The organism is Sphingobium sp. (genome assembly GCF_049304695.1).
Lineage (GTDB): Bacteria > Pseudomonadota > Alphaproteobacteria > Sphingomonadales > Sphingomonadaceae > Sphingobium.
This window is the reverse complement of sequence record NZ_JBAQOK010000049.1, coordinates 1-52,409: the sequence shown is the minus strand read 5'-3', so window position 1 is coordinate 52,409 and position 52,409 is coordinate 1. Positions and strand designations below refer to the sequence as shown.

Here is a 52,409-nt window from a genome sequence, read left to right as displayed (position 1 = left end):
GGACCCCGGCCTTCGCCGGGGAACACTCCTTTTTGGCGTCAGTTTAACCTCACGCCACCAACGCCCGTTTCCACGGCAGGGCACGGCCCACCGGCGTCAGGCCGGACCAGCCGCGATGGCTGGTGTCGATGGTCAGGGCTGTTTCGCAGCAGGCGCATTGGGCCATGACGCGGCCGACCAGCCACTGGCTTTGTCCGCAGTCGGGGCAGGATATGGGTTTGCCGGGGCGATAGGTCAGGAGCGCGGCGCTTGCACAGGGGGCGGGATCGATCATCGAAAAGGACGCAGGCATGACCGGAAAACTCACCTTGTTGCGATATATGAACGTTCGATCGCATTAATGTTTCCGTAAAGCGGGGGTCCCATCGTCATAAATGCCTGAGGGAAATGGCGGACGGTTGGTTTGTCCATTTGACTCCCCGCCCGCAGTCTGTATGGCGCTGCAACATCGGGACATACCCGCTTCGACCAACGGTAGGGGCGCATCCCCTCCACCTTGTCGCCCGTCCTGTCGGGCTGGTCGGCGAGATACTGGTGGATAGCGTCATCCTCCCTCCGCGTGGCCGGGGCACATGCGAGGAGACGCACATCTTATGACCGCCATCGGACAGGACACTCTGGGCACGCGCGACACGTTGAACGTCGGCGGCAAGGACATCGCTTATTATTCGCTCAAAAAGGCGGCTGCGAAGCTGGGCGACGTTTCGCGCCTGCCTTTTTCGATGAAGGTCCTGCTGGAGAACTTGTTGCGGTTCGAGGATGGCGTGACCGTCACCACCGACGATATTCAGGCGATCATCGACTGGCAGGTCGAGCGCAAGTCGGACCGTGAGATCCAGTATCGCCCAGCGCGCGTGCTGATGCAGGATTTCACCGGCGTGCCATGCGTAGTCGATCTGGCCGCGATGCGCGACGCGATGAACGCGCTGGGCGCGGACGCGAGCAAGATCAACCCGCTGGTGCCCGTCCATCTCGTCATCGATCACTCGGTCATGGTGGATGAATTCGGCACGCCCAAGGCGTTCGAGGACAATGTCGAGCTGGAATATCAGCGCAACATGGAGCGCTATGACTTCCTGAAATGGGGCAGCAAGAGCCTTGATAACTTCAAGGTCGTTCCCCCCGGCACGGGCATCTGCCATCAGGTGAACCTGGAAAATATCGCGCAGGCAGTATGGTCTTCGGTCGATGCAAGCGGCGCGACCGTGGCCTATCCCGACACCTGCGTCGGCACCGACAGCCATACGACGATGATTAACGGTCTGGGCGTTCTTGGCTGGGGCGTGGGCGGGATCGAGGCGGAAGCCGCGATGCTGGGCCAGCCGGTGTCGATGCTGATCCCCGAAGTCGTCGGCTTCAAGCTGACCGGCGCGCTGGCCGAGGGCATTACCGCCACCGATCTGGTGCTGACCGCCACGCAGATGCTGCGCGCCAAGGGCGTCGTTGGCCGTTTCGTGGAATATTTCGGTCCGGGTCTGGCATCGCTGAGCCTTGCCGATCGTGCGACGCTGGCGAACATGGCGCCGGAATATGGCGCGACCTGCGGCTTCTTTGGCATCGACGACAAGACGCTGGATTATATGCGTCTGACCGGCCGCAGCGACGAGAATGTCGCGCTGGTCGAAGCCTATGCCAAGGAGCAGGGTTTCTGGATCGACGCGTCGATCGAGCCGGTGTTCACCGACGTGCTGGAATTGGACATGAGCAGCGTCGTGCCGTCGCTCGCCGGTCCCAAGCGCCCGCAGGACAAGGTGATCCTGACGCAGGTCGATGACGTGTTCAACGCCGATCTGGAAAAGGTGTACAAGAAGGCCGCCGCCGTGCGCGTGCCGGTGGAAGGCGCGAGCCATGACATCGGCGACGGGGACGTCGTGATCGCGGCGATCACCAGCTGCACCAACACGTCGAACCCCGGCGTGCTGGTGGCTGCTGGTCTGGTCGCCAAGAAGGCGAACGAGCTGGGTATGAAGCCAAAGCCATGGGTCAAGACCTCGCTGGCCCCCGGTAGCCAGGTCGTTACCGACTATCTGGTGAAGGCTGGCCTTCAGGAGCATCTGGATGCCGTCGGCTTCAATCTGGTTGGCTATGGCTGCACCACCTGCATCGGGAACAGCGGCCCGCTGGCCGAGCCGATCAGCAAGGCGATCAACGGCAACGACATCGTCGCCGCGTCGGTGCTGTCGGGTAACCGCAACTTCGAAGGCCGCGTGTCGGCCGACGTGCGCGCCAACTTCCTCGCCTCGCCGCCGCTGGTGGTCGCCTATGCGTTGAAGGGCACGGTCACGACCGATTTCGTCACGACCCCGATCGGTCAGGGCCGCGACGGGCAGGACGTGTATCTGAAGGACATCTGGCCGAGCAACGAGGAAGTCCGTTCGGTCATGGACGGCGCGCTGACCCGCGACATGTTCGTCAGCCGTTATTCGACGGTGTTCACCGGCGATGAACGCTGGCAGGCGATCGACGTGGCGGGTTCGGACACCTATAGCTGGCGCGCCGGGTCCACCTATGTCGCCAACCCGCCCTATTTCGAAGGGCTTACCATGACGCCTGCGGCGGTGAACGACATCATCGACGCCAAGCCGCTGGCGATATTCGGCGATTCGATCACCACCGATCACATCTCGCCGGCTGGTTCGATCAAGGCGTCCTCGCCCGCTGGCCAGTGGCTGAGCGAGCATCAGGTCGCGCAGTCGGATTACAACAGCTATGGCGCGCGCCGTGGCCATCATGAAGTCATGATGCGCGGAACATTCGCCAACATCCGCATCAAGAACCAGATGCTGGATGGCGTGGAAGGCGGCATGACCCGTTATAATGGCGAAGTCATGCCTATCTATGACGCGGCGATGAAGCATAAGGCCGACGGCACGCCGCTGGTCGTCATCGGCGGCAAGGAATATGGCACCGGATCGTCGCGCGACTGGGCGGCGAAGGGCACCAACCTGCTGGGCGTCCGCTCGGTCATCGTGGAAAGCTTTGAGCGTATTCACCGTTCGAATCTGGTCGGGATGGGCGTGCTGCCGTTGCAGTTCAAGGACGGCGCGACCAAGGATACGCTGGGCCTGACGGGCGACGAAAGCTTCACGATCACCAATGTCGCTGGCCTGAAGCCGCGTCAGGACGTGGACGTGCTGGTGACGCGCGCGGACGGATCGACCTTCACCTTCACCGCGCTGTGCCGGATCGACACGATCAACGAGCTGGAATATTTCCTGAACGGCGGCATCCTGCAATATGTGTTGCGCAAGCTGGCCGCCTGATCGGGCTGACGGTTTGAGTTAAAAAGGGGCTTCTCCTGCAAAGGAGAGGCCCCTTTTTTGTGTCATCCTCCCTTGTAAGGGGAGGTGGCTGGCGTAGCCAGACGGAGGGGTGTCGGCTTCTCATGAGAGGGGGACACCCCTCCACCACTTCGTGGTCCCCCTCCCCTTGCAGGGGAGGATCTTTTGGGCGGGAAAGCGGAGGTTGAGGGGCGCGCAGAAAGGGTGGGTGGCATCCTGTCGCGTCGATGCCTAGCTTGCCTGTGATGAAGAGAGCGTTGATCGTCCGTCATGTGCCGCGTGAAGGGGCGGCTGGGTATCTCAAGCCGATCGAGGCGGCGGGGTATCATATCGACCGGATTGATGTGGCCAGCCGCGATTTCGCCGCTGTCGATCTGTGCGAACCGGACTTACTCATCATGATGGGTGGGCCGATGGGGGTTTATGAGCATGACCGGCACCCGTGGATTCCGTTGCAGATCGAGAAGCTCGCCGCCCGGCTGGATAACGACCGGCCGACGCTGGGGGTGTGCCTGGGCAGTCAGATGATTGCGGCGGCGCTGGGCGCGCGGGTCTATCCGGGCGGGCATATGGAACTGGGCTTTGCGCCGATCCGCGTGAATGAGGCGGGGGCGGAGTCGCCGTTGCGCCATGTCGATGGCGTGCCGTTGCTCCATTGGCACAGCGATACGTTCGATTTGCCCGATGGCGTCGAATTGCTGGCATCGACGGATCGCTATGCGCATCAGGCGTTTCGGCGCGGGCGCAATCTGCTGGCGCTGCAATTTCATGCGGAGATGGGGGAGGATCCTCGGTTCGAGGATTGGCTGACGCATTTCTGGGCCGATCTGGATGTCGCGGGGCAATGTGGCGTCGCGCTGCGCCGCGATCATGACGATCACGGTCCGGGCGCGGTGGCGGCGGGGCGCGCGATGATCGGCGAATGGCTGGCGGGGCTTGGAAAGGCTTGATCCCGCAGGCGTTCTTCTATTAACTCCTACAAATGATTGATGCACAATGGAAAGCGAGCCGTCGCGGCCTTCTGGCAGGCGGCATGGCGGGGATGGCAGCGGCCAGCGTGGCAGCTAAAGGAAAGGCGGCATCGTCGGGCGCCGCCGTGCTGGCCCCGCGCCCGCCGATGGGGTGGAATAGCTGGAACAGTTTCGCCACGACGATCACCGAAGCCCAGGCGCGCGAAACTGCGGCGATCATGGCGCAAAAGCTGCTACCCTTTGGCTACGACATCTTCACCGTCGATATTCAATGGTATGAGCCACAGGCGTCGAGCTACACTTATAACGCCGCGCCCAAGCCAGCGATGGACGGCTTCGGGCGGATGATCCCCGCGCCCAATCGCTTTCCGTCGAGCGTCGGGGGCAGGGGGTTCGCGCCGCTGGCGAAGGCGGTGCATGATCTGGGCCTGAAATTCGGCATCCATGTCATGCGCGGTATCCCGCGTGCGGCGGTGGAACGGAACCTGCCGGTCATGGGCACGTCCTATCGGGCGAGGGACGTGGCGGATACCAGCAGCGTGTGTTCGTGGAACCCCGACATGTATGGTGTCGATATGAGGCGGCCGGACGGGCAGGCCTATTATGACAGCATATTTCGCCTCTATGCGCAGTGGGGCGTCGATTTCGTCAAGATGGACGATATGAGCCGCCCCTATGACGCCCATGCGCCGGAGATCGAGGCGGCGCACAAGGCCATTCACACGAGCGGACGACCGATGATTCTGAGCCTGTCGCCGGGCGAGACGCCGGTCATTCGGGGCGATCATGTGCGGCGCTTTGCGCAGATGTGGCGGATTTCGGACGATTTTTGGGATGAATGGCCGATGCTGGCGGCGCAGTTCACCCGGTTGGAAAACTGGACGCCCTATCGCGGGCCGGGATCATGGCCGGATGCCGACATGCTGCCGTTGGGCCGTCTGGCACTGGGCGCGCGGGATACGCGCTTTACGCCCGACGAGCAGCGCATGTTGATGACGCTGTGGGCGATTGCGCGATCGCCGCTCATCATGGGTGGCGACCTGCGGCATCTGGATGTGGCGACGCTGGCGCTGTTGACCAACCGGGATGTTCTGGCGGTCAATCAGGCGAGCAGCGAGAACCGTCCGCATTTCGTGGAGGATGGCACGCGGGTCTGGTCGGCGAAGGTGGAGGGGAGCGCGGATCGCTATGTCGCGCTGTTCAATACCGGGGACAAGGCGCGCGAGGTAGGCGTGACGCTGCGTGATCTGGGGATGGCGGGGCCGGTGTCGGTGCGCGATCTGTGGGACGGCAAGGCGCTGGGGCAGCAGGCGGAACGGGTTGCGGTGATGCTGCCGCCGCATGGGGCTGCGTTGTATCGGGTGGGGTGAGAGTGATGACTTCACCCTGATCCGTTCGCTTCGAGCGAAGTCGAGAAGTCGATAGCGGAGTGTTTGCGTTTCTCGACTACGCTCGAAACGAACGGAAGTGGTGATAATCTGCTGAACTAATTCAGGTTGGGTAGGAAGAAGCTTGCTTCGCTCGCTACCCACCCCCCCCGGCCCCTCCCTAAATGGGAGGGGAGACCATGGCGTTACTTCCGCACCGCTGCGCTTTTGTCGCGGATTGCCTTGAACTCGGACCCGTCCTTCCATTGCGGCCAGCGAGTCGAGGTGGCGAGGTCTCGGCCTATGGTCAGCATCAGGTCGATGTCCTGCGCCGCGCCGTCGAGGTTCCAGTCTGCGCTCCACGCGTCGCACGCCTGATGATAGCATTGGCCGGTATAGGCATCGACCCAGGCCTGCCCGGCGGCGCGACCGCCATCGACCAGATCAGACGCGCCCGCTATGCCCATCAGCAGCAGGACCGGCACGCCGCGCTTGGCCATCGAGAAATGATCGGCACGATAGAATAGCCCGCGTTCGGGCAGGCTTTCCTGCGTCACGACACGCCCCTGTGCCGATGCGGCTTTGGCCAGATCATCCTCCAGCGTGCCCTGCCCCTTGCCGACGAGGATCACGTCCTTGGCCTTGCCTGCCGTCTGGAGAATGTCGAGGGTCAGGTTGGCGACCGTCTTGTCGAGCGGATAGACGGGTTTGAGCGCATAATGTTCGGACCCCAGCAGGCCGCGTTCCTCCGCGGTCCAGGCGGCGAACAGGACGGAGCGGTCGGGGGCGGGACCGGTTTTGAACGCGCGGGCGATTTCCAGCATCCCGGCAATGCCGAGCGCGTCGTCATTGGCCCCGGCGCGATAAATGCGGCCCTGCGCATCGGGTGCGCCCTTGCCATAGGCGTCCCAGTGCGCGCCATACATGATGGTTTCGTCAGGGCGTTTCGTGCCGGGAATGCGGGCGAGGACGTTGGCGCTGTTGACCACTTCCTGCGTCACGGGGAAGGCGGCGGAGAAGGTCGCGCCCTTGAGTTCGACGGGCCTGAAGGATTTGGAGCGTGCCTGTTTGCGCAGGGTGGCGAGATCGAGGCCTGCGTTGGAAAACAGGGTGTTGGCGGCCGTTCCTTCCACCCATCCTTGCAGGGCGAGGCTGGTGAGTTTGCCGAGCGCGCGGACCAGATCGTAATTTTCGCCGCCCGGACTGACCACGACGTTCCAGCCATAGCCAGCGCCCGGCGTATCATGGACGATCAGCGCGCCGATCGCGCCGCGCCGGGCTGCTTCCTCGAACTTGTAGGTCCAGCGGCCATAATAGGTCATGGTGCGGCCACCGAATTTGCCCATGGCGTCATCGCCCTGCGCCGCTTCGAAATCGGGGTCGTTGATCAGGAAGACCGCCACCTTGCCCTTCAGGTCCGCGCCCTTGAAATCGTCCCAGCCGCGTTCGGGGGCAGCGACGCCATAGCCGACGAAGACCAGCGGGGCTTTGTCGATCGCGACATTGTTCTTCGGCTGGAGCGTGGAGAGATAGACCTGTTTGCCGAAGGTCCATGGGGTCGTGTTGCCTGCTTGCGCGACGGCGAGCGTGGCGGCTTGGCCGAGTTTCGTGTGGAGGAGGGGCACGCTCTGCACCCATTGGCCATCAGGGCCGCCCGGCTCCAGACCCAGCGCCTGAAAGCGGCCGATCAGATAGCCGATGGTGCGGTCTTCGCCGATCGTGCCGGGCGCGCGCCCTTCGAACAGGTCGGATGCGAGCGTGCGGACCGACTGTTCCAGTTGCGCAGGCGCGATCGTCTGGGCGTGGAGGGGAAGCGCGGCGGAGAGGGCGGCTGTCAGGCCGGTGGCCAGCATAAGGGTGCGTATCGTCATCGCGGCACCCTATCCCCCTGTTTGATCAGGGGAAAGGGGCGTTCAAAATTCGATGTCCAGTTCCTCGACCTCGTCCGGTTCGACGCGCGCTGCGTCGATCCATTCGCGCATCAAGGCCCACCCATTGACCGTCTGGCAATAGGCAGCGGATGTGGCGGATATGGGCACGGCATAGGTCAGGAAGCGTTCCGCCACGGGCGCGAACATGGCGTCGGCGACTGTGGGGCGATCTCCGAACAGCCAGGGGCCGCCATAGGTGCCGATACATTCGGCCCAGATCGCCTCGATCCGCTCTATGTCCGGCTTCGCGCCCGAAAAGATCGGGAAGCGGGTGTGGCGGACTTTCAGGTTCATGGGCAGGGCGGACCGCAGGTTGGCGAAACCGGAATGGATTTCGCCCGATACAGATCGACAATGGGCGCGGGCTATGCGGTCGGCGGGATAGAGGCCCGCGTCAGGATAGAGTTCGTGCAGATATTCCGCGATGGCCAGCGTGTCCCACACGCTCGCGCCTTCATGCGTCAGGCGCGGCACCAGCACGGATGGGGACAGCAGCAGCAGTTCGGCGCGATTGTCCGCGTCGTCCAGCGCGATCAGCTTTTCCGCGACCTGCAGCCCCGCGATGCGACAGAGCAGCCAGCCGCGCAGCGACCAGGAGGAGTAATTTTTACTCGACAGCGTGAGTTCAGCGATGGCCATGGACAATCCTTCCGCTACATTCTTAACTCACATTTATGATGATGCAGCGCAACATAAAAAGCATATGGTGCGTTTCATCCCAGTACCGATTCGATCATTGGGGCAGCAACAGGGCAAAAGCGGGCAGCATGCGTATGATGTATAGCGGTTATCAGGCGTGGAACGATATGCTGGCCCCGGCACGATTTGGGGCGAAAATGGCCCTGGGCATGCGCGGCAGCATGGGGCCGATGGCCGATTGGGCCGTCCCGCGCCGCATGTTTGCGATGATGGATGTGTTTCAGGGCGCAAAGGTGACGCATAAGCGGCCAGCGTATGACATCACGACCGTGACCAGCGGCAACGCGCAGGTGGCGGTGCGAGAAGAAGTGGTGCTGGACCTGCCGTTCGGCGACCTGTTGCACTTCGTCAAGGACGATGTGGAGGCCGCCCAACCGCGCGTATTGGTCGTCGCGCCGATGTCTGGTCATTTCTCCACCCTGTTGCGCAGTACCGTCGAAACCCTGCTCCGCGACCATGACGTCTATATTACGGACTGGAAGAATGCGCGCGACGTGCCGTTGGCGGCGGGTCGGTTCGGGTTCGACGAATATGTCGATTACATCATCCATTTCTTTCAGGAGATGGGCGAAGGCACGCATATGGTTTCCGTATGCCAGCCCTGCGTGCCGGCGCTGGCCGCCGTGGCGTTGATGTCGGAGGACAAGGACAAGGCGACGCCGCGATCGATGACGCTGATGGGCGGGCCGATCGACCCCAATGCCGCGCCGACCGCCGTCAACGATCTGGCCAATACAAAGCCGATCGAGTGGTTCGAGAAGAATCTGATATCGGTCGTGCCGATGCGCTATGCCGGGCGTGGGCGCGAAGTCTATCCCGGCTTCCTTCAGCTATCGGCGTTCATGGCGATGAACATGGATCGCCACAAATCGCAGCATCGCGAACTGTACGAACTGCTGGCCGACGGCAACACGGTCGAGGCGGACAAGATCAAGAAATTCTACGAAGAATATTTCGCGGTTCTGGACATGACCAAGGAATTTTACCTGGAGACCGTAGACGTTGTGTTCCAGCGGACGCTGCTGGCGAAGGGCGAACTGACGCACCGCAATCGCAAGGTCGATCCGGGCGCGATTCGCAACACGGCGTTGTTGACGGTAGAAGGCGAGCGGGACGATGTGTGCGCCGTGGGCCAGACTTCTGCTGCGCACGGGCTTTGCACCGGATTGCGTCCGCATCTCAAGCGCCATCACCTGCAACCGGGGGTGGGCCATTATGGCGTATTTTCTGGCAAGAAGTGGGAGACGCAGGTGTATCCGCAGGTGCGCAACATGATCCTGGCGATGAACTGACGCGGATTTCGCGCATGGGCTGACAAAGTTGTTGCGCAGGTGCAGCATTAATGTCAGCCTGATCGCATCCACGCAAAAGCGCGTGGATCATGAAAGACGCCTCCCCCAACGAAGGGCGGGGCGGATTTTACGCCAGTGACATGGCGCAATGGCATCGAAGCCGCCCGAACCGATCCAGGCAGGATCGTCGTTCGTGGCGGTTTTTTTGTGTCTGAAATCCGGTGGAGCCATGGGCAACTGTCGAGCGCAGCCCATGGCGATGATCGGGCGCGCCCATGTCGGTTATTTTCACGATCGGGGGCATAGCATGATGATGAAGCGCATCTGGACCATGGGCATTTCGGCAGCGGCATTGGGGACGGCTTTGGGCGCGGCGCAATCGGCGGGCGCGCAGACGTTTTCGCTGAAGCCGATCATCGACGTGCGGCTGCGCTATGAGGGCGTCGATCAGGCGGGCCTGCCGCGCGACGCCAACGCGGTGACGATGCGGGTGCGCAGCGGAGTGGAGGCAAGCACGGGCGACTTTGCCGTGCTGGTCGAGGCGGAGGGGGTGCTGGCTTTGTCGGAACGCTATAATAGCGGGCTGAATGGCAACAGCGCCTATCCAATCGTTCCCGACCCGCAAAATGTCGAACTTAACCGCATCCAGTTGCAATATAGGGGGCTACCCAAAACGCTCATCACGGTCGGGCGGCAACGCATCAATCTGGACGATCAGCGTTTCGTCGGGGCGGTCGGATGGCGGCAGAATGAACAGACGTTCGACGCCGCGCGGGTCGAATGGACGGGCGTCAGGCGGGTGAAGGCGGACGTCAGCTATGTGTGGAGCCAGCGGACGATCTGGGGCGTCGATGGCTTTGGTGCGCGGCAGCAGGCCGTGCGCGGCGACACGATTCTGGCGAACGTGGCATACAAGATGAAGCCGGGCACGATCACCGGCTTTGCCTATATTGTGGATCAGGATGAGGCGGCAGTCACCTATCTGGGCCTGCCCTTCAGCCTGTCGAGCCAGACCTATGGCGCGCGGGCGGCATTCGGCGTGCCGCTGGCCAAGGGGGTGAAGCTGAACCTGCTCGGCAGCTATGCGCGCCAGTCCGACCATCATCGCAGCCGGGTCGATTATGGCGCGGACTATTGGCTGGGCGAAGTCGGCATCGCGGCGAAGGGGTGGACGCTGACGGGCGGCTATGAAGTGCTGGGCGCGGACGGGGCGGCGCGCAACAGCGTGCGCGGCACGCCGCTGGTCGCGAGTTTCCAGACGCCGCTGGCGACGCTGCACAAATTCAACGGCTGGGCCGACAAATTTCTGGTGACGCCGCCCAACGGCCTGCGCGATGCTTATGCCAGCATCGGCTATGTCGTTCCCAAGATCGGGACGCGGGGGCCGCTTGGCCTGCTGGCCAGCTATCACCGCTATGACAGCGACCGGCTGTCGATCGATTATGGGAGCGAATGGAATGTGCAGGCGACGATGAAGCTGAACAAGCGCATGTCGGCGCTGGTCAAATATGCCGATTATCATGCGAAGGCTTATGCGACAGACACGCGCAAATTCTGGGCGGAGATCGACTATGTGCTGTGACGCGATCAGCTTTCCGGGCGGGTCCAGATCCAGCTTCCGCCGATCAGCGCGGCGGCGATGGGGACCATGAACCATGGCCATGGCGAAAAGAGCAGCGCGAGAATGATGCTGAACGCGAAGGCGCCGAGCGCGGCCTTCTTGCCCCGACGGCTGATCGCGCCATGCTCACGCCAGCGGCGGATATGTGGGCCGAAATGCCTGTGGCCGAGCAGCTTGGCTTCGAGGCGCGGACTGGAGCGGGCGAAGCAGAAGGCGGCCAGGATCATGAACGGAACGGTCGGCAACAACGGCAACACCGCCCCGATCGCGCCAAGGCCGATCGAGACAAACCCTGCGATAAGATAAAGATGCCGCCGCATGGGGTGTCCTGTTCCGGGCGAAGCGTGGGGGGCGGCTTCGCTGGGATGGCTTCGCAGGGGCGGGGCGGGATGGCAAGGTGGTTGTGGGGGTTCTTTATGGCAGCTACGCGCCACTTGTCGCCGTTTAGACGGCGATTTCTGCTTCTTGGAAGCGGTCATTCGTTCAGGTTCAGGCGTTAGAAAAGCAGACGGTCGGCCGCCGACCATTTTTTGTCGTTGGTTTGGTGGATTGGGATCACCAATTGCGGACAAAACCTTACACTGCAATGGTGTGTTTTACGGCCTCAGGCTGCCGAACCCGTTTGCCTATCTTAGCGAGGTTTCAATGGTTAGATTGATCCTTATCATAGCATTTTGTATCACTCCACTCTTCGCCAGTGCAAGAGAAGCGAGCCCTGTGATCCGAATTAGCTTTGCGGAGGACTGGGTGAAAAAGCCCCCAGAAATAGTAAAGGGAAGCGGCAGTTGGCGGAATTTTTCCACCAATAACACAGGGGAGTCGGCGCTATCTGAAGCAATGCTGCGCTGCGGCCAAAAGCGGTTCCAGTGGGACGCAATAGGTTTCGGCCATGGCAATTCAATGCTTATCAATAATGAAGTTGGGGCGGTGGCGCGGATCAAATGTGCGGCTGCTCTAGTGCCTTTCTCTTTGGTCATCGAACGGTAAGCTGACGGGTAGCAGGCGGTTATAGTTGATCTTGAAAAGCCGAAAGCGGACCGTCCCCTCTCCACCCATCGAGGGCATATCGCCCGCCTAAATTGCTACGGCCTTGCAGTGAACGGATTGTCCACCTTCGGACGAAAAATCGAACGGGAAGAGAGCGCTCAGCTGCCCCACCAAAGCATTGGCGGGCAGCTGACTCAGGCTAAACGATGCAAAGCAGGGCTATTTGGGGAAGTGGATGCCGCATAGCTTGTTTCCATCTGGATCGCGGAAGTACGCGAGTACGATCGTACCCATAGACGCTGTTTCGCGAGGACCGGGCGCTACTTCGATCGACGTGCCACCATTGGCGACTGCAACATCATGAAACTGCTTCACCTGTTCTGGCGAATCGCATGAAAAAGCAACGGTGCTGCCATTTGCGACGGATGCCGGTTCGTCATTGATGGGCTGGGTGACAATGAAATTGGCCCCATTTCCACTGTTGTAGATCAGGCGCGTGTGGCCACTGTCGGCCACGTTGATCGTCGCCTCCCCAACTCCGAGGGTGCCAAGCACCGTGTCGTAAAAGCGCTTCGCCCGGTCGATGTCGTTCGACCCCACCATCGTGTGAAAAAGCATGCATCTTCTCCTACTTGGGCCACGCCATGATTGAACACTGCCCGCCTCGGCCATAGCAGGATCGAACGCGCGGTCACGCTTGGATCGTTGGGCTGACGTTGGCATGATTGAATCGATAGGGATAGAAGTCGCACCTTGGCCGATGGGCGACAGGTAGCTATTTCCGCCGACGATCGTGTCGCCTACCCCAGAGAGGACCGGCGGCTATGCCTTCTTACCCTCCGGTGAGCCGACATTCCGAAACGGCCACTTCACCCTGCCGGCAATCTCAACCGCACCAGCAACCCACCCAAATCCTCGCTTTCCTCCAGCGTGACAGTGCCGCCGTAGATTTCGGCGACGTCGCGGACGATGGCGAGGCCAAGGCCCGTGCCGGGCTTGCCGGAATCCAGGCGGACGCCTCGGTCGAAGATGCGGTCTCGGTCGGCTTCCGGGATGCCTGTGCCGTCGTCTTCGACCAGTATCTCTACGCTATCGCCCGCTCGCCCTACGGTGGCGAAGACGCTGCCGCCGCCGTATTTGGCCGCGTTTTCGATGAGGTTGCCGAGCATTTCGTCCAGATCCTGCCGCTCGACCCGGACGGCGCATGTCTTGTCGCCGTCCATGTCGACGCGCGCTTGCGGGTAGAGGCGGGCGACGGCGCGTTCTACGGCGGTCAGGCTGGGCCACACGTCGGCCCGGCTCTGCGCTGCGCCGCGTCGCCCTACGGCGCGGGCGCGGGCGAGGTGGTGATCGACCTGCCGCCGCATCGTCGTGGCTTCGCGCACGACTGTTTCGCCAAGGTCGGCGGCCTGCGCGGTGGCGGCGTTCATGATGACGGTCAGCGGGGTTTTGAGCGCATGGGCGAGGTTGCCCGCATGGGTGCGGGCTTCCTCCGCCTGCCGCTCATTATGGGCGAGCAGGGCGTTGAGTTCCTCCACCATGGGCAGCACTTCGGCGGGCATGGGTTCGGTGACGCGGCTTTTTTCGCCGCCGCGCATGCGGATGATTTCCAGCCGCACCTTGCGCAAGGGACGCAGGCCGTAGATCGTCTGAAGCGTTGCCAGCACGAAGAGGCCGAGCGCGAGCAGCGCGAAACTTTGCACCAGCGTGGATCGCAGCGTCTTGATCTGCCCGTTCAGGCCCGCGCGCGCCTGCCCCACCATGAAAAGCCAGCGGGTGTTCGATCCGGGCAGGACGACGGTGCGTTCCATGACGCGCAGGTCTTCGCCGGGAAACTGGTTGCTGTCATAGACGTGGAGGTGCCGGTCCTGATGTTCGTCGGGCGCTTTCAACGCGCGGTCCCATAGCGAGCGGGAACGCCAGTCCTCATGCCCCTTGGCGCTGATCTGATAATAGAGGCCGCTATTGGGTTCGAGGAAGCGTTGATCGGCCAGTTCGCGGTTGAACAGGACTTCGCCGTCCGGGCCGATTTCCGACGCGGCGATCATCGCGGTCAGCACATAATTCATGCCGTCGTCGAAATTGCGCGTGATCGCGTCCGCCAGCACCCTGTCCAGCGCCACGCCGCCGCCGACCAGCAGCACGCTGATCCACAGCGCGGCTATGCCGATCATCCGGCGGCTGATGGAGCCGGTGGAGACGACGGGGGGTGGGGCGGTGGTGTCGGTCATATGCCCCCCATACCCGTTCGGGCTGAGCGAAGTCGAAGCCTTCTATTGAGCGCAGCGAAATATGCTTCGCCTCCGCTCAGGGCGAACGGGGGAGGATATAAGTCCAGTCAGCGCCCCGGCTCGTCCAGACTGTAGCCAAGGCCGCGAATGGTGGTGATGACGTCGGCGCCCAGTTTCTTGCGGATGCGGGTGACGAAGACTTCGATCGTGTTGGAATCGCGGTCGAAATCCTGATCGTAGATATGTTCGATCAATTCGGTGCGGCTGACCACCTTGCCCTTGTGATGGAGCAGGTAGGAGAGCAGCTTATATTCCTGCGCCGTCAGTTTGACTGGCTCGCCGTTCAGCGTCACCCGGCCAGAGCGCGTGTCGAGGCGCACGTCGCCTGCCGTCAGTTCGCTCGATGCGTTGCCCGATGCGCGGCGGATGAGCGCGCGCAGGCGAGCGATCAGTTCCTCGCTCTGGAATGGCTTGGCCAGATAATCGTCCGCGCCCGCGTCGAGGCCCGCAACCTTGTCCGACCAGCTGTCGCGCGCGGTCAGCACCAGCACGGGGAAAGCGCGACCTTCCTTGCGCCAGCGGTCCAGCACGGTCAGCCCGTCGATGGTGGGCAGGCCCAGGTCCAGCACGACCGCGTCATAGCTTTCGGTGGAGCCGAGGAAGTGGCCATCCTCGCCATCGGTGGCAAGATCGACGGCGTAGCCAGCGCCCTCCAGCGTGTTCCTGAGCTGCTGGCCCAGGTTCGGTTCATCCTCGACGATCAGCAGGCGCATAATATTCCGTTTCTTCTTATCCGTGGGACGCTGTCAGCGCGCCCAGCCGATTATATCGCCGGTTCGGCCATCCGCATCAACCCATACCACCTTGCCGTTCTGCACATATTTCAGGCGATAGCGGTTGGACGACGGGTCAAATTCACTGCCGACATAGGATGCGCCGTTCATTTGCGCATCCACGCGGCGCTTTATCATGGCAAACGGCATGACCTGTCCGTCCAGCATCGCCCGACGCGCGGCATCCTGTTCGTCGCGGCGACCGGCTGCCTGTGCGGGCATGGCGATGCTGAGCGCGAGCGCTGTGCCAAGCAGGACGGTCAGGGGACGGGACAGTATGGTCGCTCTCATTGTCATGGGCATGGCATAGACGCAGGGCATTGAACAGGTGGTGAATGGTCGGTGGGTTGGCTGGTGCCTTCCTCCGTCATGCCAGCGGCGGCTGGCATCTCTCTTTTCTGCCTGTTCCGCGACTTTAGAAAAGGGAGATCCCAGCCTTCGCTGAGATGACGAAGGTGGTTTTCGCTTACTTTTCCAGCGCGTACTGGACGGTCAGCGTCACCGACGCGCTGACCTGGCCGGGTTCGACCGGGGTGGTCGGGGCGGCGTCGGCTTTGAACCGGGCGCTTTGCAGCATCGGCATGGGCGGCTGGCCACCACTGTTGCTTTCGGCGATGGAGAGGAGACGGGCGGTGCGGAAACCGGCGGCCTGCGCATAATAATCGGCCTGCGTCCTGGCGCTCCTGATCGCCTGTCCGCGCGCCTGCGCGATCATCGCCGTGGGATCGTCCACCGCAAAGCTGGGACCGTTGACGTTGGTCGCCCCCGCCGCGACCATGGCGTCGAGCAGTTGCCCGACCCGTTTGATGTCGCGCAATTTGACGCTGAGCTGGTTCGACGCTTCATAGCCCAGGAAGCGTGGCCCGGTTGGTTCGCCGGGTTGCTGATTATAATCATATTGGGCGTTGAGGTTGATACCGCTGGTCTGGATGTCCTTCTTCGCGATCCCGGCTTTCGCCAGCGCGGCAATCAGCTTTTCGGTCTTGGCGGCATTGTCCTGCATCGCCTGCTGCGCGGTTGGCGCGCGGCTCTGGACACCGGTGCCGACGGTGGCGATGTTGGGGGTGGCCTCGACGCTCTCCGTCACGTTCAGCGTCACGACGGGCGCGGTTTCGGCGATGGTCACGCTGGTCTGCGCAATCGCGGCGACCGGCAGCGCGGACGCGGCAAAGGCGATGAGGGCGAGGGTGGATTTCATGGGGAAACTCTCCTTTTAGGACTGCCGTACAGCGATAGGCGCCTTTTGTGACGCGTGCGATGAACGGACGCTTACGTGCGTTGAAAGCTATCCGACAGCTTTATGGTTCCCTGCGCTCTTGCCCCTTTGGCGCTGAACGCCTAGCTGCACGCAGATGGCAGCACCTATCCTTTCCTACGAAAATCTTGGCCTTTCACAAGGCTCCCACTGGCTGTTCGAGGGTATCGACATTCATGTCGGCCAACGCGACCGGCTGGCGCTGATCGGGCGCAACGGCGCGGGCAAGACGACCCTGCTCAAGCTGGTGGCTGGCATCATCGAACCGGACAAGGGGACGCGATCGGTCCAGCCGGGCGCGCGGGTCATCATGCTGGAGCAGGATCCCGACGTCACGCCCTTTGCCACGCTGCATGATTTTGCGCTGGCGGGTGAATTTGCGCCTGCCCCGCATGAGGTGGAGGCGATTGCCGATCAACTGGGCATCGATCTGAGCCGTGAAGCGAAAACCGCCAGTGGTGGCGAGCGGCGTCGCGCGGCGATCGCCCGTGCGCTGGCGAGCGAGCCGGACCTGTTGCTGCTGGACGAGCCGACCAACCATCTGGACATCGCCGCGATCGACTGGCTGGAAAACTGGCTGGCGCGCTATAATGGCGCGTTCGTCGTCATCAGCCATGACCGCGCCTTCCTGACCCGGCTGACGCGGCAGACTTTGTGGCTGGACCGTGGGATCATGCGGCGCAGCGAGATCGGTTTCGGCGGCTTCGAACAGTGGATGGAAGCGGTCTATGCCGAAGAGGCGCGGGCGGCGGAAAAGCTGGACGCGAAGCTGAAGATCGAAGCGCACTGGTTGGAGCGCGGCGTCACCGCGCGGCGAAAGCGCAATCAGGGACGGCTGGCCAAGCTGTGGGAAATGCGCGAAACCCGCGCCGCGATGCAGGGACCGCAGGGCACGGCCAAGATCGCGATGGCCAGCGACGACAGCAAGACCAAGAGCGTCATCAAGGCCGAGCATGTTACCAAGCATTTTCCTCAATCTCCGTTCGTGTCGAGCGAAGTCGAGAAGCAGCGCGATGGTGTCTCGACGAAGCCTGTCCTGAGCGACGCCGCAGGCGTCGTCGAAGGGCTCGACACGAACGGGCGTGGCGATAGGGTTATCATCAGCGATTTCACGTTGCGCATCCAGCGGGGGGACCGGATCGGCATCGTCGGCGGCAACGGCGCGGGGAAATCCACGCTGCTGAAATTGCTGACCGGCGAACTGGCGCCCGATAGCGGCAGCGTGACGCTGGCCAAGACGCTCGACATGATCTTCATCGACCAGCAGCGCAGCCTGATGCAGGGCGACAAGAGCGTGCGCGACGTGCTGACCGAAGGGGGCGACTGGATCGACGTGCGCGGGGTGCGCAAGCATATCCATGGCTATCTCAAGGACTTTCTGTTCGATCCTTCGCTGGCCGAGGCGAAAGTCGCTACCCTGTCGGGAGGCGAGCGGTCGCGGCTGCTGTTCGCGCGGGAATTTGCCCGCGAATCGAACCTGCTGGTGCTGGACGAACCGACCAACGATCTGGACCTGGAAACGCTCGACCTGTTGCAGGAGGTGATCGCCGATTATGACGGCACGGTGTTGATCGTCAGCCATGATCGCGACTTTCTGGATCGCACGGTGACGGTGACGCTGGGTCTGGACGGCACCGGCGTCGTGGATGTCATCGTGGGCGGCTATGCCGACTGGATCGCCAAGCGTGATCCGCGCAAGGCCGCGCGCGCGGAGCGGAAAGAGGCGGCGCCTCCGCCACCGCCAAAGCCGGTATCGGCCAAGCTGACCTATAAGGACCAGCGCGATCTGGACCTGTTGCCCAAGCGGGTCGAGGAGCTGGAAGCGGCGATCGCGCGCGATGAGGAGGCGCTGGCCGACCCGGCGCTCTATACGCGCAACCCGGATAAATTCGCGGCGCTGACCAAGGCAATTGAGAAAGCACGCAACGACAAAGATGCGGCGGAGGAACGCTGGCTGGAACTGGCGGAGAAGGCCGAGGGTCTGGCGGGGTAAGGACTTCGTGCTCAGGCGAAGGCGAGAGTCCAGATCATAGCGTTGGACTGGGTTCCCGCCTGCGCGGGAACACGGTGCGCGAAATATGGTAAGACTCTGCTCCCCGGCCTTCGCTGGGGAACAGGATTTGAAAGCAGGGGCGAAACGATGGACGTGACGGATGCAATCGATCAGCCGCATCACGCGGTCCATTATGTCAACCGCGTCGGGTGGCTGCGCGCCACGATATTGGGCGCGAATGACGGCATCGTGTCCACCGCCAGTCTGATGACGGGCATCGCTGCGTCCGGTGCTTCGGCAAACACGATATTGCTGACGGGCGTCGCCGCGCTGGTCGCTGGCGCGATGTCGATGGCGGCGGGGGAATATGTGTCGGTCAGCGCGCAGTCGGATACAGAGCGCGCCGATCTGGCCAAGGAAAAATATGCGCTGGCGCAGCAGCCGCAGGCGGAGTTGCGCGAATTGCGCGACATCTATGTCGAGCGCGGGCTGACGTCGGACCTTGCCATGCAGGTGGCGCAGCAGTTGATGGCGGCCGATGCGCTGGGCGCACATGCCCGCGACGAATTGGGGATTTCCGACATTGCGACGGCGCGGCCGGTGCAGGCGGCGCTGGCGTCGGCGGCCAGTTTTGCCGTTGGCGCCGCACCGCCAGTGCTGGTCGCGGCGCTGGTGTCGGCTGCGTCTGCGGTCATGGCGATCGTCGTCGTGTGCCTGCTATGCTTGGCGGGGCTGGGCTATGTCGGTGCGCGGCTGGGCGGCGCGAAGCCGTTGCCGTCGATGACGCGGACGCTGTTCTGGGGCGCTTTGGCGATGGCGGTCACGGCGGGTGCGGGGCATCTGTTCGGCGCGGCGATATAGTGGCAAGGTCCACCCAAGATTTTACAGGAGACGACATAATGACCGATATCCAGACCATCCCGCTCAAGACCATCAAGGGCGCGGACGCCAGCCTGGCCGACTATGTGGGCAAGGTCGTTCTGGCCGTCAATGTCGCGTCCAAATGTGGTCTGACCCCCCAATATGAGGGGCTGGAAAAACTCTATGCCGATTATAAGGACAAGGGGCTGGTGGTCGCGGGTTTCCCGGCCAATGATTTCGGCGCGCAGGAACCGGGCAGCAATGACGAGATCGCCGATTTCTGCACCACCAATTTCGGTGTCGATTTTCCGATGTTCGAAAAGATCGTGGTGACGGGGCCGGAGAAGCATCCGCTCTATGCCGCGCTGACGAGCGCGCAGCCCGAAGCATTGGGCGAGGCTGATGCGTTTCGCGAGAAGCTCAAAGGCTATGGCATGACGCCCAATCCGGTGCCGGAAATACTGTGGAATTTCGAGAAGTTCCTGATCGCCAGGGATGGCAGCGTCGCGGCGCGCTTTGCCCCCAATACCGCGCCCGACGATGCGGCGCTGGTCGCGGCGATCGAGGCGGAACTGGCCAAATGATGCGGCGGGCAGGCTGGATCGCGGGTGCGCTGCTGCTGGGTAGCGCGCCGACGGCGGACGGCGCGCTCAGCCCGTCGGAAAAGACGATCGGGACGAGCGTCGAGGCCGGATATGAACCCGCGATCGGCCTGCTTGAAAAGCTGGTGAACCAGAATAGCGGATCGCTCAATGTCGTGGGCGTGAAGGCCGTGGCCGACATGCTGCGCCCGCAGTTCGAGGCGCTGGGCTTTGCAGTGACATGGCGACCGATGGATGCGGTCAAGCGGGCCGGGCATCTGGTGGCGGTGCATAAGGGCAAGGCGGGCGGCACGAAGAGGCTGCTGATCGGTCATCTCGATACGGTGTTCGAACCCGATTCGCCGTTCCAGACCTTCAGGCGGGATGGCGACATGGCGAGCGGGCCGGGCGTCGCTGATGACAAGGGCGGCGTCGTGACGATGCTGCTGGCGTTGAAGGCGATGCAGGCGGCAGGCACGCTCAAGGCCGCCAATATCGAGGTGGTGCTGACAGGAGATGAGGAGGATTCGGGCGATCCGGTCTCCATCGCTCGCGCCGACCTGATCCAGGCAGGCAAGCGCGCCGACGTGGCGCTCGATTTCGAGGGACTGAGCCAGGAAGGCGGCAAGGACATGGGGTCGATCGCGCGGCGATCCTCCAATAGCTGGACGCTGACTGCGACCGGCAAGTCGGGGCATAGTTCGGGCATTTTTTCAGCCAGCGCTGGCGATGGCGCGATCTACGAACTGGCGCGGATTATCGTGGCGTTTCGCAAGGAGCTGCCCGAACCCAATCTGACCTTCAACGTCGGCCTGATCGGTGGAGGGCAGAGCGCCGACATCGACAAGGATGGCGTGCGGATCGCCGTGACCGGCAAGACCAACATCATCCCGCCGATTGCGGTGGCGAAGGGTGATTTCCGCACGCTGAGCGAAGAGCAGACGAGGCGGGTCCGAGCGAAGATGCAGGCTATCGTGGACAAAGGCCATCTGCCCGGCACCGGTGCGAGCATCGCGTTCGACATGGGTTATCCGTCGATGGCGCCCACGGCGGGCAATCGGGCGTTGCTGGCGAAGCTGAACGGGGTGAATGCGGATTTGGGGCTGGCGGCGATGCCCGAACTCGATCCGTTGAAGCGCGGGGCGGGGGACATCGCCTTTGTCGCGGCGGATACCGATGGGCTGGTAGGGCTGGGCCTCGCGTCGAGCGGCGACCATAGTCCGGCGGAAAAGGCGGACCTGTCCACGATGAAGCGGCAGGCCAAGCGCGCGGCGATATTGATGACGCGGCTGGCGGCGGAGAAGGGGCGGAAATAAGGGGGGGTGCCTGATGCGCCTTTTTCCCTTATTCCGTCATCCCCGCGCAGGCGGGGACCCATCTCCCCAGTCCGCCCAGCGGGATAGCGTTGGAGATGGGTTCCCGCCTTCGCGGGAATGACGGGGTGTGTGAGGCGGAGGGAGCGAGTCCCTCGACACGGATCGGCAGGCTCGGCTAGATCACGACATGCTTCCACCCACGCCTCTCCTCCCCACGGCCATCGGCCCGGTGCTCGAAACGCTCAGTATCGTGGGGACATTCGTGTTCGCAGCGTCCGGGGCGCTGGCGGCGGCGCGGTTGCGGCAGACGTTGGTGACATTCGCTTTCTTTGCGCTGGTGACAGGCGTCGGGGGCGGGACGGTGCGCGACCTGCTGATTGGTGCGCCGGTGTTCTGGGTGGTGGATGCCTTGCCTGCGATCACCTGCATGGTGGCGGCGGTCGTTGTGTGGATAACGCCGCGCCGGTTCTGGAGCGACCGGGCGCTTGACTGGCTTGATGCGATCGGGCTGGCGGCGTTCGCGGTGTTCGGCGCGGCCAAGGCGATGAGTTTCGGCGTGCCGCCCTTCGTCGCGGGGATGATGGGTGTGGTGACGGGATGCGTCGGCGGCATCATGCGCGATCTGCTGGCGGGGGAGCCGTCGATCCTGTTGCGGCCGGAATTATATGTGACCGTGGCGGCGGTGGCGTCCGGGCTGTTCGTGGTGTTGCGGCTTGCGGGACTGGACGTGCCGGTGGCGGGGGTGATTGCCGCGCTGCTGGGCTTTGCGTTGCGGGCCTTTGCGATATGGCGGGGGTTGGGGTTGCCGGTGTATCGGGGGGAGGAGGGGTAGGCGGCGCGTCTTCCCCCTCTTCCAACTTTGCCTAGGCAACTGCGTTGCCAAGGCTTCGTATCCTTCTCCCCCACGGGGAGAAGGTTTTTAGTGCCAGAGGCTCGCGATCATTGTTAGCAAGCCCTGCTCGTCCGCCTTGCTGGCGGGGCGGGGCGCGCCGTAGCTGCGACATTCCAGGCAGTCGGCGCGGACGCCCGCGCCCATGACGAGGCCGCGCACGTCGTCGATCGCCTGCATCGCCCATGTGCGCTGGAGCAAGGCCTGCCGGGCGAGCATGTCGCGCGGGGCGTCGGTCTTGTCCTTTTCGCGGTCGGCCAGCGCTTCGGCCCATTGCGCCCATTGGTCGGGCGCTTTTTCGATGCGATAGACGCGTGCGCTCTTGGGGTCGATCTTTGCGCGGCGTGCGGCTTCGGCGATGGCGTCCTCCAGCCCGCCGAAGCGGTCGACCAGACCGATCTGGCGTGCGGTGCCGCCGTCCCACACGCGCCCTTGCGCAATGGCGTCGATCGCCTGTGGGGATTTGTGACGCGATTGCGCGACCAGCCCCACGAAGCGGCGATAGATATCCTCGACGCCCATTTGCATGATCTGGTCGAATTCCGGCGTGGTGCCGCCGACGACATCGGGTTGGCCCGACAACGGCGTGGTGCGTACGCCGTCGGTGGTGATGCCCATCTTGGCCAATGTGCCTTCGAAGCTGGGGATGATGCCGAACACGCCGATGGACCCGGTGATGGTGTCGGGCTGGGCAAAGATCATGTCGGCGGGGGTGGACACCCAATAACCGCCGCTTGCCGCGACATTGCCCATGGAGACGACGACGGGCAGGCCCGCCGCCTTGGCACGCAGGATAGCGCCCCGGATTTTTTCCGATGCCATGACGGACCCACCGGGCGAATCGACGCGCACGACCAGCGCCTTCAAATCCTTTTCATCCAGCGCGGTGAGCAGCAGGTTGGAGATGGTGTCGCCTGCCGCTGTTCCCGGCCCGGCTTCGCCATCCACGATATTGCCCGCGATGGTCAGCACGCCGATCTGGCCGTCATTGGTCGGTCGGCGCGCCTTGACATAGGTGGCATAGTCGATGCTGGCGAAGGCGCCGGGTTTTTTGCTGGTGCTGACGCCCGACAGCGCCGCGACACGATCGCCAAAGGCTGCTTCGTCGCCCAGCTTGTCGACCAGCCCGGCGTTCAGCGCAGCCTTTGCCATGTCGCCACCGGTCGCGCGGGCGGCGGCGACGGGATCGCGTACATAGGCCGCGATCTTTGCCTGTGGCCGCGCCTTGGCGACATCGTCCAGCCAGTTTTGCCACAGCGCGCCGGCCAGCGCCTGATTGGCCTGTTTGGCTTCGGGCGACTGGTCGGTGCGGGTGAAGGGTTCGACGAAACTTTTATAGGTGCCGACGCGATAGACATGGGTATTGACGCCCAGCTTGTCGATCAGCCCCTTATAATAGAGGTTCGATCCGCCCTTGCCCAGTATCGCCACGCCGCCGAAGGGGTCGCTCCACGTTTCGCTGGCATGGGCGGCGAGCAGATAGCTGGCGTCGCTGTAAAGGGTGGCATAGGCCAGCACGGGCTTCCTGGCCGCGCGCACGGCGTCCAGCGCAGCCCCAACGCGGGTCAGGGCGACCTGACCCCCGCCCATGAACCCGTCCAGGTTCAGCACGACGGCCTTGACCTTCGCATCGGTGCGGGCAGCATCCAGCGCCATCACGACGTCGGACAGGCGATATTCCCTTGCCTGCGGGCCGGACCCGGACAGCATGGAGAGATAATCGACTTCGGCAGGTTGCTCCACGATAGTGCCATCCAGATCGAGCAGCAGCGCACCTGACGACACGGTCTGCGCGGGTTTGGGCGACCAGGATAGGGCGGCGTAGAGCGCGCCGAAGAACAGCAGCAGGAAGAGCAGGACAAGGCCGTCCTTGATCGCGACCAATATGCGCCACGCGCCCTTCACAAATGCCAAGTTGCTGCTTCCTTTTGCGCGTGCCGTCAGTGGCGAACAGCGCTATCCGATGCGCGGCCCCGCTGCAATGTGGTGCGTGGGATGGCGGCGACAACCTTGCGCATGCGATTTTGGCCGTTATGGGATGCAGCCATCATTCGCCGTTATCGTGCAGGAGACGCGCAATATGCCTACACTCGTCCTTATCCGTCATGGCCAGTCGACCTGGAATCTGGAAAACCGCTTCACCGGATGGTGGGATGTGGATGTGACCGAAAAGGGTGTGGGCGAAGCCCGTGCGGCTGGGCAATTGATGAAGGCCAAGGGGCTGGATTTCGACCAGTGCTATACCTCGCTGCAAAGCCGCGCGATCAAGACGCTGAACATCGCGCTGGAGGAAATGGGTCGTTTGTGGTTGCCGGTCGAAAAGGACTGGCGACTGAACGAGCGTCATTATGGCGGGCTGACGGGTCTCAACAAGGCGGAGACGGCCGCCCAGCATGGCGAGGCGCAGGTCAAGATATGGCGCCGCAGCTTCGACATACCGCCGCCGGTGCTGGAAGCGGGCAGTCCGTTCGACCTGTCGCAGGACCGTCGTTATGAAGGCATTGCCATTCCATCGACCGAATCGCTCAAAGACACGATCGCGCGCGTGCTGCCCTATTGGGAAAGCACGATCGCGCCGGACCTGAAGGCCGGCAAGCGCGTACTGATTTCCGCACACGGCAATTCGCTGCGCGCGCTGGTCAAGCATCTGTCGAACATTCCCGACGACGAGATCACCGAACTGGAAATCCCGACTGGCCAGCCGATCGTTTACGAACTGGCCGACGACCTGAGCGCGATTGAACGTTACTATCTGTCGGAGCGGTGACCTATGAAATCCTCCCTGCCAAGGGGAGGGGGACCGTTCGCGAAGCGAATGGTGGAGGGGTGTCACCCTTTCATGAGACGGTGACACCCCTCCGCCTGGCCTTCGGCCATCCACCTCCCCTTGCAGGGGAGGATTTTGCGATTTGCCCTCTGGCGTTGCTGCCGTTAAGGGGCTTTGCTTTCCGGCGGTGCCGTAGCGACCGTTTTTCAGGGAACGGGGCGATCAGGGGTGTGAAGGCATGAGCGAGGCAATCGAGGTCGGCATCATCATGGGGTCGCGGTCCGACTGGGACACGATGCGCCACGCCGCCGACACGCTCACCGCACTGGGCGTCGCTCATGAATGTAAGGTCGTATCGGCACATCGCACGCCGCAGCGCCTCTATGATTATGCCACCGGCGCAGTCGGGCGCGGCCTCAAGGTCATTATCGCAGGCGCGGGCGGCGCGGCGCATCTGCCGGGCATGTGCGCTTCGATGACGCGGTTGCCGGTGCTGGGCGTGCCGGTCGAATCCAAAGCGCTGAAGGGGATGGATTCGTTGCTGTCCATCGTCCAGATGCCCGGCGGTATTCCCGTCGCGACGCTGGCGATCGGCAAGCCCGGTGCGATCAATGCGGGGCTGCTGGCGGCGGCGATTCTGGCGATTACCGATCCGGCGCTGGCCCAGCGGCTCGATGCATGGCGCGTGGCGCAGACCGATGCGGTCGCCGACACGCCGGAGGATTGAGGACGGCATGAGCGTGATTGTGCCCGGATCGACCATCGGCATTCTTGGCGGCGGCCAGTTGGGGCGGATGATTGCCAGCGCTGCTTCGCAGCTCGGCTATCGCACGCATATCTACGCGCCCGAAGAGAGTGGCCCGGCCGCCGACGTGTCGCCGCTGTGGACGCGGGGGGACTATCATGACGCTGATGCGCTTGGCGCGTTCGCGCGGGGTGTCGATGTCGTTACCTATGAGTTTGAAAATATTGACCCGGCGGCGGTCGAATTGCTGGCGACGCACAGCATCGTCCGTCCGGGCGCGCAGGCGTTGCGGGTGGCGCAGGACCGGATCGCCGAAAAGCGTTTCGTCTGTGATCTTGGCGGGCTGACCGCGCAGTTCGCGCCGGTCGAGAGCCTGGACGATCTGGAAAGCGCGATCGAGCAGATCGGCAGCCGCGCGATCCTGAAGACCAACCGCATGGGCTATGACGGCAAGGGGCAGGCGCGGATCGGCGAGCCGGGCGACGCGGTCGGCGCATGGAATGCGATCGGGCGGCAGAGCGCCGTGCTGGAAGGATTCGTCACCTTTGATCAGGAGTTTTCCGTCATATTGGTGCGCGGGGCGAATGGCGAAGTGTGCTTTTGGGACAGCGCGGCCAATGTGCATGTCGATGGCATCCTTGCGACCTCCACCGTGCCGGGCGGCGCGCTGATCGAGGGGCAGTTGCCGGTCGCGCGCGCGCTGGCGCAGCAGATCGCCGATGCGCTGGACTATGTGGGCGTGCTGACCTGCGAATTTTTCGCCAGTGCCGATGGCCCGGTGTTCAACGAAATGGCCCCGCGCGTCCACAATAGCGGCCACTGGACGACCGAGGGCGCGGTGACGAGCCAGTTCGAGAACCATGTCCGCGCGGTGTGCGGCCTGCCGCTGGGCGACACGGGGCTGGCGGCGCGGGCCGTGACGATGCGCAACCTGATCGGCGACGACGCGCATGACTGGCTGACTATCCTGTCCGACCCGGCCAACCACCTGCATCTCTATGGCAAGCATGAGGCGCGTCCCGGTCGCAAAATGGGGCATGTGACGCGGCTGACCTTGTGAGCGTAGCGAATGAAACCAAAGCTGTGAGTGGCCAAGCTGAAATCGTCCTGATCCTTGCCCGCGCGGACAATGGCGTGATCGGGCGGGACGGCGACCTGCCATGGCGATTGCCCGCCGACCTTAAGCATTTCAAGGCGCTGACGCTGGGCCATCCGATGGTGATGGGCCGCAGGACGTTCGACAGCCTGCCCGGCCTGTTGCCGGGGCGTCGCCATATCGTGCTGACCCGCGACCGCGACTGGCGCGGGGCGGGGGCGGAGGTCGCGCATGATGTGGACGCCGCCATCGCGCTGGCCGATGCGCCGGTCGTCATGGTGATCGGTGGGGCGGAGATTTATCGCCTGTTCCTGCCGCTGGCCGACCGCATCGAATTGACCGAAGTACATGTCGCTGCGGAGGGGGATGCCGTCATCGCCTATCCAGAACCGGCCGACTGGCGCGCCGTGGCGCGGGCAGACCATGATGCACAGGATGCTCGCCCCGGCTACAGCTTCGTCACTTTTCTGCGTAACCAAAGTTAAAGGCGCGGAACGCCGACCGCGCCCAGGTCTTTAGAAGGCTCCCCCCTTTGCCTTACGGAGAGCTTCATGCCCACATTGGACACCCGCGACGGCGCGCATATTCATTACAAGGTGATCGGCGACGGTCCGCCCGTCATCCTGATCCACGGCTGGCCGCTGACCGGCGACATGTGGGAATATCAGACGGTCGCGCTGGTGGAGGCCGGGCATCAGGTCATCACTTACGACCGGCGCGGTTTTGGCCAGAGCAGCCATCCGGCGACCGGCTATGACTATAACATTTTTGCCGACGATCTGGCCGATTTGATCGACCATCTGAGTCTGGCGCGCGTCAGCCTGGTCGGATTTTCGATGGGCGGGGGCGAGATCGCCCGTTACCTGTCGCGCCATGGTGCAGCGAAAGTCGATCGCGTGGTGCTGGTGTCGTCGGTCGTGCCCTATCTGCTCAAGACGGCGGACAACCCCGATGGCGTGGACGAACATGTGTTCGCCGGGATGCAGGAAGATATCCGCAAGGATCGCTTCGACTTCCTCCAGACATTTGCCAAGGATTTCTATGGCGTTGGTTGGGTGACGAGTCCTGTGAGCAAGGGGCTGCTCGACTGGAGCTTCGCGCTGGGCATGATGGCCAGCCCGATCGCAACGATCGCCTGCGTCGATGCGTTCGGCCGCACCGATTTCCGCCCTGACCTCGCCAGCTTCACCATGCCCACGCTGGTCATCCATGGCACCGCTGACAAGACCGTGCCGATCGATGCCAGTGGCCGCGCCGCCGCCGGTGGCATCGCGGGGGCGCAATTCATCGAATATGACGGCGAACCCCATGGCCTGTTCGCCACTGTGCCGGACCGGCTGAACGCCGATCTGATCGCCTTCCTGCGGGGGTAATCACAAGGGCGGGACGCCGCATTGCCCTGACGCTCCATGCCCCCTATAGCGCGGGGCATGGAGCGGCTGACAAGTGGCGTCCCGGTCCCGTCGCATCTGCGCGGGGCCGTCATGGCGCTGGGCAATTTTGACGGCTTTCATGCCGGGCATCAGGCAGTGGCTGCCTGCGCGGTCGCGCGCGCGCGGGCGGAGGACCGACCGGTGATCTTCGCCACGTTCGACCCGCATCCCATGGAAATGTTTCGCCCCGATACGCCGCCGTTCCGCCTGACGACGCTGGACCAGCGGCAGACCCTGTTCGCCGCCGCCGGGGCGGATGCGATGATGGTCTTTGCCTTTACGGCGCAGCTCGCCGCGCTGGAGCCTGCCGATTTCGTGCGGATGCTGACGCAGGACATGGGCGTGGCGGCGGTTGTGACGGGGGAGGATTTCACCTTTGGTCGTGGGCGCGGCGGCACGGTCGATACGCTGCGGGCCATGGGGGTGGATGCGCAGGCGGTTGCGCCGGTGCGCGATGGCGAGGGGAATATCATCTCATCCAGCCGCATCCGCGAAGCGCTCAAAGCCGGGGATTGCGCCACGGCGACATGGCTGCTGACCCGCCCCTTCGCAATCGCGGGCATGGTGCAGCATGGCGACAAGCTGGGCCGCACCATCGGCTTTCCCACCGCCAATATCGACATGGGTGCCTATCTGCGTCCCGCCTATGGGATTTACGCGGTGCGCGGGGTGCTGCCAGGCGGGCGGGTGTTGGATGGTGCGGCGAATTTGGGGGTCCGGCCGATGTTTGATCCGCCCAAGCTGCTGCTGGAACCGCATTTCTTCGATTTCGCCGAAAGCCTGTACGATCAGGTCATACAGGTGCAACTGATCCGCTATCTCCATGCCGAGCGCAAATATGATGGGCTGGATGCGTTGATGGCGGGAATAGCGCGCGATTGCGATGATGCGCGGCAAATCCTTGCGGGAACGCCCCGGCTCGCCTAATGCCGCGCATGTTTCCCCACCCGTTCGACTTTGCCTAGGGCGAACGGATATTAGTTGATACCGGACACCCATGACCGACGCTCCTGACTATAAAGCCACCGTTTTCCTGCCCGTCACCGACTTCCCGATGAAGGCGGGACTGGCGCAGAAGGAACCGGCGATCGCCGCGCAGTGGGAGGCGATGGACCTCTATGGGCGTCTGCGCGAAAAGCGTAGCGGTCGCGAACGCTTCATCCTGCACGATGGTCCGCCCTACGCCAATGGCGACATCCATATGGGCCATGCGATGAACAAGGTGTTGAAGGACATCATCGTCCGCAGCCAGTCGTTGCTGGGCAAGGACGCGCCCTACGTGCCGGGTTGGGATTGTCACGGCCTGCCGATCGAATGGAAGATCGAGGAGGAATATCGCAAGAAGAAGCTGAACAAGGATGAGGTTCCGCCCCAGGAATTTCGCGCCCAATGCCGCGCCTATGCCGACAAATGGGTCGGCGTGCAAAAGGAACAGTTCAAGCGTCTGGGCGTGATGGGCGACTGGAACGACCCGTATCTGACGATGAAGTTCGACGCGGAAGCGACGATTGTCGGCGAGTTGTTGAAGTTTGCCGAGAGCGGCCAGCTTTATCGCGGGGCCAAGCCCGTCATGTGGTCCCCGGTCGAAAAGACCGCGCTGGCCGAGGCCGAGGTTGAATATGAGGATGTGACGTCCACGCAGATCGACGTGGCCTTCGAGATCGTGGAAGCGCCGAACGCGCCGGAACTGGTCGGCGCCTATGCGGTGATCTGGACCACGACGCCCTGGACGATCCCGACGAACCAGGCGATCGCCTATGGGGAGGGGATTGAGTACGGGTTAGTCGAAATCGGGCATCAAAACGGATTACGGCGTCGGTATGTCGTCGCTGCCGGATTGTGGGAAGATTTTTATGGCCGGTTAGTGCCGAACCTGACCGTTCAGGTTGGGGACAATGGTACAGCAGCTTTCGAAATATTGAAAACGTTCAAAGGCACCGACCTAGCCGGAGCCATCGCTCGTCACCCCATGGCCACCGCCCTCCGTCATCCCGGCGAAGGCCGGGATCCCGCTTCTTCTTCATGCGCGCGTGAAGGCAGCGAGACCCTGGATCAAGTCCGGGGTGACGGTAAGGCACAACTCGGCTTCTTCGACCGCCCACGGCCCTTCCTGCCCGCCGATCATGTCACCACCGACGCCGGCACCGGCCTTGTCCACATGGCCCCGGACCATGGCGAGGAGGATTTCATCGCCTGCAAGAAGCTGGGCATCGATCCGGTCTTTGCGGTCAACGATGCGGGCTTCTATCGCGACGATTGGGAATGGCTGCCGGGGCAGGGCAGTGTCATCAATACCAAGTTCAACGGCGTAGATGGGCCGATCTGTTCGGACCTGCGCGCGGCGGGTGCATTGCTGTCGGCCAGCGATTTCCGCCACAGCTATCCGCATAGCTGGCGGTCCAAGGCGCGGATCATCTACCGCTGCACGCCGCAATGGTTTATCCCGATGGACCGGGCTTTGGGTGAGGGTGTCTCGACTTCGCTCGACACGAACGGCGGGGGGGCTGCTTCTCAACATCCGTTCGCTTCGAGCGAAGTCGAGAAGCCGCAAAGCAACGGCGCGACTCTGCGCGACGTCGCCCTCGACGCGATCGCCCACACGCGCTGGGTGCCGGAACGGTCCACTAACCGCATCCGATCCATGGTCGAAGGGCGTCCCGACTGGGTCATCAGCCGCCAGCGCGCCTGGGGCGTGCCCATCGCGCTCTATGTGCATCGCAAGAGTGGCCAGTATCTCGTTGATCCAGCGGTCAATGCCCGCATCATCGACGCGTTCAAGGGTGCGGGTGCGGATGCGTGGTTCGGGGCGGATCATCAGGCGCTGCTTGGCACTGATTATGATCTGGCCGACTATGAAGTCGTCACCGACATTCTGGACGTCTGGTTCGACAGTGGTTCGACCCATGCGTTCGTCGTGGAAGGGCGTTATGGCGTCGGCACCCGCGCTGACTTGTATGTCGAGGGGTCGGATCAGCATCGCGGCTGGTTCCAGTCCTCGTTGCTCGAAAGCTGCGGCACGCGTGGGCAGGCGCCCTATGACGCGGTGCTGACCCATGGCTTCGCGCTGGACGGCACTGGCAAGAAAATGTCCAAGTCGCTGGGCAATGTGGTCGATCCGCTGAAAATCATGGCCGAAAGCGGCGCGGACATCTTGCGTGTCTGGGTCGCCAGCACCGATTATTTCGACGATGTGCGGATCGGCAAGGAAGTGCTGGCCGGTTCGTCCGACGCCTATCGCAAATTACGCAATAGTTTCCGCTACATGCTGGGCGCTCTTTCCGATTATTCGGAAGAAGAGGCGGTGTCTTACGCTGATATGCCGGAACTGGAGCGCTATATGCTCCACCGGTTGGCGGAACTGGACGCGGAATTGCGGTCGGTGGTGGACAAGGGTGCGAAGAGCGAGAATTGGCTGGAGTTCAGCCGCTACACCCGCGCACTGTTCGACTTCGCCAATAGCGACCTGTCGGCCTTCTTCTTCGACATCCGCAAGGACTGCCTCTATTGCGATGCCAAGTCGGACCCCAAGCGGCGTGCCTATCGCACCTTGCTCGACACGATGTTCCACGCGCTGGTCCGCTATGCCGCGCCGATCATCCCCTTCACCGCTGAGGAAGTATGGCAAAGCCGCTTTCCAGACCCCGAAGATAGCGTCCATTTTCTGGAGTGGCCGGAGGTTGACGCCCGCTGGATCAATGCCGATCTTGGCGACAAATGGGCGAACCTGCGTGCCGAACGCGAACAGGTGAACGAAGCGATCGAGCCGCTGCGCCGTGAAAAGATCGTCCGGTCCAGCCTGGACGCCGACGTCACCATGGGCAAATTACTGCCCAGCGACGGTGTGAACTTCGCCGAAATCGCCATTGTTGCCCGCATCGAAATGGGCGTGGGCGACGGCATCGTCGTCAAGCCCAGCGCATGGCACAAATGCGGCCGATGCTGGCGCAAGCTGCCCGAAGTGACGCAGGACGGCACGCTGTGCGACCGTTGCGACGCGGTGTTGAAGGCATGAGCGTGGTCAACCACCGCCCGCTCGGCCTGACCGTGGCGATCGTCACGCTCGCGCTCGATCAACTCATCAAATATAGCGTCACCTACCCGCTCGCGTTGCAAAGCCGGGCGGATGAGGGGATCGAGATCCTGCCATTTTTCCGCCTGCGCTGGCTGGAAAATCGCGGGGTGTCGATGGGCTTTTTCCATGCGGATACCGACATGATGCGCTGGGCGCTGGTCGGCATGACCCTATTGATCGCCGGGTTCGTGGGCGTGTGGATGTGGCGGGAAAAAGCGCGGCAGGATGTCGCGGCGCTGGGTCTGGTGCTGGGCGGGGCGATCGGCAATATCGTCGATCGGATGCGGCTGGGCTATGTCGTCGATTATGCCGACCTGCATTTTGGCGAATGGCGGCCTTTCCTGATTTTCAACCTGGCCGACGCCGCTATCACGATTGGCGTGCTGATCCTGCTTGCACGCGCGTTGCTGCTGCGCGACAAGAGCGCAAAGACGGAGACTGTGAAGTAATGCGTAAATTGATCCTCGCCGCTGGCCTTGTTTGCACCCTGTCGGCCTGCGGTGGCGGTGGTGGACTGTTCAACCGGCAGCGCCCTGACGAGTTCGCCGTGTCGCGTCAGGCGCCACTGGTGATCCCACCAGACTTCGCGCTGGTCCCACCTGCGCCGGGTACGCCGTCAGCGGCTGCGGTCGATTCGAAAAGCGCCGCCATGGACGCGATGTTCGGCGGCCCGGCCCAGCGCAGCGCTGGCGAAAGCACGACGTTGAATGCAGCAGGTCGCGCCAACGCTGCCGCAGGCGTGCGATCGTCTGTGGGCGATCCGGCGACCGAAGTGGTCGATAAGGGCGCAACCACACGCGACATCGTCGCCGCGCCGGAAGGCGACGGCCAGGACGCGAAAGCTGTCGCGCCGCAATAGGGTTGCTTGCCGAGCTTGTGAAAAAGGGGCCGATCGGCCCCTTTTTTATTGGCGTATGTCGAGAAACGGTGAGGCGGCGCTGGTGGGGCTTCTCGACTTCGCTCGAAACGAACGGGGGTGGGAGTTAGGCCCGCGCTTCCGATCCCATGCCTGCGCTGTTGTGGCGCAAGGCGGTTAGGACCGTATCCACAATGGCGTCGGCGTCCAGACGGGCGTCGGCATATTGCTTTTCCGGCTTGTCCTGATCCTGAAAAATGTCAGGCAGGCGCATGGTGCGCAGTTTAAGGCCATTGTCGATCAGGCCGCTGTCGCTGGCCAGCGTCAGGACATGTGCGCCCAGGCCGCCGATCGCGCCCTCTTCTATCGTCACCGCGACTTCGTGGGTGGTCAGCAGGCGACGGATCATGGTTTCGTCCAGCGGCTTGGCGAAGCGCAGATCGGCGACGGTGGTGGACAGGCCGCGTGCTTCAAGGACTTCGGCGGCCTTGAGCGCTTCCTCCAGCCGGGTGCCGAGCGATAGGATGGCGACCTGCCGTCCGTCGCGCACGATGCGGCCCTTGCCTATTTCCAGTCGTTCGGGGACGGCGGGCATGGCCACGCCTGTGCCGTTGCCGCGCGGGTAGCGCACGGCGATGGGACCGCTGTCGTGCATGGCGCAGGTGTGGACCATGTTGACGAGTTCTGCCTCGTCCGCCGCCGCCATCACCACCATATTGGGCAGCGTGGCGAGATAGGTGACGTCGAAGCTGCCCGCATGAGTCGATCCGTCCGCACCGACCAGACCCGCGCGGTCGATCGCGAAGCGGACGGGCAGGTTCTGGATCGCCACGTCATGCACGACCTGATCGTAGGCGCGTTGCAGGAAGGTTGAGTAGATGGCGCAGAAGGGCCGCATGCCTTCGGCGGCGAGGCCCGCGGCGAAGGTGACGGCATGTTGTTCGGCTATACCGACGTCGAAAATGCGGTCGGGGAAGGCTTGCTCAAACTTGTCGAGACCGGTGCCGGACGGCATGGCGGCGGTGATGGCGCAAACCCTGGGATCGCGGGTGGCTTCGGCGATCAGGGCTTGTGCGAAGACATTGGTGTAGCTGGGCGGGCCGGGGGGCGCTTTGGCCTGCGCGCCAGTGATGACGTCGAATTTCTGGACGCCATGATATTTGTCGGCGGCCGCTTCGGCAGGGGCATATCCCTTGCCCTTTTGCGTGACGACATGGACGAGGCACGGCCCTTCGGCAGCGTCGCGCACATTTTCCAGCACGGGAATCAACTGGTCGAGATTATGGCCATCTACCGGGCCGACATAGTAGAAGCCCAGTTCCTCAAACAGGGTGCCGCCCATGGCCATGCCGCGCGCAAACTCATCGGTCTTGCGCGCTGCATTGTGGAGCGGGCGGGGGAGTTTGCGCGCCAGTCGCTTGGCCAGATCGCGCAGGCCCAGAAATTCGCGGCTCGACACCAGTCGGGCGAGATAGGCGGACAGGCCACCCACGGGAGGGGCGATCGACATGTCATTGTCGTTGAGGATGACGACGAGGCGGTTGCCCGCCGCGCGTGCGTTGTTCATCGCCTCATAGGCCATGCCCGCCGACATGGCGCCATCGCCGATGACGGCGATGCCCTTGCCGGGGCGATCCTGCATCTTGTTGCCGATGGCAAAGCCCAGAGCGGCGCTGATCGAGGTGGAACTGTGTGCCGCGCCGAACGGGTCATATTCGCTCTCGGCGCGCTTGGTAAAGCCGCTGAGGCCGCCGCCCATGCGCAGGGTGCGGATGCGGTCACGTCGTCCGGTCAATATCTTGTGCGGATAGCATTGATGGCCGACGTCGAAGACCAGCTTATCGTTGGGCGTGTCGAACACATAATGGATGGCGGTGGTCAGTTCCACGACGCCAAGGCCCGACCCCAAATGGCCGCCCGTCACACCGACGGCAGAGATGACCTCCTGCCGCAATTCATCGGCAAGCTGGCGCAGTTGTTCGGGTTGAAGCGTACGCAGGTCGGATGGCCAGTTAATCTGGTCCAGCAACGGCGTTTCGGGGCGATCATTCATAACAGGCATAGACTCGTCAGGCCGCTAATAGGTTGCGGCATAAAGCGCAACGATCCAGCAGCGATGGGCGCAGGGTGGCCGGGATCAGGCCGCGCATTTAGCGCATGTGCCCAGAATCTCGATCACGGGCCTTTCGGGGCGAAAGCCTTCGTGGATCGCGACGGCGCGCACGTCGTTCGTCACCTTGTCATCATCGACATGGGTCGCCTGCTTGCAATTGCGGCACACCAGAAAGATGCAGTCGTGATGGCAACCGGGATGGGCGTTGGCGATATAGGCGTTGGCGCTTTCGACCCGCATCGCGATGTTGTTGGTCACGAACAGGTCGAGGATGCGGTAGACGCTGTTGGGCGCGACGCGCTTGCCACGCGCTTTCGACACCGTGTCGGCGATGTCATAGGCGGATGCGGGCTTTTCCTCCGCAGCGAGCGCGTCGAAAATGGCTGCGCGCATCGGCGTCCACTGTTCGGCTTTCGCCTCCAGCGTGGCGCGGGCGGCGTCGGCCAGCTTGTCGCCTACCGGCTCGCGGTGGTGGTGGTGATCATGAACCATGATGGCAATCTAGGCGTGTGCGGGGTTCGGGGCAAGAGCGGGGTATCAGCGGTGCCCGAAGGACCATGCCGCCCACAGCCACCCGGCGATCATCAACGTGCCGCCGATGGGCGTGATCGCGCCCAGCCATTTGGGACCGCCCATAGCCATGACGTAAAGGGTCAGCGCAAAAATCGCCGCGCCGACCAGCATCAATATGGCCGCGCCGCGCGCCGCGCCCATGATCGCGATGGCCGCGACGGCGTGGATAAGCTGATACATGCCCCCGGTCCGCAGCCATTCCGCCGCCTTTGGGTTGGCGACGCCGTGCGCTCCGAAAGCGCCCGCGCCGATGGCGAGCGCGGCCGACAGGCAGGCCCATAGTGCGATCATGCATCTTCTCCATCGCCACGACTGAGCAGTCGCATGCCCTTGCCGGGGCGGAACATCAGATCCTTGGCTGCCAGCAGGCTGCCTTCTTCGTTTTGCAGGTCGAGCCGCTGCTGGTCGTTGGCGCGATATTGGCGTTCGACCTCCTCGACTTCCCTGGTGGGGACGCCCAGCGCCTGCATCGCCTGCACGCCCATGCAGATGGCCGATTCATAGACTTCACGCACGACGCCTGCGAGGTCGAGCGATCGGAGTTCGATCAACTGGCGACGGTCGAATGCGCGGACCATCAGCGCGGCCTGCGGGAAGGCATGGGCGATGGGGGCAAGCGCCCGGCTGTCGAGCGTGGCGTCGTCGTGGCAGAAGGCGATCAGGCGCGCTTCGTCCGCACCGGCGCGATGGAGCAGGTCGATGCGGGTGCCATCGCCATAATAGACCTTCATGTCGAAGCGGCTCGACAGTTCGATCTGCTTGGGCTTCTTGTCGATCAGCACCACGGCGAAGCCATGGCCCATCAACATTTGCGCCACCGTCTGGCCAAAGCGGCCATAGCCCACGATGATGGCGGTGCCGCGCGTTTCCTCGTCGGGTCCGGGCAGGTCCGATCCGGCCTTTGGCGCGGCAAATTCAAAGCGACGTGCGAACAGCATCAGGAAGGGCGTGGTCGCCATGGAGAAGGTGACGATGGCGCTAAACAGGCTGGCGGCCTGCGGCGCGACCAGCAGCGCGCCCTGCGCCTGAGCGAAGAGGACGAAGCCAAATTCGCCGCCTTGGCTCAGCAACAGGCCAGCGCCGATCGCCTGTTGCCAGGCCATGCCGAACAGGCGGGCAAGGCCCATGATGATCGCCGCCTTGGTCGCGACGAGGATCAGCGCCATCGACAGGACGAACAGCGGATTGGCGGCGACGGCGTGCAGGTCCAGCACCATGCCGACGGCGAGGAAGAAAAGGCCGAGCAGGATAGAGCGGAAGGGTTCGACGTCGGCCTCTATTTCATGGCGATAGGGCGAATCGGCCAGCATCACGCCCGCGACGAACGCGCCGAGCGCTGTCGAGAGGTGCAGGCTGTGCATCAGCGCGGCGGCGGCCAGCACCGTGAACAGGCCGACTGCGACGAACAGCTCGCGCTCACCCAGACGCCCGACCAGCGAAAGCAGCGGACGCAGGATGAAGCGGCCCGCCAGTACCAGCCCGGCGATGGCGGCGACGGTGTAGCCAGCCATCATCCATCCGGGCGGCCCACCGGCATCGGCGGGATTGCGCGACAGGGCGGCGACGATGGTGATGAGCGGGACGATCGAAAGATCCTGAAACAGCAGGATCGAAAAGACTTTTTCACCAAAGGGGGAGTTGATGCGGCCGGACGATTTAAGGCCCGGCAGCACCTGCGCCGTGGAGGACAAGGCGAGCGGCAGGCCGAGCGCAATCGCCGCGCCCCAGGTGAAGCCAGTCGAATAGAAGATGATCGCGGTCAGGATACAGCCGCACAGCACGACCTGCGCCAGACCAAGGGCGAAGATGTCGCGCTTCAGTCGCCAGAGCCGGGCCGGGTGGAGTTCGAGGCCGACGAGAAAGAGCAGCAGAACGATGCCGATTTCGGCGATGGCGAGTTTGGATTCGCCGCCGCCAACGAGCGCCAGCCCCTGCGGCCCGACGAGCGCGCCCGCGACGAGATAACCCAGCACTGCGCCCAGGCCGAGGCGACGGAACAGCAGCACGAACAGAACCGCCGCGCCCAGCAGGATGACCCCGTCGGACAGCAGCATGTCGGTGGCGCTGACGGTGGGCGTTGCGTGATCGGGCATCAGGCGTCTGCCAACCGGGCGGCTTCGGCGATGGCTTCGAAGCCCAGCCGAATAGAGGCATGGCGCGCGGGATAGCCGCGCGCAGGGGCGAGGACGGCGAGGCCGGGCCAGAAGTCGAGGTCTTCGCTGTCGCCGGTCAGATAGGCGGTGAGGCGGTCGCGCGCGTCGGCCAGTTCGTCGGCGCTCATGCCGATGGCCTGGGCCGCCATTAGCGATGCGGAGGCCTGGCCAAGGGCGCAGGCTTTCACGTCCAGACCGATGTCGGCAACGCGGCCGTCGGCCATCTGGACGTCGGCGATGATCCGCGATCCGCACACGGGCGAACGCTTCTCCACGCTGGCCTGCGGTTGCGGCAGGCGGGCGTGGTGCGGGATGCTGGCAGCGAGCCGCAATATGTCTTTGTTGTACAAGGGGGCGTTCATCCCGACCCATGTAGGACAGGATTGCTGCGTGGTGAAGGCGGGGAGCGAAATAAGCGCTTGGGGTGGTTTAAGGGCGCCGTGTTCCCGCGCAGGCGGGGCATTGTCTCACAAGGCGCTCCGGCTTATTGCGCGGGGCATGAAGATACTGGTCGATGCCGATGCCTGTCCTGTGAAGGAGGAGATTTACAAGTTCGCCTGGCGGCATGATGTGCCTGTGACGATCGTCAGCAACAGTCCGATCCGTATTCCCGCGCACCCTCTGCTCGACCGGGTAGTGGTGAGCGACGGGTTCGATGCGGCGGATGACTGGATCGCCGAGCGGGCGGATGCGCGGTCGGTGTGTGTCACGACGGACATATTGCTGGCGGATCGATGCCTGAAGGCCGGGGCGGTGGTGATCGCGCCCAATGGCAAGCCTTTCACGAACAGTTCGATCGGAGCGGCGGTGGCGACGCGGGCGATCATGGCGGATTTGCGCGCAGGCGCGGTGGGTGATCCGATCGGCGGGCCTGCGCCGTTCAGCAAGACCGACCGGTCGCGCTTCCTGTCCGCGCTCGATGAGGCACTGGTGCGGATGAAGCGGCTGTGAGTTATGACGTCATCATATTGGGCGCGGGTGCGGCGGGGATGATGTGCGCGGCGACCGCTGGGCAGCGCGGCAAACGCGTGCTGCTGGTCGACCATGCCGATGGGGTGGGCAAGAAGATCCTGATTTCCGGCGGGGGACGGTGCAACTTCACGAACATCCATATCGCGGCAGACCGGTATTTGTCGGCTAACCCGAATTTCGCCAAATCGGCGCTGGGGCGATATAGCGCGCAGGACTTTATCGCGCTGGTCGATCGCTATGGCATCGCATGGCATGAGAAGACGCTGGGGCAGCTATTTTGCGACGGGTCGGCGAAGCAGATCGTTGCGATGCTGGAAGAGGAATGTGCCGCTGGCGGGGTGACGATTGCGCTGGGGCAGGGTGTCACGGATGTCGCCCATGGCGATGGGCTGTATCGCGTGACGATCGGCGGGGTGGTGCAATGCGCCCCTGCTTTGGTGCTGGCGACGGGTGGGCCGTCGATCCCGAAGATGGGTGCGACTGGCTTTGCTTATAATGTGGCGCGGCAGTTCGGGCTGGGCATCATACAACCGCGACCGGCGCTGGTGCCCTTTACGCTGGGGGCGGAAGAGGCGTTATTTCAGTCGCTGTCGGGCGTGTCGGCGGATGTCGAGGTGCGGTGGAACAAGACGCGCTTTCGCGAGGCGGCGCTGTTTACGCATCGGGGATTGTCGGGTCCGGCGATGCTCCAGATATCCTCCTACTGGCAGCATCGCACGCCGATCCATGTGGATTTCCTGCCCGATCGGGATGCGGACTGGCTGATCGCGGAGAAGCGGGATCGGCCGCGCGTATCGCTGCGCAAGGTGTTGGCGCAGGCGCTGACGGAGCGGTTGGCGGACACATTGCTGGAGCGGTTGAGCGTGCAGGGGGAACTGGGCGCGCAGTCGGACAAGGCATTGCGACAGATGGCGGCCAGCCTAGCCAACTGGCCGTTCGAACCGACGGGGACGGAGGGTTATGCCAAGGCGGAGGTGACGGTCGGCGGCATCGCGACCGCCGGGCTGTCGTCGCGGACGATGGAGGCGAATAAGGTGCCGGGCCTCTATTGTATTGGTGAGGCGGTGGATGTGACCGGGTGGCTGGGTGGTTATAATTTCCAGTGGGCCTGGGCCAGCGGATGGGCGGCGGGGCAAGCTGTCTAGCGGGCCGAGCGGGCTTCTTCGTAGAGGAGGCGCAGGCGGGGGAGGATGACCAGATCGCTATAGTGGGTGGTGATTTCGGCGCGGGCCTTGGCACCCAGATCGGCGCGCAGGGCTGCGTCGTCGAGCAAGCGAATGAGGGCGGCGGCGATGGCGTCTTGGTCGCCCGCTTCGATCAGCAGGCCGTTGTCGCCGTCGCGGATGAGTTCGGGCAGGCCGCCTGCGTGGCTGGTCAGGACGGGCAGGCCATAGGCCATGGCTTCCAGGACGCTGACCGGGAGGCCTTCATTATGGGAGGGCAGAGTGTAGATGCCTGCCTGTGCCAGAAGACGGGCTTTATCGTCGGGACCGATCCAGCCGGCGAGGTCGACGGCATGGGCAATTCCCAGAGTGAGGACCACAGATTGCGCGCGTTCCACTTCGCCGTTGCCGCCAATGATAAGGCGAGATTGTGGATATTTTTCAAGGACTTGTGCGAATGCAGGGAGGAGATCGAACACGCCCTTGCGATCGCCGACCAATCCTAAGAACAGGATGGTGTTTTGCTGCCGATCCTGCTGTGCGACGGGGGGCGGCAGGGCGACGTGGTTGGGGACGATGACGATGCGCGCAGCGGGCGCGATCGAGTGGATGAAGCGTTCCCAGCTTTGCGAGAGGACGATGACGCGGGTTGCGCGTTCCAGATGGCGGCGGATGAGCGCCTGCACCCAGCCAGCCTGCGACTGGTAAAAGGGCTGCATTTCCGAGCCGTGGAGGTGGAGGATGACCGGAACGCCACCTAGCCGCGCGAGCGAGGCGAACAGCCCCTTGCGCCAGAAGCTGCCGCGCATGGCCGCGTGGATGTGGACCAGCGAGACTTTGCGGCGCAGCAACAGCCCGGTAAATTCGGCCAGCCCCCGGAGCAGCAGCCACTGGCGCGCGAGGAAGCCGCCATCGCCATAGGCGGCGATCAGATGGATATTCTGATCGGCGACAAAGCCGTCGCGGCCATAAGCCTCCACGACGCTGCGCATGCCGCCACGGGCTGCGTTCCAGATCATTACGTTCATGGCGCGGGCTGTAACGGGTGATGCGCGGGATTGCACATCAAAAGCAAAGGGCTGGGGTTAAGTCGAACCGCACCACATCCGTTCGTTTCGAGCGGAGTCGAGAAACGCGAGCATGGTGCTACAGACTTCTCGACTTCGCTCGAAGCGAACGGGGGGTAGGAGATTTCAGGACTGGTAGTCTATCTCTCCGCGACGGGCGAGTTGCGCGCTGGCCGGGTCGAACAGGCGGTTGAGGATGAGGCCCAGCGCCAGCACGGCGGCAAAGAGAGTGGCGAGGTAGAAGCCGTAGATGGCGTCGCCGAAATAATCGCCGATCAGGCCCATGGCCAGCGGGGCCACGACGGCGCTGACGCAGGTGAAGAAGAGGATGACGCCGGAAATCGCGCCATGCTGCGCCTTGGGGAAGCAACTGATCCCCTTGGAGTTCAGGGTCGGATAGATGACCGACATGAACAGACCCGACAGCGGCAGGGCGATAACGGCAAAGGGGCGTCCACCGAACATAGCAGCAGCGAAGCAGAGCAGGATGGCCACGCCGCAAAAGGCCATGACGCTGGTCCAGTCATAGCGTTCCAGCAGCCAGAAGCCGCCGAAACGACCGATGACGCGCAGGATGAAGAAGATCGACAGCGCATAGACGGCCCATTGCCAGCCGGGTCCGCTATAGCCCGCGAGCAGGGTGGGCATCCAGACATAGATGGCGGTTTCGACGCCGACATAGAGCATGATCCCGCTACTGAACGCCAGCGCATAGCGATTGCGCAGCATGGCGAGCATGTCGGCCAGCGGTGCGCCGTCGGGGGCAGCGGCGCGCATCTGAGGATAGGGGACGCGCCAGGCGACGATCATGAGCAGGCCGCAGAAGATCGCGGCGATCAGGTAGAGCCATTTCCATGAGGCATCGTGCGAGAGCAGATAGGCGACGATGGCCGGGCCGATGATCGCGCCGATGCCGAAAAACCCCTCCACCACGTTCATGGTCGCGGTGTGGGCGCGGGTCGATGTGGATATGTCGCCGATCAGGGCGAGCGCGGCAGTCTTGAATATGCCAACGGCAATGCCGCCGATGAAGAGGAGGACGAGGAACAGGCCAAAGCTGCTGATCCACGCGAACAGGGACGCACTGATGCCGAAGAGGCCGAGGCCGATCAGGATCGTCGCCTTGCGTCCCACACGGTCGGCCAGCGAGCCGAGCAATACGCCGCCCAGTGCGATGCCGCTCATCGTCGCATAATGGAACGCGCCGCCTGCGGTCATGCCCAGGTTAAATTCGCGGATGACCGACGGGATAATGACGCCGACCGATTCCGATGTCATCGCGAACATCAGGAACATGAGGTAAGTGAGCCAGCGGATGCGTGCCATCGTCTGCGGTCCTTAAACCAGTTTATACATGCGGATGCGGACGGCGGGGGTTTTCAGTTCAGGAACCGGACCCACGGTGCCGGTGAACATGGCTTCGTTGAGCCAGCCATGGGGACCGTTGGGGACTTCGAACGTCGCGGTCGTTTTGGCATAGCCTTTTCCGGCTATCCCCTTGTTGCGGATATGGATGACGGTGCCGTCGGCTTCGCGCATCAGATAGGCGGCTTCGAGTTCGGTGAAGCCGTCGGCGCGGACCAGTTGCCAGTCCATGCCTTCGGGAAAGATGGTGCCGCTGATCCTTGGCCCCTTGAACGTGCCGCCGGTGATGGGGATGCGGACGCGCTTGCCGTGCGGGGTCATGCCGATGTCTTCGGGCGGTCCCAGCGTGACGATGGCTTCATAGACGAACTCCGCCCGTGGTGCGTCGTCGGCCTTGGGTTGCGCGGCGATGCCCGGCGTGTCGATCAGGCCGGTGGCCAATGCGCCTGCCGCCAGTAGAAGCCCTCTGCGCGACGGCAGGCTGTCATGATTGTCGTCTGCCATCGCGATGTCCTTTGAGTAGGAATGGAGCGCGCCCATGGTGAGCGCGCTCCATCAATATGCGTATCAGAACTGCATGCCCAGACGCACGCCATAGGTGCGCGGCGGGTCGTAATTGGCCGTCGTGCTGCTCCATACCGTGACCAGATTATTGGCCACCCGCTTGTCTTCCAGATTGTTGACGAAGGCCGTGACGGACATCTGGCCGTTGTCGGTTTCGTAGCGAAGGTTGAGGTCGGTCTTGGTATAGGATGCGCGGCGGCTTTGCGCGTAGTTCTGGATGTCGCTGAACGTGCGCGACTGGACGTAGAAATCGACGCTGGGCGTCAGGCTGCCCGCGCCGCCTAGGTCGAAGATATGCGCATAGCTGGCGCGCGCGCTCCATTTGGGGGCGTTGGGCAGTTCGTTGCCGGACACGTCGCGAATGACGGTGCCGGGTAGCGGCAGGTTGCCGAACGCAGCGGTGATCGCGTTGTAATTTCCGCTGGCCGAATTGAGATTATCCGACGCCGTTGGGAAGGAACGGATCTTGGCATCCAGATAGGAGACGAAGCCGCTGATCCGGTCGGCGCGGGTCGGACGAATCGTCGCTTCCAGTTCGATGCCGCGCAGGCGCGCCGTCGCGGCATTGGTCGTCACCGCCGATACCTGATTAGTCAGTGGGTTGAGGACGATGCTGGATACCTGAAGATCCTTATAGTCCATGTTGAAGGCGGTGGCGGACAGATAGAGCTTGCCACCCATGAGCGAGCTGCGCACGCCCAGTTCGTAATTGGTCACGGTTTCGGGCTGATACTGACGATATTGCGGGGCGTTGCCGGTCGCTTCCAGACCGCCGCCACGGAAACCGGTGCCGACGCTGGCATAGACAAGCGTTTCGGGCGTCACTTCGTAATTGACGCCTGCTTTCCAGCTGACGTTGGAAAATTTCGCTTCCGGCCGGTTGGTGTCGTCGGACAGGGCATAGACGAACGGGATGCCGGGGCAAGTCGTGGGCGTGATGTTCGCCAGCGTGATCGTGTCGCCGGGGCAGACCAGTTCGATATTGCGCTGGTTGACCTGTTCCCATGTCGATCGGATGCCGCCCAGCACTTTGAGGCCCGGTGCGAGTTCGAACGTGCCCTGACCGAAGACGGCCTGCGACTTGGTGCCCTGACCGCGATAGGAGGTGACGACATCGACGCCGCTGATCGTCGAGATGTTGGTGCCGGTGCCAGCGACCTTGGCGATGCCGGCTGCATTGAAGATGCTGTTGAACGGCGCGGGGGCGGTGTCGCCAGCGTGGAGCAGGCGGGTGCCCGATGGCTGCTTGTCCTGATAGAGATACCCGCCCAGGACGAGGTTGAATGCGCCGGAATTGAAGTTGGCGTTCAATTCATGCGAGCGGGTTTCGACGCGGCGGTCGATATTCTGCTGCGTGAAGACGCCGGTCGCGGAATCCACGCCGTTATTCTTGAGCAGCGAGTAGCCAGCCAGATAGGTGAAGGACAGCGTATCCGTCGCGTCCCATGTCAGGCGTGAGCGGGCGGCGTAATATTTGAGGTCGATCTGGTTGTCTGTCACCAGATCCTGACCGGGGTTGATGCCCCCATCTTCGATCGTCTGGATCGGACCGAAGGTGCCTGCTGCGATATTGGCGTTGGGATAGACATTGCGGCTGCGGATATAGGTGAGCGGGATCGTGCCCTTATTTTCCCCATAGTTGAGCGACAGACGCCAGGTCAGGCTGTCACCCAGATGCAGGATGGAGTTGACGCGCAGGCCAGCCTGATCGGTCTTGTTGTAATTCTGGCGCGCGCCATATTTTCCTTCGAACCCGTCATCGACCTGACGATAGGCGGAAATGCGCAGGGCGAAGGCGTCGCTGATCGGCAGATCGACGGCGGCGCGGGCGCGGATTTCATTGAAGCGGCCATATTGGATGTCGGCGTTGAAGCCCAGCTTCTTGCCCGGATCGGCGGTGTTGATGTTGACGACGCCAGCCGTGGCGTTGCGGCCATAGACGGTGCCCTGCGGTCCGCGCAGAACCTCTACCGATCCAAGGTCGAACAGGCCGAGCGTCAGGACGGCGGCGGACGGATCATAGATGCCGTCGATCTGCGTCGCGACGGTGGAATAGCCGCTGAAGCTGTTGTTGCTGCCGATGCCGCGAATGGCGAAACCATTCTGGCTGGATTGCAGGCCGGGAACCGTGCTGGTCAGCGCGGCGGCGGAATCGACGCCCTGCCGGTTAAGGCTGTCCTGCGTTACGACGCTGACGGCGACGGGAGCTTTGGACAGTTTTTCGGACGTTTTCTGCGCAGTGACGACGATGTCGCCTGCATAATCTTCCGGCGGGGTCGTGTCCTGCGCGAAGGCGGGGAAGGACAGGGCCGCGATGCTGGCACTGAAACTGGCACTGGCGAAAAGGCATGATAATTTATTCACGATACTCTCCCTCTGATTGCCCGGACCGGTTTGATCCCTTTGGTCCGGGCGATTGTTTTTGTGGCGATGCTTAGAAGCGGAAATGGTCCTGTGCGGCCTTGGCCATGGCGGCGTAGCCCGCGTCGGATGGGTGGAGTTTGTCGCCGCTGTCATAGGCGGCGAGGATATGGTCGGGGGCTGCGGGATCGCGGACGACCGCGTCGAAATCAATCACGCCGTCAAATTCGCCGCTGGTGCGGACCCATTGATTGATGGCCTGGCGGATTTTTTCCTTTTCCGGCGTGGCGTAGCCGGGGAAGGTGGAGCCGAGGAACGGGGTCAGCGTCGCGCCATGGACCTTGATGCCACGGGCATGGGCGCGCGCGATGAACTGGCGATAGCCTGCGATCAGATCATCGGCGCTGATCGTGGGATGGTTGCCGTCGGCGCGGGGGTTTTTAAGGCCGCTGAGGCCAAGGTCGTTGATCCCCTCCAGCAGGACGATGTCGGTGACGCCCGGCATGGCCAGCGCATCTCGGTCGAAACGGGCGAGGCCGCTCGGCCCCACTTCGTCGCGCAGGACGCGGTTGCCGCCGATGCCTGCGTTGGCGATGCCGATATTGGCGATGCCCTTTTGCGTCAGCATGCGTGAAAGCTGGCCCGGCCAGCCGCGCAGCAGGGGATCTTTTGCGCCGAAGCCGTCGGTGATGGAATCGCCGAAGGTGACGATGGTGCGCGCCTTCTGATCCGACTGAACGAGGATCGAGGAGACGATTTCGCGGGCGGAGACGGGCGTCGTGCTGGTCAGGGCTGGGGCGGCGGTCTGGTCGGGACCGGTTGCCCACTCTGCGATATGATTGGGGTCGGACTGGGGCAGCGTGACCCTGGTCGGCAGATAGACGCTGACGATCGCGACCGCGCCGGGCTTTATGGAGAGCGCCAGCGGGTCGGACAGCAGCGGCGCGCCCATCGGCAGGCGCACCGAGCGCGCGCCAGCAAAGGTCAGCGGACGGATGGTGGCGGCGTCGACGTTACCCTTTGCGTCGGCCAGGGCGATGGTCGCGCTGCCGATCGTCACGTCCTGTAGCTGGGTTTCGCCGGACAGGCGGACCTGCACCTTCGTGCCGCCTGCGCTGAGGCGCAGATGGTAGCGGATGGTGCCCTGTACCTCCGGCGCGGGCTGCCAGAAATCGAAGGGGAGTTTCGCGGTCGGCAGGGATGGGCTGGACGCCCAGCTTGCGACCCAGCGGCCATTGTCGGCGGCGAAAACCTGTGTTGGCAGCAGCGCGACGGCTGCAAGAGCGAATAGGCCTGACCTCATCCTACGCATTGAAAACTATCCTCTTTTTCGATGTCGCCCCGGCCTTTATATTTGGCATATTGGGGGTATTTGCAGATGGGGCGTGTGCGGCCGGGCCATGGGCTGGCGGCTGGCGCGACGCCATGCAGGCGATCGGGGGCGCGGCCCTGTTCGACCCATGCGACCATCGCGGCGAAGGCGTCGTAGCGGTCGGTGGCGGGACCACCCTCGCAATGGTTCATGCCGGGGACGGGGAAGACGCGGGCCGTGTCGGATGCCGCGCCATGATAGCGGGCGTCCATTTCGCGATACCATTGCAGCGTGTCGTTGAGCGAAAAGACCGGATCGGCTGCGCCATGCGGCACGATCAGCTTACCACCGGCGGCGCGGAAGGCGTCGATGTCGGGCGAGCGGGCCGACAGGACATCCCAGCCGGATTCGGTGAAGGGGGCGGCAGTGCGATAGATTGCGTCGGCGTCGGCATCGAAATCATAGGCCATCTGCCATTGAAGCAACTGCTGCGGATCGGCGGAGGCCAGCGTTGGAGGCGTCTGAAAGATGGTCGGCAGGGCGGAGCCGCCGATCAATATGTTGAGCGCAGGCACGCCTTCCTTCGCCAGCCCCAGTTTCCATACGGCCCAGCCGGGTGCGCCGATGCCGCCATCCCAGGGGAAGCTGGCGTAAAGGGACGTGCCGTCGCGCTTGCGTGGGCCGGACAGGGACGCCGCCAGCGTGTCGATCTGCGCGCGGGACAGGCACTGGTCGGTCGGTTCGCCCTTGCAGGTGAAGGTGCGCAGGACCGGCAGGACGTTAGCGTTGGTGCATTGGTCGATGCGCATGACGAGGCCATCGGTCAGGCCATCCTTGCCATCGCAGGCTTTAAGGACGGCGCTGCGGATGATGCCGAGCTGCGCGGGGGAATAGAGGCTGGCGAACTGGCCGAAGGCACGCACGCCGTTGGCGTCGGGTTTGAGCAGTCGGCCGAAAATCTGCGCGTCCCATGTCTGGGCGAGGCCAGCACGGGGCAGGGACATGCCGGGGGCTGCGGCGACGATGCCGTTGAAGGCGGTGGGGTAGCGATGGGCGAGCGCCATCCCTTCCTGACCGCCCTTGGAGCAGCCTGCGAAATAGGAATAGCGGGGCGCTTTGCCGTAGAAACTGGTGATGGCGGCCTTGGCGGCTTCGGTGACGGCACCGAGCGAGGCATAGGCATAGTTGCGGCGCGCTTCCGGGTCGAAGCCGAAGGCGACCGCGCCGCCCTTTGCCGGGTCGCTGTTGAGGCCATTGTCGTGGCCGGAATCCTGGCTGACGACGGCATAGCCCTGCGCGAGGGCTGGCGTGACGAGGCCTACGCCCGCCGTTGCACCCAACGCATTGCCGATTTCGCCATTGGTGCCGCCGCCGCCCTGAAACAGGAAGCGGCCATTCCAGTCGAGCGGCAGGCGGAGGTGGAATTTGATGGCATAGCTTTGGCCGTCCAGCCCCGTGCGTTCGGCCATGACGGCGCGGATGTCGCAATGGGCCTTGAGCGGTGTCATGGCGTCATATTGGAAGCCGCGCGGATCGGGCTTGGGTGCTGGCCCCTCGGCTACGAAGTCGGCGCTGGTGACGCGGGTGGAGGCATCGGGCCAGTGGCCGCGGAGCGTCGTGGCGAAGGCGGCGCACCGCGCGCTGTCGGGTGTAGCCGCCGATGCAGGGGCTGATGCGGCGATCAGGGCCGCGAGGGCGGAGGCCGTGAGCCAATGGACGGCGGGGATCATGGCTTTGACTCCTGTAAGGCGTTCTGACCGATGACGATCGCGCCCAATGGTCCGGCTTCGCGACCCAGCGCCGGTGGCACGATGAGGCTTTGCAGGGCGGCAAGGTCCAGACCCGCCAGATAGCCGCCCAGATTGTCAGCGACCGTGACGCGGATGCGGGCGAGCAAAGAGGGGCGGTTGTCGAGGACGCCGCCGCCGATCACCAGACGCTGCGGCGAAAGGCACAGGATGAGCATTGCCGCCCATTCGCCCAGTTCCGCCGCGACCCGCTGCCATAACATATCGTCGTCCGGCACATCGGCCAGAGGGCGGTCGGTACGAGCCGCCAGTGCGGGGCCGCCGACCAGCCCTTCCAGACAATCGCCATGGGCGGGACATGCGCCAGCGAATGTGTCACCGGGCGTGCGACGGATGCGCATATGGCCCGCTTCGGGATGGAGGCGGCCATGGAGAGCCTTGCCATCGACGACGATGCCAAGGCCGACGCCCGTGCCGATCGTGGCATAGGCATGAACGGCACAATCGGTCGACGCGCCCCATGCGCCCTCCGCCAATGCGGCGCCGGCGACGTCGGTGTCGATGCCGACCGGCACGGCAAAGCGGCTGGCGAAATGGCCATGGACGTCCACGCCCATCCAGCCCGGTTTCGGCGTGTTTTCCATATGGCCGAAATGCGGGTCGGCAGGGTCGAGGCAGAGTGGGCCGAAGCTGCCGATGCCGATCGCGGCGAAGGGTGTTTCATTGCGCCAGCCGTCGAGTTCAGAAGAAATAAGGTCGAGCGTTTCCGGTCCCTGCGTCGGCCATCGGCTTTGATGCAGGATCGTGCGACCCTGCGCCAGGGTGGCAATGCATTTGGTGCCGCCCAGTTCGATTCCGGCGATCAGGGATTCTGTGTCGTTCAGGCCAGCCATGCGCGTTCTCCGTCCAGCATGATCTGGAGTTCGGGGGCGGGAGTGCCGCCGAAATGCGCGCGGGCCTGCGCGACATCGATGGGTGGCTCCGTCAGTCCGACCAGATCGACGAAACTTTGCACGCACAGGTCCGGCAAGACCAGCCAGCTATAGGCCTGATAAGGGGCGGCAGGTGGATTGCCGAAGACGAGACCGGATCCGTTGAGCGGGCGCCATGGGCCAAACAGCGTGTCGGCGACCATGCCGTACAGACCGGTCGGGCCAGCGGGACCGGGCGTTGCGAACACCTTGGTCTGGGTGGACCAGAAGAGATAGTAGAGGCCGTCGCGCAGGATGACATGCGGACGTTCCAGTTCGTTGTTCAGGTCATCGGCATCGATCAGCGGCGGCAGAAGGTGCCAGTCCCCGTTTGCCGTGCGCCGGGCAATGCCGACCGCGCCGTTCCAGGCCGATGCGGACTGGGCGAGCGATCCTGCGAAGAGGAGATATTCCGTGCCGTCTGCGGGATCGCGAAAATAAGCGGGGTCGCGAAACGCCTTGATCGAACCGATCGCGCCGCCGCCCGTCATGTCGCTGGTATAATGCACGTCGTCGGGCGCGACGCATTCGGTTGGCGTCGTCCAGGGCGACAGGATTACGGCGTCCGTTGCGGCCGACAGGGTCGCGTGAGTTTGAAACAGCCTTTGCACGAAGGTGGTTTCCGTTTCGTCGCGATGACCGGCCACGGTGTAGTAGAGGGTGATCGTCCCGCCATCGGACGACAGGATGGCCGAGCCGGACCATTCACGGCTGCCCGGCGACAGGCCGTCTGGCAGCACCGGTCCCAGATCATGCCAGTCCGCGCCCACGCGATGCAGCAGGCGCATGCGGGCCACGGCATGACGGGCATCGGGGTCTGGCAGGATCGGCGCGGACAGGGCGATGAACAAAGTGCCGCCTGCGATCTGCGCCGGGTTACCGTCAGTGCGCTGGGCGGGCCAATAGTCCCACAGGTCGAGCGTGTCGATGACGCGGGGCTGACGCTGGATAAGAGGGGCGTGGGATGCGGACGCCCGGTCTATGCAGGCTACATCGTCGGCGGTCCAGCGGGTGGAGGCGAAGGCTTCGCTCATGCCGCGATGCGCCCAGAGGTCACGACCTTCGCCAAGGCGTGCAGTCCCTGGCGAAGGTCCGACTTCCGCTGTGCGGGGAGAGCCGCAGGCGAAGTGTCCGCTGAAGGGCAGGTGTCATGTTCGCATCGGGCGACGGGCGCGCGATTGCCGCTTTGGGCATCGCGTCGCTGCTTCATCGATGAAGCAACCCATGTCGAAAGCTGCGCCCGCACCACCGTCCCCTAATCTGCCGTCTTTTCTGTTATTCGACTGTTATAGGCAATAACAAACGTTTGCAAGAATAAATGCAAACGTTGGCAATGGCATTTTGACATTGTCGATCAATGTGGAAGGTTGCTCCGATCAGGCGGAGGCGCGTTGCACCAAAGTGGGGGGCAGGGTGACGGATTGCGTAACGTCCCCCGCCATGCGCCGAAACAGCAGATCGACCATCATGCGCGCGCCCAGCGCCACGTCCTGCCGGACCGTGGTGAGCGAGGGCGTGGTCTGACTGGCGATGAAAACATCGTCATAGCCGATGACGGCGATATCTTCGGGCACGCGCAATCCGTGATCGGCAATCGCGCGCAGGGCGCTGAGTGCGATGACGTCGGACGCCGCGAAAATGCCGTCGGGCGCAGGGCGGTCGCGCATATAGTCGCGGATCGCGGCGTAGGAGGCCTCGGGCGTGACATGGGTGGGCAGGACGAAGCCGGGCCGCGCCTTCTCCTGCGCGATGGCATGGTTGAACCCGGCGAAGCGGGCTTCGAATTCGGGCACGTCCGGGTTGCCCAGGAACGTCAGTTGCCTGCGGCCTGTGGACAGGAGATGCCGGGCGGCGAGCCGTCCTCCTTCAAAATTGTCCGAACCCACCGTCATCTGATTATAGCCCGCGACCGAGGCGCCCCACACGACGAGCGGCGCATAGGCGGCGGACACCCTCTCGATGGCGTCGATCTGGTTCGATTGGCCGACGATGATGACGCCGTCGACCTTACCGGAATCGACGAAAGCCTGAAGCCAGCGATCGTTCGAAGGAATGACGCGCGAGAGCAGCAGGTCGTAATGGCGATCCGCCAATGTGTCGGCGAGCGAAGCGATCAGACTCATGAAAAAGGGGTCGGTAAGATGCTGTTCGGTTTCATGGCCCAGCGGCAACACCACGCCGACCGCGCCAGTCCGCCCAAGCCGGAAATTGCGCGCGGCGACGTTGATCTGAAAATCATGGTCGCGGGCGAGTTGTTTGATACGATCCCGCGTCGCCTTTGCAACGAGGGGATTGTCGGCCAGCGAACGGGACACGGTGGATATGGATACGCCCGCAAGCGCTGACAGATCGGCGAGGCTGGAGGCTTTGTGGCGTTTCATCTGCATATTCCAAACCATCGCGCCAGATTTGTCAAAGCGCGCTGCGATATAGCGGCATGATTGCGACGGGGGATAGTGGCTTGCTGAGGTCATGGAGAGAGGTCAAAAATTGGGGTGGTTTTTGGCGAATAGTTGCCGCTGGACCGCGATCTCTGAGTGGTTATGATTTGAGAACTAAATCAGGCTGTGGAACCGCTGTTGCCGCTGGACCGCGATCTCTGAGTGGTTATGATGCCCAATGAGATGATTTCGTTCAACGCCTAGTTGCCGCTGGACCGCGATCTCTGAGTGGTTATGATTCCGCGCTCATGTTACGCGACCTTGGGCTTCGTTGCCGCTGGACCGCGATCTCTGAGTGGTTATGATGCGAGCTCCGATGACAGAAACACTCATTTGGTTGCCGCTGGACCGCGATCTCTGAGTGGTTATGATCGCCCCGACCAAGGGCAGTGCCGATCAGTTGTTGCCGCTGGACCGCGATCTCTGAGTGGTTATGATTCCTGACTTGTTCAGGACGCAGACTAAGGGGTTGCCGCTGGACCGCGATCTCTGAGTGGTTATGATGCCACGATGCCATGGATCAGGATGA

Annotated in this window: 46 protein-coding genes and 1 CRISPR repeat array; of the genes, 22 read left to right on the top strand and 24 right to left on the bottom strand. The window is 63.4% G+C overall.

From position 1 onward, the window contains the following. Positions 1–49 precede the first annotated feature (49 nt). Entirely contained in the window at positions 50–292 is a 243-nt protein-coding gene (locus tag WA070_RS07510; protein ID WP_422633474.1) for a DUF2614 family zinc ribbon-containing protein, read from the bottom strand. A 301-nt stretch (positions 293–593) separates the two neighbouring features. On the opposite strand from WA070_RS07510, the gene acnA reads away from it, so the two are divergent. The 3 genes from acnA to WA070_RS07495 all read left to right on the top strand — a co-directional run bounded on the left by acnA (position 594) and on the right by WA070_RS07495 (position 5,622). Further along, positions 594–3,263 (top strand): aconitate hydratase AcnA, encoded by a 2,670-nt coding sequence (gene acnA / locus WA070_RS07505; RefSeq protein WP_422633473.1) that lies wholly within the window; start codon positions 594–596, stop codon positions 3,261–3,263. Positions 3,264–3,526: 263 nt separating this feature from the next. Further along, a complete protein-coding gene (locus WA070_RS07500) occupies positions 3,527–4,231 on the top strand; it encodes a glutamine amidotransferase (RefSeq protein WP_422633472.1) in 705 nt (234 codons plus the stop codon). A gap of 32 nt (positions 4,232–4,263) precedes the next feature. Further along, positions 4,264–5,622, top strand: a complete 1,359-nt coding sequence (locus tag WA070_RS07495; RefSeq protein ID WP_422633471.1) for a glycoside hydrolase family 27 protein — start codon at positions 4,264–4,266, stop codon at positions 5,620–5,622. A 203-nt stretch (positions 5,623–5,825) separates the two neighbouring features. Here WA070_RS07495 and WA070_RS07490 read toward each other — a convergent pair whose 3' ends face one another. Together WA070_RS07490 and WA070_RS07485 are read right to left on the bottom strand one after the other, a co-directional pair. Continuing rightward, positions 5,826–7,490 (bottom strand): M28 family metallopeptidase, encoded by a 1,665-nt coding sequence (locus WA070_RS07490; protein ID WP_422633470.1) that lies wholly within the window; start codon positions 7,488–7,490, stop codon positions 5,826–5,828. Between the two features lie 42 nt (positions 7,491–7,532). After that, positions 7,533–8,189 (bottom strand): glutathione S-transferase, encoded by a 657-nt coding sequence (locus tag WA070_RS07485; protein WP_422633469.1) that lies wholly within the window; start codon positions 8,187–8,189, stop codon positions 7,533–7,535. A gap of 128 nt (positions 8,190–8,317) precedes the next feature. On the opposite strand from WA070_RS07485, the gene WA070_RS07480 reads away from it, so the two are divergent. Both WA070_RS07480 and WA070_RS07475 read left to right on the top strand, forming a co-directional pair. Then, positions 8,318–9,541 (top strand): polyhydroxyalkanoate depolymerase, encoded by a 1,224-nt coding sequence (locus tag WA070_RS07480; RefSeq protein ID WP_422633468.1) that lies wholly within the window; start codon positions 8,318–8,320, stop codon positions 9,539–9,541. 313 nt (positions 9,542–9,854) lie between these two features. Continuing rightward, a complete protein-coding gene (locus tag WA070_RS07475) occupies positions 9,855–11,123 on the top strand; it encodes an alginate export family protein (RefSeq protein WP_422633476.1) in 1,269 nt (422 codons plus the stop codon). A 5-nt stretch (positions 11,124–11,128) separates the two neighbouring features. Here the strand turns inward: WA070_RS07475 and WA070_RS07470 are convergent, their stop codons facing one another. Beyond that, positions 11,129–11,482 (bottom strand): YbaN family protein, encoded by a 354-nt coding sequence (locus WA070_RS07470; protein ID WP_422633467.1) that lies wholly within the window; start codon positions 11,480–11,482, stop codon positions 11,129–11,131. A gap of 145 nt (positions 11,483–11,627) precedes the next feature. Here WA070_RS07470 and WA070_RS07465 point away from each other — a divergent pair, with 145 nt between their 5' ends. Continuing rightward, a complete protein-coding gene (locus WA070_RS07465) occupies positions 11,628–12,149 on the top strand; it encodes a hypothetical protein (protein ID WP_422633466.1) in 522 nt (173 codons plus the stop codon). Positions 12,150–12,368: 219 nt separating this feature from the next. Here the strand turns inward: WA070_RS07465 and WA070_RS07460 are convergent, their stop codons facing one another. From WA070_RS07460 to WA070_RS07440, 5 genes are all read right to left on the bottom strand, one after another. Next, positions 12,369–12,767: a VOC family protein gene (locus WA070_RS07460; RefSeq protein ID WP_056688298.1), complete on the bottom strand. Its 399-nt coding sequence runs from the start codon at positions 12,765–12,767 to the stop codon at positions 12,369–12,371. 251 nt (positions 12,768–13,018) lie between these two features. Beyond that, positions 13,019–14,323 carry a sensor histidine kinase gene (locus WA070_RS07455; protein ID WP_422633475.1) on the bottom strand — a complete coding sequence of 435 codons (1,305 nt, stop codon included), beginning with the start codon at positions 14,321–14,323 and terminating at the stop codon, positions 13,019–13,021. 164 nt (positions 14,324–14,487) lie between these two features. Continuing rightward, positions 14,488–15,153: a response regulator transcription factor gene (locus tag WA070_RS07450; protein ID WP_422633465.1), complete on the bottom strand. Its 666-nt coding sequence runs from the start codon at positions 15,151–15,153 to the stop codon at positions 14,488–14,490. A gap of 33 nt (positions 15,154–15,186) precedes the next feature. Further along, positions 15,187–15,504 carry a hypothetical protein gene (locus WA070_RS07445; RefSeq protein WP_422633464.1) on the bottom strand — a complete coding sequence of 106 codons (318 nt, stop codon included), beginning with the start codon at positions 15,502–15,504 and terminating at the stop codon, positions 15,187–15,189. A gap of 175 nt (positions 15,505–15,679) precedes the next feature. After that, entirely contained in the window at positions 15,680–16,411 is a 732-nt protein-coding gene (locus WA070_RS07440; protein ID WP_422633463.1) for an SIMPL domain-containing protein, read from the bottom strand. Between the two features lie 154 nt (positions 16,412–16,565). Here WA070_RS07440 and WA070_RS07435 point away from each other — a divergent pair, with 154 nt between their 5' ends. From WA070_RS07435 to WA070_RS07415, 5 genes are all read left to right on the top strand, one after another. Further along, positions 16,566–18,461, top strand: a complete 1,896-nt coding sequence (locus WA070_RS07435; protein ID WP_422633462.1) for an ABC-F family ATP-binding cassette domain-containing protein — start codon at positions 16,566–16,568, stop codon at positions 18,459–18,461. Between the two features lie 147 nt (positions 18,462–18,608). Beyond that, positions 18,609–19,322, top strand: a complete 714-nt coding sequence (locus tag WA070_RS07430; protein WP_422633461.1) for a VIT1/CCC1 transporter family protein — start codon at positions 18,609–18,611, stop codon at positions 19,320–19,322. A gap of 38 nt (positions 19,323–19,360) precedes the next feature. After that, complete coding sequence (locus WA070_RS07425) at positions 19,361–19,906, top strand: glutathione peroxidase (RefSeq protein ID WP_422633460.1); 546 nt, start codon at positions 19,361–19,363, stop codon at positions 19,904–19,906. Continuing rightward, on the top strand, positions 19,903–21,219 hold the full coding sequence (locus WA070_RS07420; RefSeq protein ID WP_422633459.1) for a M20/M25/M40 family metallo-hydrolase: 1,317 nt from the start codon (positions 19,903–19,905) through the stop codon (positions 21,217–21,219). The genes WA070_RS07425 and WA070_RS07420 overlap by 4 nt, the downstream gene beginning before the upstream one ends. Positions 21,220–21,406: 187 nt before the next feature. After that, entirely contained in the window at positions 21,407–22,051 is a 645-nt protein-coding gene (locus WA070_RS07415; RefSeq protein ID WP_422633458.1) for a trimeric intracellular cation channel family protein, read from the top strand. A gap of 87 nt (positions 22,052–22,138) precedes the next feature. Here the strand turns inward: WA070_RS07415 and sppA are convergent, their stop codons facing one another. Continuing rightward, the gene (gene sppA / locus WA070_RS07410; protein WP_422633457.1) at positions 22,139–24,022 is read right to left on the bottom strand and encodes a signal peptide peptidase SppA; all 1,884 of its coding nucleotides are present in this window, start codon (positions 24,020–24,022) and stop codon (positions 22,139–22,141) included. Positions 24,023–24,188: 166 nt separating this feature from the next. Between sppA and gpmA the strand changes: the two genes are divergently transcribed. From gpmA to WA070_RS07365, 9 genes are all read left to right on the top strand, one after another. Further along, the gene (gpmA, locus tag WA070_RS07405) at positions 24,189–24,875 is read left to right on the top strand and encodes a 2,3-diphosphoglycerate-dependent phosphoglycerate mutase (RefSeq protein ID WP_422633456.1); all 687 of its coding nucleotides are present in this window, start codon (positions 24,189–24,191) and stop codon (positions 24,873–24,875) included. Between the two features lie 238 nt (positions 24,876–25,113). Then, positions 25,114–25,602 (top strand): 5-(carboxyamino)imidazole ribonucleotide mutase, encoded by a 489-nt coding sequence (gene purE, locus WA070_RS07400; protein WP_422633455.1) that lies wholly within the window; start codon positions 25,114–25,116, stop codon positions 25,600–25,602. A 7-nt stretch (positions 25,603–25,609) separates the two neighbouring features. After that, complete coding sequence (locus WA070_RS07395) at positions 25,610–26,680, top strand: 5-(carboxyamino)imidazole ribonucleotide synthase (protein WP_422633454.1); 1,071 nt, start codon at positions 25,610–25,612, stop codon at positions 26,678–26,680. 23 nt (positions 26,681–26,703) lie between these two features. Beyond that, positions 26,704–27,201, top strand: a complete 498-nt coding sequence (locus WA070_RS07390; protein WP_422633453.1) for a dihydrofolate reductase — start codon at positions 26,704–26,706, stop codon at positions 27,199–27,201. 66 nt (positions 27,202–27,267) lie between these two features. Further along, positions 27,268–28,089: an alpha/beta fold hydrolase gene (locus WA070_RS07385; protein WP_422633452.1), complete on the top strand. Its 822-nt coding sequence runs from the start codon at positions 27,268–27,270 to the stop codon at positions 28,087–28,089. A gap of 57 nt (positions 28,090–28,146) precedes the next feature. After that, a complete protein-coding gene (locus WA070_RS07380) occupies positions 28,147–29,076 on the top strand; it encodes a bifunctional riboflavin kinase/FAD synthetase (protein WP_422633451.1) in 930 nt (309 codons plus the stop codon). A 70-nt stretch (positions 29,077–29,146) separates the two neighbouring features. Further along, positions 29,147–32,161: an isoleucine--tRNA ligase gene (ileS, locus tag WA070_RS07375; protein WP_422633450.1), complete on the top strand. Its 3,015-nt coding sequence runs from the start codon at positions 29,147–29,149 to the stop codon at positions 32,159–32,161. After that, positions 32,158–32,670, top strand: coding sequence for a signal peptidase II (gene lspA / locus WA070_RS07370; RefSeq protein ID WP_422633449.1), 513 nt, complete (start codon positions 32,158–32,160; stop codon positions 32,668–32,670). The genes ileS and lspA overlap by 4 nt, the downstream gene beginning before the upstream one ends. Further along, a complete protein-coding gene (locus tag WA070_RS07365) occupies positions 32,670–33,080 on the top strand; it encodes a DUF3035 domain-containing protein (protein ID WP_422633448.1) in 411 nt (136 codons plus the stop codon). Before lspA ends, WA070_RS07365 begins: the two co-directional genes overlap by 1 nt. A 124-nt stretch (positions 33,081–33,204) precedes the next feature. On the opposite strand, the gene dxs is transcribed toward WA070_RS07365, so the two are convergent. The 5 genes from dxs to WA070_RS07340 all read right to left on the bottom strand — a co-directional run bounded on the left by dxs (position 33,205) and on the right by WA070_RS07340 (position 38,278). Continuing rightward, positions 33,205–35,139 carry a 1-deoxy-D-xylulose-5-phosphate synthase gene (gene dxs, locus WA070_RS07360; RefSeq protein ID WP_422633447.1) on the bottom strand — a complete coding sequence of 645 codons (1,935 nt, stop codon included), beginning with the start codon at positions 35,137–35,139 and terminating at the stop codon, positions 33,205–33,207. Between the two features lie 75 nt (positions 35,140–35,214). Continuing rightward, positions 35,215–35,682: a Fur family transcriptional regulator gene (locus WA070_RS07355; RefSeq protein ID WP_422633446.1), complete on the bottom strand. Its 468-nt coding sequence runs from the start codon at positions 35,680–35,682 to the stop codon at positions 35,215–35,217. 45 nt (positions 35,683–35,727) lie between these two features. Further along, positions 35,728–36,054, bottom strand: coding sequence for a DUF423 domain-containing protein (locus tag WA070_RS07350; protein WP_422633445.1), 327 nt, complete (start codon positions 36,052–36,054; stop codon positions 35,728–35,730). Continuing rightward, a complete protein-coding gene (locus tag WA070_RS07345; protein ID WP_422633444.1) occupies positions 36,051–37,856 on the bottom strand; it encodes a cation:proton antiporter in 1,806 nt (601 codons plus the stop codon). The genes WA070_RS07350 and WA070_RS07345 overlap by 4 nt, the downstream gene beginning before the upstream one ends. Beyond that, on the bottom strand, positions 37,856–38,278 hold the full coding sequence (locus WA070_RS07340) for an iron-sulfur cluster assembly scaffold protein (RefSeq protein ID WP_422633443.1): 423 nt from the start codon (positions 38,276–38,278) through the stop codon (positions 37,856–37,858). The genes WA070_RS07345 and WA070_RS07340 overlap by 1 nt, the downstream gene beginning before the upstream one ends. Positions 38,279–38,414: 136 nt before the next feature. Between WA070_RS07340 and WA070_RS07335 the strand changes: the two genes are divergently transcribed. Together WA070_RS07335 and WA070_RS07330 are read left to right on the top strand one after the other, a co-directional pair. After that, positions 38,415–38,867 (top strand): YaiI/YqxD family protein, encoded by a 453-nt coding sequence (locus WA070_RS07335; protein WP_422633442.1) that lies wholly within the window; start codon positions 38,415–38,417, stop codon positions 38,865–38,867. Further along, positions 38,864–40,033, top strand: a complete 1,170-nt coding sequence (locus WA070_RS07330; RefSeq protein ID WP_422633441.1) for an NAD(P)/FAD-dependent oxidoreductase — start codon at positions 38,864–38,866, stop codon at positions 40,031–40,033. Before WA070_RS07335 ends, WA070_RS07330 begins: the two co-directional genes overlap by 4 nt. Here WA070_RS07330 and WA070_RS07325 read toward each other — a convergent pair. From WA070_RS07325 to WA070_RS07285, 9 genes are all read right to left on the bottom strand, one after another. Beyond that, the gene (locus tag WA070_RS07325) at positions 40,030–41,079 is read right to left on the bottom strand and encodes a glycosyltransferase family 4 protein (protein ID WP_422633440.1); all 1,050 of its coding nucleotides are present in this window, start codon (positions 41,077–41,079) and stop codon (positions 40,030–40,032) included. The genes WA070_RS07330 and WA070_RS07325 overlap by 4 nt on opposite strands. Positions 41,080–41,244: 165 nt before the next feature. Beyond that, positions 41,245–42,444: an MFS transporter gene (locus WA070_RS07320; protein WP_422633439.1), complete on the bottom strand. Its 1,200-nt coding sequence runs from the start codon at positions 42,442–42,444 to the stop codon at positions 41,245–41,247. A 12-nt stretch (positions 42,445–42,456) separates the two neighbouring features. Next, entirely contained in the window at positions 42,457–42,987 is a 531-nt protein-coding gene (locus WA070_RS07315; RefSeq protein ID WP_422633438.1) for a DUF3237 family protein, read from the bottom strand. Positions 42,988–43,050: 63 nt separating this feature from the next. After that, positions 43,051–45,411 carry a TonB-dependent receptor gene (locus tag WA070_RS07310; RefSeq protein ID WP_422633437.1) on the bottom strand — a complete coding sequence of 787 codons (2,361 nt, stop codon included), beginning with the start codon at positions 45,409–45,411 and terminating at the stop codon, positions 43,051–43,053. A 70-nt stretch (positions 45,412–45,481) separates the two neighbouring features. Beyond that, positions 45,482–46,711 (bottom strand): SGNH/GDSL hydrolase family protein, encoded by a 1,230-nt coding sequence (locus WA070_RS07305; protein WP_422633436.1) that lies wholly within the window; start codon positions 46,709–46,711, stop codon positions 45,482–45,484. Continuing rightward, on the bottom strand, positions 46,708–48,450 hold the full coding sequence (locus WA070_RS07300; RefSeq protein WP_422633435.1) for a tannase/feruloyl esterase family alpha/beta hydrolase: 1,743 nt from the start codon (positions 48,448–48,450) through the stop codon (positions 46,708–46,710). Before WA070_RS07300 ends, WA070_RS07305 begins: the two co-directional genes overlap by 4 nt. Further along, on the bottom strand, positions 48,447–49,361 hold the full coding sequence (locus WA070_RS07295; RefSeq protein ID WP_422633434.1) for an ROK family protein: 915 nt from the start codon (positions 49,359–49,361) through the stop codon (positions 48,447–48,449). Before WA070_RS07295 ends, WA070_RS07300 begins: the two co-directional genes overlap by 4 nt. Then, positions 49,349–50,473: a glycoside hydrolase family 68 protein gene (locus WA070_RS07290; RefSeq protein ID WP_422633433.1), complete on the bottom strand. Its 1,125-nt coding sequence runs from the start codon at positions 50,471–50,473 to the stop codon at positions 49,349–49,351. The genes WA070_RS07295 and WA070_RS07290 overlap by 13 nt, the downstream gene beginning before the upstream one ends. Before the next feature lie 342 nt (positions 50,474–50,815). Further along, positions 50,816–51,820: a LacI family DNA-binding transcriptional regulator gene (locus tag WA070_RS07285; protein WP_422633432.1), complete on the bottom strand. Its 1,005-nt coding sequence runs from the start codon at positions 51,818–51,820 to the stop codon at positions 50,816–50,818. Positions 51,821–51,951: 131 nt separating this feature from the next. After that, positions 51,952–52,384: a CRISPR direct-repeat array (repeat unit 36 nt; unit sequence GTTGCCGCTGGACCGCGATCTCTGAGTGGTTATGAT). Between the last annotated feature and the right edge of the window lie 25 nt (positions 52,385–52,409).

Bases quoted from the DNA above. Each gene is read 5' to 3' on its own strand.
- WA070_RS07510 (WP_422633474.1), bottom strand. From the start codon at position 292: ATGCCTGCGTCCTTTTCGATGATCGATCCCGCCCCCTGTGCAAGCGCC.
- acnA (WP_422633473.1), top strand. From the start codon at position 594: ATGACCGCCATCGGACAGGACACTCTGGGCACGCGCGACACGTTGAAC.
- WA070_RS07500 (WP_422633472.1), top strand. From the start codon at position 3,527: ATGAAGAGAGCGTTGATCGTCCGTCATGTGCCGCGTGAAGGGGCGGCT.
- WA070_RS07495 (WP_422633471.1), top strand. From the start codon at position 4,264: ATGATTGATGCACAATGGAAAGCGAGCCGTCGCGGCCTTCTGGCAGGC.
- WA070_RS07490 (WP_422633470.1), bottom strand. From the start codon at position 7,490: ATGACGATACGCACCCTTATGCTGGCCACCGGCCTGACAGCCGCCCTC.
- WA070_RS07485 (WP_422633469.1), bottom strand. From the start codon at position 8,189: ATGGCCATCGCTGAACTCACGCTGTCGAGTAAAAATTACTCCTCCTGG.
- WA070_RS07480 (WP_422633468.1), top strand. From the start codon at position 8,318: ATGCGTATGATGTATAGCGGTTATCAGGCGTGGAACGATATGCTGGCC.
- WA070_RS07475 (WP_422633476.1), top strand. From the start codon at position 9,855: ATGAAGCGCATCTGGACCATGGGCATTTCGGCAGCGGCATTGGGGACG.
- WA070_RS07470 (WP_422633467.1), bottom strand. From the start codon at position 11,482: ATGCGGCGGCATCTTTATCTTATCGCAGGGTTTGTCTCGATCGGCCTT.
- WA070_RS07460 (WP_056688298.1), bottom strand. From the start codon at position 12,767: ATGCTTTTTCACACGATGGTGGGGTCGAACGACATCGACCGGGCGAAG.
- WA070_RS07455 (WP_422633475.1), bottom strand. From the start codon at position 14,323: ATGATCGGCATAGCCGCGCTGTGGATCAGCGTGCTGCTGGTCGGCGGC.
- WA070_RS07450 (WP_422633465.1), bottom strand. From the start codon at position 15,153: ATGCGCCTGCTGATCGTCGAGGATGAACCGAACCTGGGCCAGCAGCTC.
- WA070_RS07445 (WP_422633464.1), bottom strand. From the start codon at position 15,504: ATGAGAGCGACCATACTGTCCCGTCCCCTGACCGTCCTGCTTGGCACA.
- WA070_RS07440 (WP_422633463.1), bottom strand. From the start codon at position 16,411: ATGAAATCCACCCTCGCCCTCATCGCCTTTGCCGCGTCCGCGCTGCCG.
- WA070_RS07435 (WP_422633462.1), top strand. From the start codon at position 16,566: ATGGCAGCACCTATCCTTTCCTACGAAAATCTTGGCCTTTCACAAGGC.
- WA070_RS07430 (WP_422633461.1), top strand. From the start codon at position 18,609: ATGGACGTGACGGATGCAATCGATCAGCCGCATCACGCGGTCCATTAT.
- WA070_RS07425 (WP_422633460.1), top strand. From the start codon at position 19,361: ATGACCGATATCCAGACCATCCCGCTCAAGACCATCAAGGGCGCGGAC.
- WA070_RS07420 (WP_422633459.1), top strand. From the start codon at position 19,903: ATGATGCGGCGGGCAGGCTGGATCGCGGGTGCGCTGCTGCTGGGTAGC.
- WA070_RS07415 (WP_422633458.1), top strand. From the start codon at position 21,407: ATGCTTCCACCCACGCCTCTCCTCCCCACGGCCATCGGCCCGGTGCTC.
- gpmA (WP_422633456.1), top strand. From the start codon at position 24,189: ATGCCTACACTCGTCCTTATCCGTCATGGCCAGTCGACCTGGAATCTG.
- purE (WP_422633455.1), top strand. From the start codon at position 25,114: ATGAGCGAGGCAATCGAGGTCGGCATCATCATGGGGTCGCGGTCCGAC.
- WA070_RS07395 (WP_422633454.1), top strand. From the start codon at position 25,610: ATGAGCGTGATTGTGCCCGGATCGACCATCGGCATTCTTGGCGGCGGC.
- WA070_RS07385 (WP_422633452.1), top strand. From the start codon at position 27,268: ATGCCCACATTGGACACCCGCGACGGCGCGCATATTCATTACAAGGTG.
- WA070_RS07380 (WP_422633451.1), top strand. From the start codon at position 28,147: ATGGAGCGGCTGACAAGTGGCGTCCCGGTCCCGTCGCATCTGCGCGGG.
- ileS (WP_422633450.1), top strand. From the start codon at position 29,147: ATGACCGACGCTCCTGACTATAAAGCCACCGTTTTCCTGCCCGTCACC.
- lspA (WP_422633449.1), top strand. From the start codon at position 32,158: ATGAGCGTGGTCAACCACCGCCCGCTCGGCCTGACCGTGGCGATCGTC.
- WA070_RS07365 (WP_422633448.1), top strand. From the start codon at position 32,670: ATGCGTAAATTGATCCTCGCCGCTGGCCTTGTTTGCACCCTGTCGGCC.
- dxs (WP_422633447.1), bottom strand. From the start codon at position 35,139: ATGCCTGTTATGAATGATCGCCCCGAAACGCCGTTGCTGGACCAGATT.
- WA070_RS07355 (WP_422633446.1), bottom strand. From the start codon at position 35,682: ATGGTTCATGATCACCACCACCACCGCGAGCCGGTAGGCGACAAGCTG.
- WA070_RS07350 (WP_422633445.1), bottom strand. From the start codon at position 36,054: ATGATCGCACTATGGGCCTGCCTGTCGGCCGCGCTCGCCATCGGCGCG.
- WA070_RS07345 (WP_422633444.1), bottom strand. From the start codon at position 37,856: ATGCCCGATCACGCAACGCCCACCGTCAGCGCCACCGACATGCTGCTG.
- WA070_RS07340 (WP_422633443.1), bottom strand. From the start codon at position 38,278: ATGAACGCCCCCTTGTACAACAAAGACATATTGCGGCTCGCTGCCAGC.
- WA070_RS07335 (WP_422633442.1), top strand. From the start codon at position 38,415: ATGAAGATACTGGTCGATGCCGATGCCTGTCCTGTGAAGGAGGAGATT.
- WA070_RS07325 (WP_422633440.1), bottom strand. From the start codon at position 41,079: ATGAACGTAATGATCTGGAACGCAGCCCGTGGCGGCATGCGCAGCGTC.
- WA070_RS07320 (WP_422633439.1), bottom strand. From the start codon at position 42,444: ATGGCACGCATCCGCTGGCTCACTTACCTCATGTTCCTGATGTTCGCG.
- WA070_RS07315 (WP_422633438.1), bottom strand. From the start codon at position 42,987: ATGGCAGACGACAATCATGACAGCCTGCCGTCGCGCAGAGGGCTTCTA.
- WA070_RS07305 (WP_422633436.1), bottom strand. From the start codon at position 46,711: ATGAGGTCAGGCCTATTCGCTCTTGCAGCCGTCGCGCTGCTGCCAACA.
- WA070_RS07300 (WP_422633435.1), bottom strand. From the start codon at position 48,450: ATGATCCCCGCCGTCCATTGGCTCACGGCCTCCGCCCTCGCGGCCCTG.
- WA070_RS07295 (WP_422633434.1), bottom strand. From the start codon at position 49,361: ATGGCTGGCCTGAACGACACAGAATCCCTGATCGCCGGAATCGAACTG.
- WA070_RS07290 (WP_422633433.1), bottom strand. From the start codon at position 50,473: ATGAGCGAAGCCTTCGCCTCCACCCGCTGGACCGCCGACGATGTAGCC.
- WA070_RS07285 (WP_422633432.1), bottom strand. From the start codon at position 51,820: ATGAAACGCCACAAAGCCTCCAGCCTCGCCGATCTGTCAGCGCTTGCG.